This window comes from Burkholderia sp. SR8, assembly GCF_052851275.1.
The window spans coordinates 1-55,979 of record NZ_JAULUC010000033.1; the positions used below are offsets into that span (position 1 = coordinate 1).

Genomic DNA, 55,979 nt, shown 5'->3' on the forward strand with positions numbered 1-55,979 from the left:
TTGCCGGCAGCAGAACACTGCGTTGGAAGCGATCGCATTTTTCCCGCGCGTGAGCGGACCTACACTGTTTTCACCTGCTGCCGCTTCGTCAGACGAAGTCGAACGAACGCCGGCCGCCCAGTCGGAAACATGGAGGTTCCCGTCATGAAGCGCCTGATCCATGCAGTTGCCATCGCCCTGGCCGTAACCGCTCCGCTCGCCGCGCACGCACAGTCGAACCCGCCGCTGACGCGCGCGCAGGTCCATGCCGAAGTGAAAGCGCTGAAGCAGGCCGGCTTCCAGCCGAGCGACTGGTTCTACCCGGCCAGCATCGTGTCCGCCGAAGCGAAGATCGCCCGCCAGCAGAATGCCGGGTACGGCAACGATCGCGGCGCATCGTCCGAATCCCGCCAGTAAGCCGTTGGAGTAAAGCGGCGTGAAGCGGCCAGACTGCGACGCCTTACGCCTTACGCCTTACGCCTTACGCCTTACGCCTTACGCCTTACGCCTTACGCCTTACGCCTTAGGCCTTAGGCCTTAGGCCTTTACGCCTTTACGCCTTTACGCCTTTACGCCTTTACGCCTTTACGCCTTTACGCCTTTACGCCTTTACGCCTTTACGCCTTTACGCCGTTACGCCGTTACGCCGTTACGCCTTCACGCCGTTACGCCTTCACCGGCTGAATCAGTTTCGCGCATGCCGCTGCCTGCGGGTCGCCCGCCGGCAGCTTCGCGCACACTCCGTCGAACTGCTTCACGACCGACCTGACCGACGCATCGTGCGCACCGCCGCCGCGCCAGCGGTTCAGTTGCGTGACGACCTTGGTGAGCGCCCGCAGGTTCGCCCCGTAAAACGCATCGCGCGTCTGGCCGGCCTGCACGAGCACGCTCGCGGCGATCCCTTCGATCCGCGCTGCATCGTCCGGCGCCAACGCGACCGCATTCGCGAAATAGGTCGCGCCCCAACGCAGCTTCGTCGCCGATCCACTAGCCGATTCGTATGCGTTGCGGTACCAGGCGAGCGCCGCGGCCTTGTCGCCACGCGCCTTCGCGTTCGCGGCCAGCCCCGACATGAAGTAGTACGGCGTCGACGAACGCGGCAATTCCGCCTTCAGCAGCACATCCGATTCGTCGTACAGCCCTGCGTCGGTCAGCGTGTCCGCCGCTTCGCTGACGAGCGCCTGCCGCTCGTACGCGTTCGCGGCGCCCTGCACCGACGCGGCGATCTGCTTGCGGGCGGCCCCGACGAGCGCCGGCGCAGCGAGCGGCGCGCCGCCGTGCGCATCACCGCGCGCGAGCAGCACGCGGCCGTGCAACGCCATCAGCCGGTCGATCGACGATAGCGTCGCGTCGGTCGACAGACGCGCAAGCGCACCGTCGTACGCGGCGCGCAACGTCGCACGCTGCGCGGCATCGCTGCCGAGGTACGCGACCACGCGCGCGGGCGCCGCGATCAGCACGTCCGAGTCGGCCCGCGCGAGCGCCGGCTCGCGCAGCACCGCACGCAGCGCATCGCCGAGTGCGGCCTTGTCGAGCGCACCGGCCTGCGCGGGATCGTCCGACGCCGCGACCACCGCCGACTTCAGCGCAAACCGCGCGGCATCCGCCTTCGCGCCGGCCGCGCGCGCACGTTGCGACAACGTCTGCAGCGTCGCCGCGACACGGTCGGCCGGCACCGGCAGCGCGCCGTCGGTATCCCACGAATAGTCGGCGAGCAGATGCCATTCGTCCCGCGTCAGCGCTGCGCCGTTGTTCAGCGCGGTCGCGAGCGTCTGCCGCACCGGATGCGTGGCCGTCATCCCGAGCGACAGCGCCTGCATGTAGCGATCGAGATCGGCTTCGCCCGGCAGCCGCGTCACTTCGGTACCGTCCGGGCGGAACAGGATCATCGTCGGATAGCCGTGCACCTTGAAGCGCTCGCCGAGTTTCTGCGCGCTTGCGGTATCGCCGTCGAGATACACGGGCACGAACAACGACGAGCGCATCTTGAACGCCTGCTGGCTGAAGATCGTCGACTTCACCTGGTTGCACGATGGACACCACACCGCGCCCCAGTACAGCAGCAGCGGCTTGCCGGTGCGCTTCGCCAGCGCGAACGCGGCGTCGACGTCACCGTGCTGCCACGCGATGCCGGGCGGCAGATGCGCGCCATCGCGCGACGCGTTCGATACGGCGGCGTCCTGCGGCACGTTGGCGGCGAGCGCAGCACCCGCGGCGGCGAGCAGGCACGCGGCAGTCAGATTACGGAGAACGATTTTCATCGAGACGGATTCCGTTGAAAAAGACGGTTGCGGGAAGCGGCGTCGCGCGACGATTTCGACGCGGCACGTCGGCGGCGGCGCACCGATGCGCGCGAAACAGCAAAGCGAAAACACGACGAAACGACGCAACAATGAAACGCATCGACGCGCGCGCGACGCCACACGGAATCGACCGTACGCGTCACGCACGCACCGACACTGAAACCCGCGGCCGACCTCCGCCGCGCACACCGCATCCCACGCAACCATGCGAGCCACGACGATCGCGCCAACCGGACCGCCGCCGCTGCGCAAGCGCTGCGTTGCCGGCGGCGTGGGCGAGAAAAGAGAGCAGCGCCGTGACGGCGGAAGTCAAAAAAAGCTGACGACGGTCCATGACCCACCGAAACGTGATCGTGTTGCGGATACGGGGATACGGCGAGCGCAAGCTTGCGGTGCGGCCCGCGCGGATGTTTGCCGGTTCGTCGCGGCGCCGGACCGCGCGGCAAATCGCCCGACGATACGATTCGCACGGCTGGTTGAGAACGAATGAATTCTCGAATCGATATGACGTGCGGTATCGCCGACCGCGTTCATATGCGCGCAGGCACCACGACGCGTCCGAGCTGCACGCGCAGCTTCATCGACAGCGGTCCGCCCTGCCGAACGATCTTGTGCCCGGATGCGTGCCGGAAACGCCGCACGGCATCGCCGAGGCGCGCCTCCCCCGCGCGGCGCAACGGCGCGCCACGCGTCGCCTACAGCCTTCCCTTGATCCGAGCCATCTGGAATACCGACGCATATGCGCCGTCGCGCAGCGCGTAGTCCGGCGCCTCGCCCTCGATCCGGAAGCCGTGCTTTTCATACAGCGCGATCGCCGCCGGATTGTCGACGAACACCGTCAGCTCAAGGCGCGTGATGTTCAGCCAGTTCTCGGCGAGGTCGATCGCGGCTGCCAGCAGCCGGCTGCCGATGCCGCGCCCGTGATGCGACGCATCGACCATCATCCCGAGCGATGCCGCATGGCGCCGGCGCGGATTCTGTTCGGGATGCAGCGCGAGGTGACCGACCACCGTGCCGTCGCTTTCGGCGACGAGGCTCACGCCCTGTTCGCGCAGGCGCTCGAGCCGCTGCAGCCATTTTTCGTGCGATGGAAACGGATGCTGCAGCGTATTCATGTACACCGCCGGCTGCGCGACGATTTGCCGGATCGCGTCGACGTCGTGCGTCTCGCTGTGCCGGATCGTGATATCGGTCATGACTGGGTAGAGTCGAAAGGATCGGGTCGATGCATGTCGCCGCGCGCTCGCGACGACGCATCGAGCTTATCCGATTTCAAGCGAATGAAACACGGCCGGCGATGAAGCGATACCGTTGCCCGCGCAACCACACGGCGTCACGCGAACTCCATCCAATCGGCAATTCCTTCCTCCTCGCGTCGATGGAAACCGGTAATTCATGACCATTCCGCATGCGCCACATCACGCCTTCGATTGGTTGCGCACGCAACGTAGCCGATGCGACGCGTGATGTCACTTCCTCATCACGTCGACGTCATCTGCGCTCCTTAGACTGGGCGCCGCCCTGCCCGGCACTCGCCGGGCCCGCGTGTGCCGGCGTCCTGTCCCGCGCATCACGATGCGTGCGGCGCGCAGGATCGCGACAACGGCCGACGCATTCGAACGCACACGCATCGCGTGCCGCCCCACGGGGACGACGCACGGGCACAACGAGAACGCTCCCACCTCCAAGGATCAGAACGCCATGACGTCACGCCGCAAGTTCCTCCAGCAGACCGCCACCTCGGGCCTCGCCGCCGCCGCGCTGTCCGCGTTTCCGCCGAGCATCCGCCGCGCGCTCGCGATTCCCGCGTTTCACGAGACGGGGACCATCAACGACGTCAAGCACGTCGTGCTGTTGATGATGGAGAACCGCGCATTCGACGGCTACTTCGGCACGTTCAAGGGCGTGCGCGGTTACGGCGACCGCTTCGCGGTGCCGTCGCCGAACGGCCGCGACGTGTTCTACCAGACCTACACGAAAACGACGCCCGCGACGACGTTCACGCCGTATCACCTCGATGCGAGCCAGGGCAACGCACAGCGCGCGGGCGGCACGCCGCACACGTGGGCCGACGCGCAGGCCGCGTGGGACCACGGCCGGATGAACCGCTGGCCCGATGCGAAGACGCCGCTGTCGATGGGCTATTACGACGCGGCGGAAGTGCCGTTCCAGCGCGCGCTCGCCGACGCGTTCACGCTGTGCGACCACTACCACTGCGGGATGCACACCGGCACGATCGCGAACCGGCTGTTCTACTGGAGCGGCACCAACGGCCCGAACGGCATCAGCCCGGCCGACGGCAGCCGCGTGAAGGTCGCCGCGCTGAACAACCAGTTCAACGGCGGCAACGACATCGGCCCGTCGAGCCAGGGCTGGACGTGGACGACCTACGCCGACCGGCTGCAGCAGGCCGGCGTGAACTGGAAGGTCTATCAGAGCCTGATCGACAACTTCGGCTGCAACGAGATGATGAGCTTCCGCCACTGGCGCGCGGCCATCGAACAGATGCCGCCCGCGCGCCGGCCGGCATACGTCGCGTCGACGGACATCACGCAGCCGGTGACGGCCGCCGGCGCGTTCTACGATCCGGCGATCGACGATCCGCTGAGCCCGCTCGCGAAGGGCTTCGGCAACACGATGCCGTACGGCTTTCTCGAAACGTTTCGCGACGACATCCGCAACGGCACGCTGCCCGAAGTGTCGTGGATCATTCCGCCGTCGGTGTACAGCGAACACCCGGGGCCGTCGAGCCCCGCGCAGGGCGCGTGGTACGTGCAGGCGGTGCTCGACGCGCTGACCGCGAATCCGGACGTGTGGAGCAAGACCGTGCTGCTGATCAACTACGACGAGAACGACGGCTTCTTCGACCATATGCCGTCGCCGGCCGTGCCGTCGCGCAACGCGGACGGCTCGCTCGCGGGCGGCCATACGCTCGCGGCTGCCGACGTCGCCGTCGAATACCACGACTTCGCGCCGGCAACGTCGAGCCAGCCCGCGGCCGACGGCCGCCCGTACGGCCCGGGCCCGCGCGTGCCGATGTGGGTCGTGTCGCCGTGGAGCCGCGGCGGCTGGGTCAACTCGCAGGTATTCGACCATACGTCGACGCTGCTTTTCCTCGAGAAGCGCTTCGGCGTCGTCGAACCGCAGATCAGCGCGTATCGCCGCGCGGTGTGCGGCGACCTGACGAGCGCGTTCAACTTCCGCGCGCCGAACCACGAGCCGTTGCCGACGCTCGCGGGCCGCACGACGAAGAGCCGGGTCGATGCGCTGAGCGCCGCGCAGCAGGCCGCGCCGAAGATCACGCCGCCGGCCGCGCCGTCGCTGCCCGCGCAGGCCGTCGGCGTGCGCCCGTCGCGCGCGCTGCCGTACGAGCTGCATGCGAGCGCACAGGTCGACACGGGCAAGGGCATCGTCACGCTGAAGTTCGCGAACACGGGCCGCGCGGCGGCGGTGTTCCACGTGTACGACAAGCTGCACCTCGAGCGCGTGCCGCGCCGCTACGTCGTCGAGCCGGACAAGTCGCTGCGCGGCGACTGGGCCGCGCTCGCGGACGACGGCGGCAAATACGACCTGTGGGTGCTCGGCCCGAACGGCTATCACCGCCGCTTCACCGGCGACCTGGCCCGGCTCGCCGGCGCGCGCGCGCCGCATCCGGAGATCCGGGTCGGCTACGCGGGCGCGAGCGGCAACCTGCATCTGCGGCTGCGCAACCACGGCGGCGGTGCGGTGCGCTTCACGGTGAAGTCGAACGAGGTGTATGGCCCGTTGCCGGGCCGCGGCGCGAACGACGATCGCGGCCCCGGCCACGATGCGGGCACGACATGGACGGTCACGGTGCGCGCCGGCGAGCAGTCGGAACTGCACTGGAAGCTCGATTCGACCGGCCACTGGTACGACTTCGTCGTCACCGCCGACAGCGATGCGAGCTTCTCGCGCCGCATCGCCGGCCGCGTCGAAACCGGCCGGCACTCGGTCAGCGACCCGGCGATGGGACTCGCCGACCGCTTCTGACGGCACGCGCGCCGGCCCGGGCCGCGACACCGCCCGGGCGCCGCGCGCGGCGCGGCCCGATCGGGCTGAAACGCCCGCCCGGCGCGGCTCAAACATCAGAGGGATAGGTGGTGCAGCCCTCATTTCGCGGCCACGAAAATGCTCGGTGTCGCGGCCCGTTCGCGTTAAACTTCGTCAAGCTGCATTCAACAACGACATCTTCGCCAACCCGGCACAAACGACAACGAGGATAGGTTCGATGCGCACTACCGGCTCATCCGGGGCAATGACCCTGCTCACCGAACACGACCCGGCCGACGGCCGTGAACTGCGCTCGCTCCGGCTCGAATCGACCGGCGACGGCAAGAGCGTGCTGCTGATCGAGATCGACGAACGCAAGCCCGGCATTCACCGCGAGGTCCGCTACGAGATCACGCCGGCCGAACTGATCGCGGCAATCCGCTCGCACGGCGCCGAGCTGCCCGGCGAAAACCACGGCGCCGCGTCGCTCGCACGCACACCCTCCTGATGTCGACCGGTGAGCCGTGCGCAAAGCACCGGCTCACCGTCCGGTCCGCATTGCCATTACGCCGCCAGGCGCTTTCCGTCATTCCCCGCCGCCGTCTTGAAAATGGCCGATAATCGGCCCATCTGCGTATCCTCCTCACGCGCTTCCTTTTCGGCCAGCCGTCATGCTCCGTGACCTCGTCGCCCAATACGGGCCGCTTCTCGTGTTCGCCAACGTGCTGGCGGCGGCCGTCGGCCTGCCGGTGCCGGCGATGCCGACGCTCGTGCTGTTCGGCGCGATGGCCGCGATGCATCCGGCGATGATCGGCTCGCAACTCGTGACGGTGCTGGCGCTGTCGGTGCTCGGCGCGCTGATCGGCGACACCGTGTGGTACGTCGCCGGGCGGCGCTACGGCGGCGCGACGCTGAAAACGATTTGCCGGCTGTCGCTGTCGCGCGATACGTGCGTGAAGAAGACCGAACGTTTCTTCGGCCGCTACGGCGTGCGCGTGCTCGCGGTAGCACGGTTCATTCCCGGGTTGTCGCTGGTATCGGTGCCGATGGCGGGCGCGCTCGGCACGCGCTATCGCACGTTCGCCGGCTACGATGCGCTCGGCGCCGCGCTGTGGACGATCGTCGGGCTCGTCGCGGGGCTGGTGTTCTACCGGCAGATCGACTGGCTGTTCGCCGGCGCGAGCCGGCTCGGCCGCGCGGTGCTGCTGGTGATCGTCGCGCTGCTGGCGATCTACGCGGCCGTGCGCTGGATGCGCCGCCGCGCGCTGATCCGCCAGCTGGCGAGCGCGCGGATCGGCGTCGACGAACTCGATGTGCTGCTGCGCGATCCGGCCGCACCGGTGGTGCTCGACGTGCGCTCGCCCGAGCATCGCAAGCTCGACCCGTTCACGATTCCCGGCGCGCAGTTCGCGGACGAGCGGAACATCGCGGACATCGTCGCGCGCTATCCGCTGTCGCAGAAGTTCGTCGTGTACTGCTCGTGCCCGAACGAAGTGACGGCCGCGCTGATGGCCAAGCGGCTGCTCGACGCCGGCTTCACCGATGCGCTGCCGCTGCGCGGCGGCCTCGATGCATGGCGCGACACCGGGCGCCAGCTCACGTCGCTGGTGGAAGAAATGCCGGCCGCGAACGATCCGGTGGCCGGGCTGCACAAGCCGGCCTGAGCACACGGGCTGCAGGCCGGCCGCACAAGAAGGGAAAACCACGGACCGGGGGACGTTGCCTCCCCGTTCGATCAGAACGCGTGCAGCGGCACGTTCACGACCAGCCGGTATTCGCGGTTCGTCGCATCCGAGTAGTGCGCGGACCCGTTGTGCCACATCGCGATGAACGTGACCTTCGTGTCCTTCAGCTTGCCGCTCTGGAACGTGTACGACGGGATGAAGCCGAACTCGTGGTGACGGCCCTGCACCGGCGCACCGTTGCTCCAGTAGATGCTCGACTTGCTCGGGTCGTTCGCGGCGCCGGCGCTGCCGTCGGCACCCCAGCCCGTCACGCCCCAGAGCATCGCCTTGAAGCCCGGCAGGCCGGCTTCCTTGCCGTAGAACGTGTAACGCAGCTGCAGCGACTTTTCGTGCGGCGCGTTGTAGTCGACGTCCATCGAGTTGGTCAGGAAGATACCGTTCGTTTCGTTCAGGTAGTCGAAGAACTGGTCGCCGAGGATCTGCTGGTAGCCGAGCAGCAGTTCGTGCGGGCCGTGCTGCGCGGCGATCGACAGGCTGTACGCGTTGTTGTCGATCTTGCCCTGCAGCGCGTCGCCGGTATCGTGCGTCGAGTAGACGTTGCCGAAGCCCGTCCACTTGATCGTCTGCGTGCTGCCGATGCTGTGTTTCACCGACGCGTAGTACTGGTGCCACACGTCGTCGGCCTGGTTCGCGTACAGCGCGACTTCGCCGTTCGGCGAGTAGTCCCACGTGCCGCCGACGTAGGTCAGGCGGTTGATGCGCGTGCCGCCGTACTGCGTCGTCAGATTCGTGAGCGTCGTATGGCCGCGCGCATCGGTCTTCGTGAAGCTGCCGGCCTCGAGCATCACGTTCTTGAATTCATTGCTGACGATCGTCGCACCGAGGAACGTCGGCGGCAGCGCACGGTTGTCGTGCTGTTCCATGAACGGGTTGTCGACGGCCTGCAGACCGTACTTGACGACCGTGTTCGAGATGCGCGCCTTCACGTCGTAGATGCCCGGATACGCCCACGCGAGCTGGTTGCCGCCTCCGCCGCCCTTCGCGATGTGCACCATGCTGCCCGCGCCCGCGCCGCCGTCGAGCTTCAGCGCCGCATACAGCGATGCGTCGAACCCGATGCCGATCAGGCCGGTCGTGAAACCCGACTCGAAGTTCGCCATTGCGCCCTGCACCCACGCATGGCGGTGCGGGCCGCCCTTGCTGTCGAGCACGTCCGCGTAGTTGCGGAACAGGAAGTTCAGGTGGCTGTCGGCGATGAAGCCGTTCGACTTCGACTGCGCCGACGGTTCGTCCGGCGGCGTGACGGCCTGGGTCGCCTCCGCGTTGACAATGGCGTTCGGGGTCGTTGCCTGCGCAACCGAGGTGCCCGCGCCGGCGGACGGTGCGGCCTGCGCGACCGTCAGCGGAGCGGGGACCGCGTCGTCGGCGTGCGCGACGCCGGTGAGCGACACGCCGGCGAGCGCCGGCACCCATGCAAGCAGCATCTTCGATGCCGTCCCGATCGTCTTCTGCTTTTTCATCGTAATTCTCGTCTTGTGTTGATGTCGTCCACGCCGGTTGCGGTCCGCTCCCGGCCCCCCGGCGAGCCCGGTTACGGACGCGCCTTTACCCGCGGCACGAAGATCGTTCGCGCCGCACCCTGCCCCTGTTGACCTGCCTGGTCATGTTTGCTGCGTCACTGCGGTTCACTTCACGCCGCCACGCCCGCCCGGATGCACGCGACACGCGCCGCCGAGCCGTGCCGGACTTCCGGCTGCGGCACGTCCTGCGCGCATGCGTCGATCGCGACCGGGCAGCGCGTGCGAAACGCGCAGCCGGACGGCGGGTTGAGCGGCGACGGCATCTCGCCCGCCAGCAGCATCGGACGGCGAGCACGCTCGCGCGCCGGCTCCGGCGTCGGCGCCGCATCGAGCAGCGCCTTCGTGTACGGGTGCTGCGGCACGCCGTACACGTCCTGCCGCGCGCCGAACTCCATCACGCGGCCGAGATACATCACGAGCACGCGCTGGCTGATGGCCTTCACCACCGCCAGGTCGTGCGCGACGAACAGATAGGACAACGACAGTTCACGTTGCAGATCGCGCAGCAGGTTCACGATCTGCGCCTGGATCGACACGTCGAGCGCCGACACGGGTTCGTCGCAGATCACGAGCTTCGGCTCGCCGATCAGCGCACGCGCGATGCCGACGCGCTGGCACTGCCCGCCGGAAAATTCATGCGGATAGCGCAGCAGGTGGTGCGCGTTGAGGCCGACGCGCTCGAGCATCGCGAGCACGCGGCGCCGCACTTCGGCGCGGCCGAGGCCTGTGTGGTGCGTGACGAGCGGCTCCGCGACGATCTGTTCGATCGTCATGCGCGGATCGAGCGACGCGAGCGGATCCTGGAAGATCATCTGCACTTCGCGGCGCATCGCGGTGCCGCGCAGGTGATCGGGCGCGACCGCTTCGCCGCGCCAGCGCACCGTGCCGGCCGTCATCGGCACGAGGCCGATCAGCGCGCGCGCGAGCGTCGACTTGCCGCAGCCCGACTCGCCGACGAGCCCGACCGTCTCGCCGCGCTTCACGTCGAACGACACGCCGTCGACCGCGCGCAGCGTGCCCTTCGGCGACCACGGATAGCCGCCGAGCGGCACCCGGAAATGCACCTTCAGATCGTCGACGGACAACAGCGTGTCGTCCGTCGCGCCCGCATGGCGGTGTTGAACGCCGCTCATCGCAGACCTCCCGTCAGATCGGCCAGCGGCCGGTGGCACGCGCGCACCGCGCCCGCCGCGCCATAGGTTTCGAGCGCGGGGCGCGCGGCGCCGCAGCGCTCCTCCGCATACGTGCAGCGCTTCGCGAACGCGCAGCCGGCCGGCGCGGTACCGGGCATCGGCGGATTGCCGGGGATCGCGACGAGCGGTGCGTCGTCGGCGTCGGTCAGGCGCGGCAGCGCGTTGAGCAGGCCGATCGTGTACGGATGCGACGGCGCCGCGAAGATCGATTCGGCCGGCGCATATTCGACGGTGCGGCCCGCGTACATGACCATCACGTCGTCCGCGAGACCGGCGACCACGCCCATGTCGTGCGTGATCAGCACGATCGCGGTGCCGCGCTCGCGGTTCAGCTCGCGCAGCAGGTCGATGATCTGCGCCTGCACGGTCACGTCGAGCGCGGTCGTCGGCTCGTCGGCGATCAGGATTTCCGGCTCGGACAGCAGCGCCATCGCGATCATCACGCGCTGCCGCATGCCGCCGGAGAATTCGTGCGGATACATGCGGATGCGGCGCGCCGCGTCCGGAATCCGCACCGATTCGAGCGCATCGATCGCGCGCTTCGTCGCCTCCTTGCGCGACAGCTTGCGATGCAGCTGCAGCGTCTCGGTCATCTGCCGCTCGATCGTCAGGAACGGATTGAGCGACGTCATCGGATCCTGGAAGATCATCGCGATCCGGTCGCCGCGCACCGCGTTCAGCGCGCGCGTATCCATGTCGAGCAAGTTGTCGCCGCGATAGCGCGCGGCGCCCGTCGTCGTGCCGTTGCCGGCCAGCAGGCCGAGCAGCGCCATCACGGTCTGGCTCTTGCCCGAGCCCGATTCGCCGACGATGCCGAGCGTCTTGCCGGCTTCGAGCGAGAACGACACGCCGCTCACGGCGTCGATCGGCGCTGCGTCCTTGCGCGTGAAGCGCACGCCGAGGTTTTCAACTTCCAGTAGCGCAGCCATCTTCAGCGATCCTTCGGGTCGAGCGCGTCACGCAGGCCGTCGCCAACGAAGTTCACGCAGTAGAGCGTCACGCACAGCATGACGGCCGGTGCCAGCAGCAGCCATGGCATCGATTCGAGTTTCTGCGCGCCGTCCTGGATCAGCACGCCCCAGCTCGTCATCGGCTCCTGCACGCCGAGGCCGAGGAACGACAGCACCGATTCGGTCAGCACGATGTTCGGCACCGAGACGGTCGCGTACACGACGACCACGCCGAGCAGGTTCGGCACGACGTGACGCAGCACGATCGACGCCGGCGACACGCCGATCGCACGCGCCGCATCGACGAACTCGCGGTTGCGCAGCGACAGCGTCTGGCCGCGCACGACGCGCGCCATGTCGATCCACGAGAACGCGCTGATGGTCAGCACGACCAGCATGAACGAGCGGCCGAACAGGGTCATCATCAGGATCGCGATCAGCAGGTACGGGATCGCGTACATCATGTCGACGACGCGCATCATCGCGGAATCGACGCGGCCGCCCGCGAAGCCGGCGGTCGCGCCCCACGCGACGCCGAACAGGCCGGACACCAGCGTGCCGAGCAGCCCGACCTCGATCGATACGCGCCCGCCGATCAGCGTGCGCACGAGCAGGTCGCGGCCGAGCTCGTCGGTGCCGAACCAGTGCTGGTTCGCGAGCGTCGGCGGCAGGCTGATCGCGGCCCAGTCGCTCGCGGCGGGGTCGGCCGCGAGCAGCCACGGGCCGGCGAAGCACGCGAGCGTGATCAGCGCGAGCAGCACCAGGCTGAATACGGCCGCGCGGTTGTGAAGGAAGCGCGCGAATGCGAGCGCGAGCGGCGAGCGCGAACGCGGCGGCGAGTCGGTCTGCACGGGCAGACTGACGACGGGAGTAGTCGGGGTCATCGCAGTGCCTCGCTCAGTAACGGATGCGCGGATCGAGCCACGCGTACGCGAGGTCGACCAGCAGGTTGAACAGCACCGCGCAGACGGTCGTCAGCACGACGAGGCCGAGCACCAGCGTGTAGTCGCGGTTGATCGCGCCGTTCACGACGAGCTGGCCGAGCCCCGGCAGCGCGAACACCGACTCGGTAACGACGGCCGCCGTGATCGACGTGATGCAGACCGTGCCGAACAGGGACACGACCGGCATCAGCGCGGGCTTGAGCGCGTGGCGCAGCACGATCGTCGAGCCCGGCAGGCCCTTCGCGCGCGCGGTGCGGATGTAGTTGCTCGACAGCGTCTCGATCATCGAGCCGCGCATCACGCGGGCGAGCAGCGACACGTTGATGAAGGTCAGCAGCACGATCGGCAGCAGCCGGTACTGCCAGCCGCCGTCGCCCCAGCCGCCGGCCGGCAGCCAGCCGTTGCCGGCCGACGTCTTCAGCAGGATCGCGAAGATCCACACGAGCACCGGGCCGAGCACGAACGGCGGCACGACGTTGCCGAAGTTGCCGATCAGCATCACGAAGCGGTCGATCACGCTGTCGCGGCGCACGGCCGCGACGGTGCCGAGCAGCACGCCGGACACGATCGAGATCGGGATCGACACGCCGCCCACGCCGAGACTCACGGGCAGCGCCTTCTTCACGAGATCGTTCACCGACCAGTCGACGTAGCGGAACGACGGGCCGAGATCGCCGTGCAGCAGCGAACCGAGATACAGCAGGTACTGCTTCCACAGCGGCTCGTCGAGGTGGTACTTCGCGTTCAGGTTCGCGAGCGTCGCCGCGGACAGCTGCTTCTCCGTATCGAACGGGCCGCCGGGCGTGAAGTGCAGCAGCAGGTAGCAGACGGTGATGACGGCGAGGATCGTCGGCACCGCCCACAACGTGCGTCTCAATGCGTAGGCCAGCATGATCGCTCCGCTCAGTGCTTGATCAGGTACATGTCCTGCGAAGCACGCATGTCGATCACGTTCTTCAGCGAGTAGCCGCCCACGTACGGCTTCACAAGGCGGTCGGCCGAGTACTGGAACAGCGGCACCATCGGCGTGTCGTTCATCGCCATGTCGTGCGCCTGCGTGAGCAGCGCCGCGCGTGCCTTGTCGTCGAGCTTCTGGTTGCCTTCGTCGACGAGCGTGTCCATCTGCTTGTTGCAGTAGCCGACGGTGTTCTGCGAGCTGCCGCAGCGGATCAGGTCGAAGAAGGTCATCGCGTCGTTGTAGTCGGCGAACCAGCCGTCGCGCGCGATCTGCACCTTGCCGTCATGCCGCTCCTTCATCAGCACCTTGAACTCGACGTTCTCGAGCTTCGTGTTGATGCCGAGCTTCGTGCGCCATTCCGATGCGGCGAACAACGCGACCTTCTTGTGCAGGTCGTTGGTGTTGTACGTGAGCGTGAACGACAGCGGCTTCGCGTCCGAATAGCCGGCCTGCTTCAGCAGGTCCTTCGCCGTCGCGACACGCTTGGCCATCGGCCACGACGCCCACTCCGGCGTGAACGGCTGCACGCCCTTCGTGCCGTTCGGCATCAGCCCGTACATCGGCTTCTCGCCGGCCTGCGTGAGCTTCGACGTCAGCACGTCGCGATCGATCACCATCGACAGCGCCTGGCGCACGCGCTTGTCCTTCAGCGCGGCGTCGCTGTTGTTCAGGTAGTAATAGTAGGTCGCGAGCTGCAGGCCCGGGCGCAGTTCGCCGCCGAACTGCTTGCTGACCTGCTGGAAGATGCCCGACGGGATCGAGTAGCTGTAGTCGATCTGGCCGGCCTGGTACATGCGCATCGCGGTTTCGTCGCTTTCGATCGGCAGGTACGTGACCTTGTTGATCACGACCTTCGACGCGTTCCAGTACTTCGCATCCTTCGTCGCGACGATGCGGTTGTTCGGCTGCCAGTCGACGAGCTGGTACGCGCCGTTGCTGACGATGTTGCCCGGGCGCGTCCATGCGTCGCCGAACTTCGCGACGGTGTCCTTGTTCACCGGTGCGAGCGGCGCCATCGCGGTCAGCTCGGGGAAGAACGCGACCGGCACGTCGGTCGTCACTTCGAGCGTGTACGGGTCGACCGCGCGCACGCCGAGCGTCGTCGGTGCGGCCTTGCCGGCGATGATGTCCTTCGAGTTCTTGATGAACTCGACGAGGATCGTGTACTTCGAGCCCGTCTTCGGATCGACGAGGCGCTGCCACGAATAGACGAAATCGGCGGCCGTCACCGGCTGGCCGTTGCTCCACTTCGCATCGTGGCGCAGCTTGAAGATCCACGTCTGCGGCGTCTTGCGCTCCCACGATTGCGCAACGCCCGGCACCACCTGGCCGGCCGCGTCGATGCGCGCGAGCCCTTCGAACAGGTCGAGGCCGATCGTGTTGCCGGTCCACGACTCGATGTGCGCCGGGTCGAGCGACTCGACTTCGGCCGGCACCTGTCGCGTCAGGTCCTGTTGCGGAGCGAGCGCGACGTTCGACGGAACGGTCACGGCGTGGGCGGCGGGCGTCGTCAGGGCGAGCGCGGCCAGCACGGCCGACATGGCATGCAAGGATTTCATCGTGGCAGTCTTGAGAAGGTTGTTCGGTGAGCGTCGCGCGGCGGATGCCGCGGATTACGCGTGAGACGCTGACGGGGGCAGCGATTGAGGAGGCCCGTGGTTCTCGTATTGCATCTTAGTATTCCTTACGTTTCTTTCGACAGGTATCCCGTCGAAGAAACGAAGGAATACCCGTGCGTTAGAACAGCCGCGGTGTACCGACCCAGACCACCACCGACTCGACCTTCGCGGTGTTGACCCAGCTGTGCGGGACCGTCGACTGATAGTGCGAACTGTCGCCGGCCTGCAGGACGAAGGTCTTGCCTTCCAGCGTCAGCGACACTTCCCCTTCAATCACATACAGGAACTCCTCTCCTGCATGCGTCGTCACCTCCGACCGCTTCTGTCCCGGCGGCATCCGCACGAGGATCGCCTCGAGCTGACGCCCTTCGGTCACGTTGGTCAGCCTCGCGAACAGGTTCGCCGAATCGGCGAATCCGAAGAAGCGCAACTGCTCGCCTCTGCACACCGAGCGTTCCTCGCTCGGCGTATCCACGAAGTACTGCACCGTCACGCCGAGCGCCTGTGCGATACCGGCCAGCGACGTCAGCGACGGCGACGCGAGCCCGCGTTCGACTTGAGACAGAAACGGCTTCGAAATCCCCGCGGCGGTAGCGGTGTCGTCGAGCGTGCGCTTCAGACGTTGGCGCAACGCGCGAATCTTGCTGCCCAGTGCGACAGCGTCTGCCGCTCGCGAGTTTTCAGTGGGGGGAACCATAGCAGGCCGAAAAGTGGTCGTCAAAAAATGTTTGATGGAAAGTAACTAAGTTAATTCGAGATGGCTTAATCTTCGGGTTCGCACACGTCTTCGGTGTTGAGCCCGGTGCTACTAAACAGGGCACGAAGCGAGCGAAACGACGCGCTATCTTGCCAGACTCGCCGGCTTCACAGGCAAGCTGCAAGCGGCTCTCCGGGAATTTGCGGAGAACGGGCGCAAAGCTTACAAGTAGATGATGAGACAAATGTTCCTGAAAGCTGCTGCCATATCGGGAGTTTCCCTGAGTGGCGCGGACCTGACGCACCGGACCGGCAAACGTTACCATTCGCGCGCCGGTCGGGGCCTCGCCCCGCCTCACCCGGCGGAGTCCGACCCCGGCCCGGGCTAACCCGCCCGACTGCTCCATCGCCGACGCAAAGCCTACCCGGCCACTGTGCTGCGGCGCCAGTTCGACCCCCAAGGCGACGCGCGATCCGCGCCGTCCGTTTCAAACGAGATTGATGATGCACGCACCTGTTTCACAAACCCGATCGTTTACGACGGTCTTCCTCATCGAAATGTGGGAGCGCTTCGGCTACTACGGCATGGCCGCGCTCCTGGTCCTCTTCATGGTCGACCGGCTCGGTTTCACCGACAGCCATGCGAACCTGACGTGGGGCGCGTTTACCGCGCTCGTCTACGCGTCGCCGTCGATCGGCGGCTGGATCGGCGACAAGGTGCTCGGCGCCCGTCGCACGATGATCATCGGCGCGGCCGTCCTGTGCGCCGGCTACCTGATGCTGGCGGTGCCGAACGACGCGCTCGCGTACATGTACGCATCGCTCGGCGTGATCGTCGTCGGCAACGGTCTGTTCAAGGCCAACGCGGCGAACCTCGTGCGCCGCATCTACGAAGGCGACGATGCGCGCATCGACAGCGCGTTCACGATCTACTACATGGCGGTCAACATCGGCTCGACCGTGTCGATGCTCGCGACGCCGTGGATCAAGGATCACTGGGGCTGGCACACCGCGTTCGCGGTCTGCTGCGCCGGCATGCTGCTCGCGATCCTGAACTTCATGCTGATGCACCGCACGCTCGCGCACATCGGCTCGCAGCCGGACGACGAACCGATCCGCTGGAAGCGCCTCGGCGCCGTGGCGGCAGGCGGCGTCGCGCTCGCGCTGATCACGCTGTACGTGCTGCAGCACAAGCAGCTCGCGGTCGCGAGCGTGTGGACGGCGGCGTTCGCGATCCTCGCGATCTTCGCGTACATGATCGCGAAGTCGGAGCGCTCCGAGCGCGCGGGCCTGATCGCGGCGCTGGTGCTGATCGGCCAGGTGATCCTGTTCTTCATCTTCTACGTGCAGATGTCGACGTCGCTGACGCTGTTCGCACTGCGCAACGTCGATCCGCGCTTCATCCTGTTCGGCACGACGCTGTTCACGTGGAGCGCCGCGCAGTTCCAGGCGCTGAATCCGATCTGGATCATGATGCTGAGCCCGGTGCTCGTGTGGATCTACAACGCGGTGTCGAAGAGCGGCCGCGACCTGCCGGTCGCCGCGAAGTACGCGCTCGGCTTCGGCGCGGTCGCCGCGGGCTACCTGGTGTTCACGATCAGCGGCCGCTACGCGGTGGATGGCCGCGTGTCGTCGTGGTTCATGGTGTGGGGCTACGGCCTCTACTCGCTCGGCGAACTGCTCGTGAGCGGCCTCGGCCTCGCGATGATCGCCCGCTACGTGCCGGCGCGCATGAGCGGCTTCATGATGGGCGCGTATTTCGTCGCGACGGGTGTGTCGCAGTATCTGGGCAGCGTCGTCGCGAACTTCGCGCAGATGCCGTCGCACGAACTGCCGGCCACCGAATCGCTGCCGCTCTACCTGTCGCTGTTCGAAAAGCTCGGCTGGCTCGCCGCGATCGGCATGCTGCTCGCGCTGCTGCTGTTGCCGATGATGAACCGCCTGTCGCGCCAGCATCAGCGCTGCGCGGAAGAGCGCCGCGACGAAGAAGCGGTGCAGGCGCAGGCGATGGCTTCGGCCCAGTAAGTACTATCCCTCGGCGTGCGGCGTGCACGCCACATTCTCCTGCCGGCGCGGCCAGCACGTCCTACACTGGTTGCAACGGCGCATCCGCTCCGTCGCGATGCGCACTGGCGGGAGAAGATCATGAAAAGCAAAACGACTCGGCTGTTGAGGATACTGTCGGACATCCGGCACGCGCAGCGCTGCACCGCGGTGCGCGCCGCCCGGGCCGCTGCCGAAGCCGACGCGGTGCTCGCGCAGCAGGACGATCCGAAGGCCGACGAGCGCGACGACGCCGAATCCGACGACGCGACTACCGTCCCGCGCTCCCGTATCGGCTCGCCTCACTGACCGCACCGATGCCGCGCGGCACCTTGCGTGCCGCCCGCCCACGCATCCACTCTCCCGCGCCGCTCACGCAGGCGCACCGCGCCAGCGCGCGAACCACGTTCCCGAACCGGCCACCGCCATCATCAGCCCGACCGCGCACGCGTCGGCCGCGAGACCCACGCCGATGTGCCGCAGCTCGGCGCCGCTCGCGACCGGATGCAGCAGCGAATCGATGACGAGCGAAATCGCCGCGCCCGCGACGAAGCACATCAACCCGCGCCGGCCGACCGCGACGACGGGCTGCACGGCCTGCGCGATGCGTGCGATCCAGCCGTAGCGCACGCAGTCGGCCATCAGCCACGCGACCGCGGCGAAGCTCACGATGCGCGGCAGCGCGAGATCGCGCTTGAGCACGCCTTCCGGCACCGGCAATCCCGAGAACAGCTTGTAGCTCGCGCAGCCGAGCACGACCGCGCACGCGACGCCGGTCGCCGCGGCGCCCCAGCGGCCGAGCGCGACGTGCCGGTAGAACGGCTGGCAGCGCGCGAGCACGCCGGCAACGAACATCAGCTGCCACGCGAACGGATTGAAGCTCCAGCGGAACGAATCGGTGTCCAGCAGCTCGGGGCCGAGCCAGCCGGCCGCGAGCCACGACGCCGCGCTGAACGCGACGAGCAGCCACGGATGGCGGCGCGCGAACGGCACGATCACCGGCGACGCGAGCGCGAACAGCACGTACATCGGCAGCACCGACGCGAGATACGGCTGGCGCTGGAACGTGAGCAGCTCGGCCGCGCCGGTAAGCGGCGACGCGAGCATCACGCTGACGTCGTCGAGCGCGAGGTTCGGCGCGTCGATCCCGTAGTGGTCGAGCACGGCGGACACGACGAGCATCAGCGTCGACGTCGCGAGAAACGCACGGTAGATCTGCATCGCGCGCCGCACGAAGCGCCGCTGCGCGGCGCGCGCGCCATGCCGGTCGGCGATCGCGCCGTACGCGCTGGCGGTCGCGAACCCGCCGAGAAACACGAACACTTCGGCCGCGTCGCACAGCGCGAACGCGTGCAGCGTCACGCGCGACAGCACGCTCGCGCCGATGTGATCGACGACGATCATCAGCAGCACGATTCCACGGAAGAAATCGACTTCGATCAGGCGGGCGCTGCGGTTCGGCGGGACGATGGAAGAACGCGAAGGCACCGTCATCGACATGGCCGCACCTGCGTGAAGACGGCGCGGTACGCGCCAGCGGAAGATCCGGAAGAGAACAGGCGAACGTGATCGGCGCCGGTGCGCGTATGCCCGCATCGCGCCAACCCGGCCGGCCCGGCACGGAGATGACCGTTCATGGAAAGGCTGCATACGAAGAGAAGACGGTCAGATCAGTCTAGCGGCCGGTCCGGGGATACCCTAAGTAACAAAGTGCAACGGAATCTTCTGTTCGATTACAGCGGTGACATTGCGGATACAGAAGTGGCGGCGCGGCCATCCTGGCGTCAGCGCGATGCCAGTCCGCTGCCAGCATCGCGATCGCGGCAGAGGGAATGCGCGATCCGTGGCGCGTTTCGCGCGGCGTTGCCGACACGCCGGCGCGTGTGCGACGGCGCTCAGCGGCGCGCGGGCAGACGCCGCATCAGCATCGCGCTGTGCCATGCGGTCAAGGCGACGGCGACCCAGATCGGGCCGTAGGTCGCGAGTTGCGCGACGCTCAGCGTTTCGCCGAGCAGCAGCAGCGACACCGCGACGAGCAGCACCGGCTCGACGTAGCCGAGGATCCCGAACAGCGCCATCGGCAGCATCCGGCTCGCCTTCAGGTAGCTCGCGAGCGCGAGCGTGCTGAGCACGCCGAGCCCCGGCAGCAGGGCGCCCCACAGCCACGGATGATCGGCGACCGCCGTCGGGCTCGCCGACACCATCGCGAACGCGACCGGGCACAGCAGCACGATCTCGAGCGCGAACGCGGCCAGCGAATCCGCGTTGATCCGCCGGCGCAGCACGAAATACGGCGGATAGCCGAGCGCGACGACGAGCGTCGGCCACGCGAACGCACGGGTCGCCCACACCTCGTGCGCGACGCCGAGCGCCGCACAAGCGACCGCCATCCACTGCAGCGGATCGAGCCGTTCGTGATAGTAGAAGCGGCCGACGAGCACCATCGTCAGCGGCAGCAGGAAATAACCGAGCGATACTTCGAGCATGCGCCCGTGCAGCGGCGCCCACAGGAACAGCCACAGCTGCACGCCGAGCAGCGCCGCGCTGACCGGCAGCGCGACGAGCAGCCGCCAGTCGCGCACGCTGCGCCGCACGAGTTCGGCGAGCGCCGGCCAGCGGCCGCGCAGCGCGATCAGCGCGAGTGCACCCGGCACGGTCCACAGGATGCGCCACGCGAAGATGTCGAGCCCCGTGAGCGGCGCGAGCAGTTTCGCGTACGCGGACATCAGCGCGAACAGCGTCGATGCGATCACCGACAGCGCGATGCCGCGCCCGGCCTCCGGATACCCCGTCATGTTGTTTTCGCCTTACTGCTGCTGGAAGCGCTCGAAGCGCTTTTCAATGCGGCACTCCTCGAACGTGACCTCGGTCACGCGCGCGGACGGCGGCCCGTGGCGCAGCCACGCGAGCATCCGGTCGATCTGCGCGCCGGGGCCCTGGATCATCGCCTCGACGCTGCCATCCTCGAGATTGGCGACCCAGCCGCGCAGCTTCAGCGCATGCGCCTCGCGCACCGTCGCGTGACGGAAGCCGACGCCCTGCACGACGCCGCGCACCCGCACGTAGTAGGTCTCGATCCGTTCGTCCAGTTCATTGCGGCTCATCGCGTCGCCCTCCCGTCGTGCATGCCATTCAAGCCCGGCATTGTAGTCGCGTCGGCCGCTTCTCACACGGGCGCGGCGGGCCCGCCGCGCGCGCGCCGCTGCGCGGCTCGGCGCCGTCGCCCGGGACGGCCATCGCGAGCGCGCGGCACCGGGCCGGCTGCTCGCCGATACACGCGTGCCGATCGACCGCGCTCGCGTCGCCGCGCGCGCCGACCACGTACAATCTCGCCGACGCACAACCGCCGCGCCGCCCGCGCGCGGCCCTGAAGGAAACGCATGACTGATACCACCCGCGATCTCGTTCTCGTCACCGGCGCGTCCGGTTTCGTCGGCTCGGCCGTCGCACGCATCGCGCAGCAGAAGGGCTATGCGGTGCGCGTGCTGGTGCGCCCGACCAGCCCGCGCACGAACGTCGCGGATCTCGACGCCGAGATCGTGACCGGCGACATGCGCGACGAGCAATCGATGCGCGCCGCGCTGCGCGGCGTGCGCTACCTGCTGCACGTGGCGGCCGACTACCGGCTGTGGGCGCCGGACCCGGACGAGATCGAGCGCGCGAACCTCGAAGGCGCGGTCGCGACGATGCGCGCGGCACGTGCGGAAGGCGTCGAGCGGATCGTCTACACCAGCAGCGTCGCGACGCTGAAGGTCACGAGCGCCGGCGATCCGTCCGACGAGAACCGGCCGCTGACCGCCGAGCAGGCGATCGGCGTATACAAGCGCAGCAAGGTGCTGGCCGAGCGCGCGGTCGAGCGGATGATCGCCGACGAAGGGCTGCCGGCCGTGATCGTGAACCCGTCGACGCCGATCGGCCCGCGCGACGTGAAGCCGACGCCGACCGGCCGCATCATCGTCGAAGCCGCGCTCGGCAAGATTCCCGCGTTCGTCGATACGGGGCTGAACCTGGTGCACGTCGACGACGTCGCGCACGGCCACTTCCTCGCGCTCGAGCGCGGCCGGATCGGCGAGCGCTACATCCTCGGCGGCGAGAACCTGCCGCTGCAGCAGATGCTCGCCGACATCGCGCAGATGACGGGCCGCAAGGCGCCGACGATCGCGCTGCCGCGCTGGCCGCTCTACCCGCTCGCGGTCGGCGCGGAAGCCGTCGCGAAGTTCACGAAGAAGGAGCCGTTCGTGACCGTCGACGGGCTGCGGATGTCGAAGAACAAGATGTATTTCACGTCCGCGAAGGCCGAGCGCGAGCTCGGCTACCGCGCGCGCCCGTACCGCGAAGGGCTGCGCGACGCGCTCGACTGGTTCGGCTCGGCCGGCTACCTGAAGTAGCACAAAGCGGCGTCGTTCACGCCGCTTTGCGCACTTTGTTACACGTCGCTGACGGACCGGCACCGGCTCAGCGGTTAAAATCGCGGGTCTTACGCAGAGAAGACACGCATGAACCTGAACGATCAGATCGATTCGCTCAACGCGGGCGTCGATCAGCTCCTCCACGATCACCACGCCGCGCAGCAGGCGGCACGCAGCGCGGAAGCGTTCGCGCGCGCCGCTGCAGCGGAAGCCCAGGCCGCGGCCGCGCGTCACGCTGCCGCCGAGGCCGAAGCACAGGCCGCCGCGCAGCGCCACACGGCCGCAGCCGCCGACGCCGAAGCCGCGCAGCAGCGCCACGCGGATGCCACCGCCGCGGCCGAAGCCGCCGCCCAACGCCACAACGAAGCCACCGCGCAGGCCGAGGCCGCCGTCCAGCGGCACGCCGAAGCGACCGCGCTGACCGAAGCGCTCGCGCAGCGTCACGCCGATGCCGAAGCCGCGTCGCAGCGCCATGCCGCGGCGATCGCGGAAGCCGAGGCCGCCGCGCAACGTCATCACGCCGCCGCCGTCGAAGCCGACGCGGCCGCGCAGCGCCATGCAGCGGCGGCAGCGGCGGCCGAAGCGGCCGCGAAGCGCCACGCGGAAGCGACCGCCGAAGCCGAGGCCGCGACGCAGCGCCACGCAGCCGCGATCGCCGAGGCCGAGGCGCTCGCGCTGCGTCATACGCAGGCGATCGCCGATGCGGACGCGGCCGCCAAGCGCCACGCCGACGCAACCGCCGAAGCCGAAGCGATCACGCAGCGTCACACCGAAGCGATCGCGCAAGCCGAAGCCGCCGCGCAACGCCACGCGGATGCGACCGCGCAAGCCGAAGCCGTCAAGCAACGTCACGCCGAAGCGATCGCGCAGGCCGAAGCGGCGGCCGAGCGCCACGCGAAAGCGATCGCCGACGCGGAAGCGCTGGTCGAAGCGGTGGTGAAGGACGCGGCGACGAACGCGGCAAGTGCGGCAAGCACGGCAACCGCGACGGCCGCCGTCGCGGCTGAAGTCGGCGCGCCGGCGGTCGAGCGGGCCGTCGAGCCGGTGACGGACATTGCCGAACCGGTCACGGCCGAAGCAGGTGCGGCAGCGTCGGCGGACACGGTCACCGACGTCGTCGCGGCCCCCGCCGCCGACACCGCAATCGACGTCGCCCCGGCCGGCGAAGCAGCGGACGCGCCCGCCGAAAAGGCGACGCTGCACGTCGCGCGCCCGTCGCAGAACGAGCTGACGCTGACCGTCAACGGGCAATCGATCACGCTGCATCCGGAACAACTGGGCCAGCTGATCGAGGAACTCGCGCATGCGCGTGCGTCGATGCAGCCGGAACCGCCGCCCGGCATCCCGCCCGGCTGGCGCTTCGTGACGACGAAGAATCCGATGATGGCCGTGCAGAAGCAGTCGAACGGCGATCGCCTGCTGGTCGCGCGCCACACCGGCTACGGCTGGGTGCCGTTCACGTTCTCGCCGGACGTCGTGATCCAGATGTACATGATGCTGACGCAGCGGTAAGCGGGCGCGGCAGCGCCACAAACGACAAAGCCCGATCGGTGTCGCAACCGATCGGGCTTTGTGCTTTCGGGCATCCGCGAAACGGCCGGCGGCCGCCGGCCTTGCTCAGCGCTCCACCGGCGCCTGCACGCGCGCCTTCCACTGGCCGCCCTTGCCGCGCCAGTAACGCCACGCGGACGCGAACGTCGCGCCGACGTAGAACAGCGCGACGAGCGGCAGCGCGGGCGCCCACAGCGGCGAGCGGCGGTAATAACGCAGCATCGGCGCATACGCGGTGCACATCGACGCCCACGCGAGCCACGCCGGCCATGCGCGCGCGCCGTACACGAGCGCGGCCACCGGCGGCACGAGATAGATGATCGTCATTCCGAGCAGCGTGCCGGCGAGCAGCAGCGGCGAATAGTGCAGCTGCGTGAACGCGGTGCGCGCGATCATGTTCCAGATGTCGCGCCAGCTGTCGTACGGACGCAGCGACACGCTGCGATCGGCGAGGTCGAGCCGGATCGGATGCCGGCCGGTGCCGCGATGCTTGATCTGCGCGGCGAGGCTGCAGTCGTCGATCAGCGCGCCGCGAATCGACTCGATGCCGCCCGCCTCTTCCAGTGCGCTGCGCTTGACCAGCATGCAGCCGCCCGCGGCGCCGGCCGTCCGGTTGCGCGGATTGTTGATCCACGAGAACGGATAAAGCTTCGCGAAGAAGAACACGAACGCCGGGATCAGCGCCTTTTCCCAGAACGAATCGCAGCGCAGCCGCACCATCAGCGACACGAGATCGCGCTGTTCGGCCTGCGCGCGCGTGACGAGCTGGGCCACCGCGTCGGGCGGATGGCCGATGTCCGCATCCGTCAGCAGCAGGTAGTCGGCCGGCAGCCCGAGCGTGCGCACCGCCGCGATGCCCTGCGACTGCGCCCACACCTTGCCCGACCAGCCGGCCGGCAGCGGCTTGGCCGACAGCGCCGTCAGGCGGTCGGCCCGGTTGATCGCGAGCGCGGCCGCGCGGGCCGCGTCGGCCGTGCCGTCGTCGCTGTGGTCGTCGACGATGATCAGGTGAAACTCGCCCGGATAGTCCTGCTCGAGCAGCGACGTTGCCGCATCGCCGATCACGTCGACTTCGTTGCGCGCCGGCACGACGGCGACGACGGCCGGCCAGCCGGCCTCGGCCGCGGCACCGCGCGCCTGCGGCGGCAGCACCGCCGCAGGCCGCGCACGCCAGAAGCCGCCGCGCGCGACGAGCAGCACGATCCAGATCAGCAGCGACAGGCCCGACACCAGGAAGGTAATCGCGAGCATCATCGGCAGACCTCCTGCCGGATACCGGAGCGGGCGGCGCCGCAGCGCCGGCCGGCTCGCTCGGCCGCAATAAGGGTCGGAGTTAAAACGCCCATAACCGCATGCGCGGCAGGGCAATACGCGTAAGAATCGACGGTCATCGAATGGCCTTGAAATGAGCGCGATGCCGGGCAGCCGGACAGGCTGCCCGCGAAACCGCGCAGTTTACCGGGTTCCGCGCGCGCGAGCGCCGACGCGGCTCTGCGCCGAATGCAACACGGCCGAAACAGCACCAGAGCAAGGACGGCGCGATAGGGTTAAAATGCGCGATTAATTCGGGGTTCCGGGGCCTGGCCTGGCCGGTTCGTTTCCTGCCTTCATAACATCAAGCCGGGGCGAGCGAGCAGTGCCAGCTCCTCGAACCCCGGCGTCTGTCGTCGGAGTTCGCTCACTTATGCGAGTCATCCTTGCCCAGCCCCGCGGCTTTTGTGCGGGGGTTGTCCGCGCGATCGAGATCGTCGATCGCGCGCTGCAACAGCACGGCGCGCCGGTCTATGTGCGTCACGAGATCGTGCATAACCGGCATGTCGTCGAAAATCTGCGTAATAAAGGGGCACGATTCGTTGAGGAACTCGACGAGGTGCCGCACGGCGCTGTCGCGATCTTCAGCGCGCACGGTGTCGCCCAGACGGTCGAGCGCGACGCCGAAACGCGCGGGCTCGACGTGCTGGACGCAACCTGCCCGCTCGTCACGAAAGTGCACGTGCAGGGCCGCCAGTACGTCGCGGCGGGCCGCCGGCTGATCCTGATCGGCCATGCGGGCCATCCGGAAGTCGAGGGCACGATCGGCCAGATCCCGGCCGAGGTGATCCTCGTGCAGAGCGAGGCCGAAGTCGCTACGCTGACGCTGCCGGTCGACACGCCGGTTGCCTACGTCACGCAGACGACGCTGTCGGTCGACGACACGCGCGGCATCATCGAAGCGCTGCAGCGCCGGTTCACCGACATCGTCGGCCCGGACACGCGCGACATCTGCTACGCGACGCAGAACCGCCAGGCCGCCGTGCGCGAGCTGAGCGGCCAGGTCGACGTGCTGCTGGTCGTCGGTGCGACGAACAGCTCGAACTCGAACCGCCTGCGCGAGATCGGCACCGAAAGCGGCGTGCCGAGCTATCTCGTCGCCGACGGCTCGGAAGTGAAGCCCGAATGGTTCGCGGGCGTGCAGACGGTCGGCCTGACCGCCGGCGCGTCGGCACCCGAGGAAATGGTTGAGGATGTGATCGGCGCGTTGCGCGCGCTGGGGTCCGTCGAGGTCACGACGATGACGGGCCGTGAAGAAAAAGTCGAATTCAAGTTGCCGGCGAAGCTTACGCAAGCTGTCGCCCGCGAAGTTTAAGGAGGACATCTCTTGTCTATTCCGCTGCTCCAGCAAGTCCGCGTCGGCGCATACATCATGCGCCAACACCTGTCCGGCAACAAACGCTATCCGCTCGCGCTGATGCTCGAGCCGCTGTTCCGCTGCAACCTCGCCTGTAACGGTTGCGGCAAGATCGACTATCCGGACCCGATCCTGAACCAGCGCCTGTCCGTCGAGGAATGCCTGGAAGCCGTCGACGAGTGCGGCGCGCCCATCGTGTCGATCGCCGGCGGCGAGCCGCTGCTCCACAAGGAGATGCCGGAGATCGTCAAGGGCATCATGAAGCGCAAGAAGTTCGTGTACCTGTGCACGAACGCGCTGCTGATGGAAAAGAAGATGGACGACTACGAGCCGAATCCGTACTTCGTGTGGTCGGTCCACCTCGACGGCGACAAGGAGATGCACGACCATTCGGTGTCGCAGGAAGGCGTGTACGACAAGGCGGTCGCAGCGATCAAGGAAGCGAAGCGCCGCGGCTTCCGCGTGAACATCAACTGCACGCTGTTCAACGATGCGATCCCCGAGCGCGTCGCGAAGTTCTTCGACACGCTGAAGCCGATCGGCGTCGACGGCATCACCGTGTCGCCGGGCTATGCGTACGAGCGCGCGCCGGATCAGCAGCACTTCCTGAACCGCGACAAGACGAAGAACCTGTTCCGCGAAATCCTGAAGCGCGGCGAAGGCGGCAAGCGCTGGTCGTTCAGCCAGTCGTCGCTGTTCCTCGACTTCCTGGCCGGCAACCAGACGTACAAGTGCACGCCGTGGGGCAACCCGGCGCGTACCGTGTTCGGCTGGCAGAAGCCGTGCTATCTGGTCGGCGAAGGTTACGTGAAGACCTTCAAGGAACTGATGGAAGACACGAACTGGGACAACTACGGCGTCGGCAACTACGAGAAGTGCGCGGACTGCATGGTCCACTGCGGCTTCGAAGCGACCGCCGTGATGGACACGATCGCGCATCCGCTGAAGGCGCTGCGCGTGAGCAAGAAGGGCATCAAGACCGACGGCCCGTTCGCACCGGACATCTCGATCGCGAAGCAGCGTCCGGCCGAGTACGTGTTCTCGCGCCACGTCGAGATCAAGCTCGAGGAAATCCAGCGCGCCGGCAAGGGCAAGCTGCAGAAGCCGGCGAAGCCGGCAACGGCGGCTTAAGCCGGGTTTCGCCGCACGGGGGTTCACGCCCTCGCGCAAGCTGGCAGCCGAAAAGCGCCACGGGGTTCGCTCCGTGGCGCTTTGGTTTTATGGGCCCGTCGACGTGGCGGACGGCGGGTGTCCGCGCCCGCAGCGCATGCGCATGCCTAGTGCCGCGACTCGGCGGCCGCGATCAGTTGCCAGGCGGTCGGACCCGGCGCGATCACCGGGTCGGACGGCGGATCGAAATCGTGCCGGTGCGCCTCCTCGGACGGCAACCGCTGCGACTTCGCGATGCCGATCTCGTCGCCGCATACCGTGCATCGATAGATGCCCGCGATCCGCACCTCGCTGCCGGGCGGCAGGTTCTCGCTGAATGCGCGGCCGCTTCCGCACGTGAAGTAGCCGCCGATCCTGTATAGCGCCATCGCTCCTCCTGACTGAAACGAAACCGTTCGCGTCGATACGCACGATCGTCGCAAGCGCGAGGATGGATCGTCATCGACCGAACCCGTTAGGCTCCGGTGACGACATTAGACGGCGAGCGTTCGCCCCGCGAAATTGGACGCGTATGAAACACGGCCCAACGGCGGGTCGTACTGCGGCCGGTCAATGCAGCACGGCCGGCTCCCGCATCTTCGCGGTGGCTTGCGCAACCAGCGCCGGCTGTTCGGCCGACGCGAACGTGCACACCTGATGCCACAACTCGGCGAGCCGGTGCCGCGTGAGCGTCGCGACGCATGCGTCGTTCGCCGCGAGCAGACGTTCGAGCACCGCGCATTCGTCGTCGTGCAGCGTCCATGCGCCGCCTTGCGCGGCGCGCTCCATGCTCGCGTCGAGCACACGCTCCGCGTCGACGCACAGGTCGATGCTCGCGTCCGGCGACACCGCATCGTCGAGCGCGAGAAACACCAGATAGACGCTCGTGCGCAACCGCATCAGCAACGCTTCGCTGCCGTGCTCGCCGCGCAGCGCGACGAGTGCCATGTGGCATTTCAGCGAGATGTCGCGCACATGCGCGGGCGGTAGCGGCAGCAGCCACTCGCGGGTCAGCGGCGGATGGCGGCGGGCTTTGCGGGCGGCCTTCATGACGGGCTCTCGCTCGCGCACGCATCGTCCGCATCGAACGCCGGCCATCCGGTGCGGCACGCGACGGCGGCTCGGCTCGCGGCGCGGCTGCCGTTTGCGCGACGCCGCTTGCCGTACACGCCGTACACGCCGTCCGGCCGCCGCGCCGCATATGCGCCCGGCAGCGGCCGCCGCGCCGGCGACACGCGCAGCACGCGCGGGAATCGGTTGGCACATGCCATGTTCGTCTCCCGCATCAGAACGTGTTCTCGCCCTTCAGGTAGTACGCGGTCTTCACGAAGAACGCCTTCACCGGATGGCCGGCTTGCGCGGCGCCCGCCGCGCGTGCTTCCATCGCGGCCTTCTCTTCGCGCGAGCGGTCCGGCACCGGGTTCCTTACGCGTTCCAGCGCACGCTGCATCGCGAGCGGATAGTTCTGGTTGCCGGCCGTCGTCGCGCGAAAGCCGGCGCGCGTCATCTGCATCAGCTCCACGCCGGTTTCGGCACGCGCCGCCGACCAGCTCAACGGCGCGGCGCTCGGCTGCCATCCGGCATTGACGGACTGCGCAAAGCTCGCGGCAGGCAGCACGGCAAGCGTGACGGACAGCGCGGCAACGGAAACGAGGAATCGCATAGTGACCTCCAGATGGTTGCGTTCGCATCGATCGTCGATGCCGATGCGGTGAAGCCATCGTATGTCGCGTAGGCCATGCGCTTGAATAGCCGAATCCGCAATTGATATTTTCGGTACCGGTTCACGCGTGTCGATCCGCACGATTCGCGAATGCTTCCAGGCCGGAATTTCTTTATTTCATTCAACGACCTGAACGCGTTTTTCCAGACGATTGGATGCGCCGCACGAGTCGCTTTTGCTGTTTCCGAAATGGCATGTTGCCGCGGGGAATCCGGCGGGAACGCGGGCCGGCGCGGCTTTCCGGCCGATGCCGCACGCGTTCATGGCTGTTGGAAAAGTCTCGTCGAAGAAGCCGGTTTCCGTGACGCACGACAAATCCTCGGCACCGGTTGACCGTTCTGCGACAAGACGCGTCAAACCCGTACGCGCGATAATTGCGCATCGCGCCGTATGTCACGGCCCGCACGCGTTCGCTTCTCCTTTCTCGAGTTCCGCCATGTCCGCCATCGACACTACCGCCATCGACAGTTGGCACGCACACGTCTACTTCGACGCCGCGAGCCGCGACGCGGCCTGGGCGTTTCGCCTCGTCGTCGAAGAACGCTTCGGCGCGATCATCGAACTCGGCCGCTTCCACGAACGGCTCGTCGGTCCACATCCCGCCTGGTCGTATCAGATCGCGTTCGGCGCCGCGCAGTTCGACACGATCGTGCCGTGGCTCGTGCTGAATCACGGCGCGCTCGACATCTTCCTGCATCCGAATACGCACGACGAACTGCGTGACCATCGCGACAGCGCAGTGTGGATCGGCAAGTCGTATCAGCTGAATCTCGGCGCGTTGGGTGGATGAGGCTGGGGCTGGGGCTAGCGCTGCGGCTGCGGCTGCGGCTGCGGCTGCGGCTGCGGTTGAGAGCTGAGAGCTGAGAGCTGAGAGCTGAGAGCTGACGGCTGACCGCTAGCGGCCGACCTGATCACGTTCGCGCTCGCCGCGCGACATCCACGTTTCGGCCCGAGATGAAACGTCCGGCGGCATGGCGTCGATACAGTCGTTCCGTTATTCACGCTTCCCGGAACGCGCCATGACACACGCCGACACCGATGCGCAACGCATCCATCACGACTGGCACGCCGCGGTCGTCGCGCGCGACCTCGACGCGCTGATATCGCTCTACGCGGACAACGCGATACTCGAGACGCCGCTGATAATCGCCGCGCTGCCCGACCACGGCTCGGGCGTGCTGCACGGCAAGGCCGCGATCTCCGATTTCTTCGCGGCCGGCCTGCGCAATCCGGACAACGAACTCGGGCGCTGGTACCGGACCGCGCTGTTCTTCTCGAACGGCCGCCAGCTCGTCTGGGAATATCCGCGCGCAACGCCGGAAGGCGACCAGGTCGATCTCGTCGAGGTGATGGATCTGCGCGACGGGCTGATCGCGCATCATCGCGTCTACTGGGGATGGGTCGGGTTCACCGCGCTGCGGAACATTGCGCCGGCGGCCGGCCGCACTTGATGCCGACGATCACGCACAACACGCGGCACGGCTACTCCGGCGCGCACCGCCGCCGCCCCGCCCCGCGTCGCTCACGCGACGTACATCGCGACACTGACGAACTGGCACAGGCTGCCGGCCAACACGAACAGGTGCCAGATACCGTGTCCGTGCCGGATGCGCTCGTCGTTGATGAAGAAGTAGATGCCCGCGCTGTAGATCACGCCACCGGCCACGAGCCACGCGGCACCGACCGGCGGCAGCGCATGGATCAGCGGGCGGATCGCGACGAGCGCGAGCCAGCCCATCAGCACGTACAGCACCATCGACACGATGCGCGTGCGTCGGCCGAGCGTGAGTTCCTGCGCGATCCCGAACGCGGCGAGCCCCCAGCTGACGCCGAACAGCGACCAGCCCCACGGCCCGCGCAGCGTGACGAGCGTGAACGGCGTATAGCTGCCCGCGATCAGCAGATAAATCGCCGAATGATCGCACTTCTGCAGGATCGCCTTCAGCCGCGGGTTGCGCACGCTGTGATAGGCGGTCGAGATCGCGTAAAGCAGGATCAGCATCGCACCGTACACGCTGAAGCTCACGATCTTGTAGGGATCGTGGTCGAGCGCGCCCATCGTCACCAGCGCGACCAACCCTGCCACCGACAACACCGCGCCGACGAGATGGGAAATGCTGTTGAAACGCTCACCGGCATGCACGACGGGTTCTCCTGCGCGGATTCATCGGAAAAAGCAGACGCATATGATACCGGCGGGCGGATCAAGCCGCGCTGAAACGGGTCAAACACCGCGGCGACGGTGAACCGCAAGCACGCCGCGCGCCCGCCAAATGAAAAAAGCGCCGCGAATGCCTTCGCGGCGCTTCCTGGCCCGTCGCCGGACCGCCTTGTCGTCAGGCCGAATCGGCCCGGCTCAGCAACACTTCCCCGCCCCCGAACCGTACCGCGCGTTCTGACGTTCGCGGAAGAATTCCTCATACGTCATCGGCTCGCGGTCCGGATGGGTTTCGCGCATGTGCGCGACGTAGGTGTCGTAGTCGGGCAGGCCGACCATCAGCCGCAACGCCTGCCCGAGGTAACGCCCCGCGCTGCGCAGGTCGCTGCCAAGATCGCTGAACATCGCGGCCTCCCGTTATCGTCCGCTGCCGAGCGCCTGCGAAGCCGGCATCGCCTCGTACGGCGTCTCGCGCACGGTCGGCTTCGATTCGCGGCGCGCGCGCAGCACGGCGAGCAGGCCGTACACCGCGATGCTCACGACGACGAAGATGAACAGGCCCGCCAGCGCCGCATCGATGTAGTCGTTGAAGATGATCCGCTGCATCTGCGCGATCGACTTCGCCGGCGCGAGCACCTTGCCCTCGTCCACCGCGGCCTGCAGCTTCGCGGCGTGCGCGAGGAAGCTGACCTTCGGGTTCGCGTCGAAGATCTTCTGCCAGCCGGCCGTCAGCGTGCAGATCAGCAGCCACGCGGTCGGCACGATCGTCACCCATGCGTAGCGCTCGCGCTTCATCTTGAACAGCACGACGGTGCCGAGCACCAGCGCGATCGCGGCGAGCATCTGGTTCGAGATGCCGAACAGCGGCCACAGCGTGTTGATGCCGCCGAGCGGATCGACCACGCCCTGGTACAGGAAGTAGCCCCACGCGGCCACGCACAGCGCGGTGGCGACGAGGTTGGCGGGCAGCGACTCGGTGCGCTTGAGCGCCGGGTGGAACGTGCCGAGCAGGTCCTGCAGCATGAAGCGGCCCGCGCGCGTGCCGGCGTCGACGGCCGTCAGGATGAACAGCGCCTCGAACAGGATCGCGAAGTGATACCAGAACGCCATCATCGCTTCGCCGCCGATCACCTGGTGCAGGATGTGCGCCATGCCGACCGCCAGCGTCGGCGCGCCGCCCGCGCGCGCGATGATCGTCGTCTCGCCGACGGCCTTCGCCGTTTGCGTGAGCATGTCCGGCGTCAGCACGAAGCCCCATTGCGTGACGGTGTTCGCGACCGCTTCCGGCGTCGAGCCGAGCACGGCGGCCGGTGCGTTCATCGCGAAGTAGATGCCCGGCTCGATCACGCATGCGGCCACCAGCGCCATGATCGCGACGAACGATTCCATCAGCATCGCGCCGTAACCGATGAAGCGCGCGTTGGTTTCGTTGTCGATCAGCTTCGGCGTCGTGCCCGACGAGATCAGCGCGTGGAAGCCCGACACCGCGCCGCACGCGATCGTGATGAACAGGAACGGGAACAGGTTGCCCGACCACACCGGGCCCGTGCCGTCGACGAACTTCGTCAGCGCGGGCATCTTCAGTTCCGGTGCGACGACCAGGATGCCGATCGCGAGGCCGAGGATCGTGCCGATCTTCAGGAACGTCGACAGGTAGTCGCGCGGCGCGAGCAACAGCCACACCGGCAGCACCGATGCGACGAAGCCGTAGCCGATCAGGATCCACGTGAGCTGCGTGCCGCTGAACGTGAACCATGCGGCGAGCGTCGGCGAATCGTGCACGGTCTGGCCGAACGCGATCGATGCCATCAGCAGCACGAAGCCGATGATCGACACTTCGCCGATGCGGCCCGGACGGATGTAGCGCGTATAGACGCCCATGAACAGCGCGATCGGAATCGTCGCGGCGACGGTGAACGTGCCCCACGGCGAATTCGTCAGCGCCTTCACGACGATCAGCGCGAGCACCGCGAGGATGATCACCATGATCAGGAACGCGCCGAACAGCGCGATCACGCCGGGCACCGTGCCGAGCTCCATCTTGACGAGGTCGCCGAGCGAACGGCCGTCGCGGCGCGTCGAGATGAACAGCACGATGAAGTCCTGCACCGCGCCGGCGAATACGACGCCGGCCAGGATCCACAGCATGCCGGGCGTGTAGCCCATCTGCGCGGCGAGCACGGGGCCGACGAGCGGCCCGGCGCCGGCGATCGCGGCGAAGTGATGGCCGAACAGCACGTACTTGTTGGTCGGCACGTAGTCGAGGCCGTCGTTGTACTTGACCGCCGGCGTCATCCGCAGCCCGTCGAGCTGCATCACCTTGCTGGCGATGAAACGGCTGTAGAAGCGATATGCGATCAGATATACGCAGACTGCGGCAATCACGATCCACAGCGCGCTGACGCGTTCGCCGTGCGCGAGTGCGATCGTGCCGAATGCGAACGCGCCGAGTAGCGCGACCGCGATCCAGAGCAGGGTACTGGAAGCCCGATTCATGGCGTCTCCTGGTCTCCAATGTGTTTTGAGTGGATGCGGCAACAAGGCCGAACCCGCGTGACGTCGATGCGTCGTGCCGCGTCTCGGGGAAGCCGCGGCGGTGGGGCGTAGTATTCCGCGCGACGGGGGCGCCTTACAAGCGCACAACTACGTATGCGGGGCTACGTAGAATTACGTAGGTCTGCCGGCAGCATCGGTGGGAACGGCGCGACAGCGCGCTCGGCATTGCCGGCGGCTCGTCGTTTGACAGGCGCGTGCGTAGTCACTGGCAGCCGGCACCGGCCGGTCGCGTTCGCTTTCTGGGGCATGGGCAGACGGAAGGAGGCCGGCGGTATGACTGCCGGCATTGGCGACACGGGTTGGCGTGGCGGCGTGGCCGCGGTGGGTCCGCGATCGCGTGATCGTGCGCGATACGCGGTAGTGACACCGCACGCGGCGTCATCGATCATCGATCGCCGACGCGATCCGCTCGCCGCCGTGATGCCGCGCGCTGCGTTCGACGATCTCGCCGACGCGCGGGCCACTCGCGGCCCGCGCCCGGTCAGGTCCGGCGCGTTGCGCGCCGGGCCGCGTGGATCAGTGCTTGTCGTCGACCTTCTTCGGCTTCGGTGCCGCCGGCACCTTCGCGTACTGGAACGCCGGCGTCGCCTTCAGCGCATCCTTCGTCGCACCCGGCAGGTAGATGTTGCCGTTGCGCACGTCGAGCGATGCGATCGGCACCGCGACGTCGTGCGCGGCCACGCCGAGGAACCCGCCGGCCGACACGATCGCCGCCGACACCGAGCCGTCCGGCGCGACGATCAGGTCGCGCACCTTGCCGACCTTCTGGTTCGCATCGTTGTACACGGTCTTGCCGAGCACGCTCTTCTTCACGCTCCAGCCTTCGAGCAGCGCCTGCGATTGCTCGACGGTCACGCTGAGCGGCTGCGCACCGGCGATCTGCGCGTGCGCGCTGACGCTCGATGCGAGGACGGTTGCTGCGATGAGGGTCTTGTGGAACTTCATGTGCGTTGCACTCCGGTTCGGTTGTTGTTGATTCCGGGAGCGAAGCGGCGCGGGCGCAACGGCTGATCGGTGAGCGCCCTGCGGATGGCCGCCCCGCGCTTCGGCGGTCGCGTGGCGGCCGGCCGCGCCGCCACGGCGTGTGTGCATGACGGGCCGGCAGCGCCGGGCCGCAGCGTGCAACACGAAGTTCATGGTAGCGGCATTCGCCGGATCGTGCGTTGGGGGTGCAACGTGGCAGACAGGGAAGAATGGACGAAGATCAATGGCCGTGCGGATAGCGGGCATGCGCGGCGTGAAACGACATGCCCGGCAGCATATCGATCACAAGGATGATCACGACAGGCAACCGCTGCGCCGGTGCATCGAACTGCGCGGCGGGCGCCACCCCGCCACGCAGCCGCATTGCATCACGCGTTGCGCGAATACACCCTGCGATGCCGCACCGCCTCGGCCAGCACATCGAGCACCGGCTCCGTCTGCGTCCAGCTGAGGCACGCATCGGTGATCGACACGCCATACTGCAGCGGCACGCCCGGCTTCAGATCCTGCCGGCCGGCTTCGAGATGGCTCTCGACCATCACGCCGACGATCCGGTGCTCGCCTTGCGACAGTTGCCGCGCGAGATCCTGCGCGACGTCGATCTGCCGCTCATGCGACTTGTTCGAGTTCGCATGCGAGCAATCGACCATCACCTGCTCGCGCAGCCCGCTCTTGCGCAGCACCGCGCAGCTCGCCTCGACGTGCTCGGCGTCGTAGTTCGGCCCGTTCTTGCCGCCGCGCAGGATCACGTGCGCGTCGTCGTTGCCGCGTGTCTCGAAGATCGCGGCCATCCCCATCTTCGTCATCCCCATGAACGCGTGGCTCGCGCGCGCGGCGACGATCGCATCCGACGCGACCTGCACGCCGCCGTCGGTGCCGTTCTTGAAGCCGATCGGACAGCTCAGCCCCGACGCGAGCTGACGATGACTCTGGCTTTCGGTCGTGCGCGCACCGATCGCGCCCCATGCGATCAGGTCCGCGATGTACTGCGGGCTCAGCAGGTCGAGGAATTCGGTCGACGCCGGCAGGCCGAGCGCGTTGACGTCGAGCAGCAGCTGGCGCGCGGCACGCAACCCTTCGTTGATGCGGAAGCTGCCGTCCAGCCGCGGATCATTGATATAGCCCTTCCAGCCGACCGTCGTGCGCGGCTTCTCGAAGTACACGCGCATCGTGATCAGCAGGTCGTCCTTCAGCGCATCGGCGGCGGCCTTCAGGCGGCGCGCGTAGTCGAGCGCCTGGTCGTGGTCGTGGATCGAGCACGGGCCGACGACGAGCAGCAGCCGGTCGTCGCGGCCGTGCAGGATGTCGCCGATTGCGCGGCGCGTATCCTCGACGAGCGTCTGCGTCGCGGCGGGCACCGGTAGCTCGTCCTGCAGCAGCGCCGGCGAAATCAGCGGACGTACCGCGCCGATACGGACGTCGTCGATGCGCGTGGTGTCCTGCGTCGCGTCGGCGCTGCCTACCTCGCGATCGTGGGAAGGATTGTCGAGGTTCTGCATGGTGATTCTCCGGGGGAACGTCTGGAATGATGGGCAGGCTCGATTATGGCACTCGCGCGGGGGACAGCCGGTCGCGTACGTCGGCCGTTCGGCCGAGTGGTCGCGTGTCACCGGCGTATCGTACGATCGGGGCTGTCCGCTACCTGAGCGGCCCTTCGTTCGATGCAGGCGGCACGCCGCGCCGTCCGCCCGTGATCGATCGCTCGCAATCTGACCCGACACGCCACGATGACCGTATCCGAACTGCTCGGCGCCATCCGCCACTCGCACACCGACATGAAAACATCACTCGCGTCGTTGCTGCTGCTGTGCATCGCATTACCTGCGTCGGCCGAAGTCAGCACGCAAGTGCTGTGTTTCCAGACGAGCGGGGACAAACCCGTACGCTTCGAATTGCGCACGTATTACGACGACGTGGCCAAGTGGCAAGGCGGTGCCGTCCGGTATGCGAAGTCGAAAGCGGCCATTCCGCTGCTGTTCAAGCACGAGGAACATGAAGAACTCGCGGAAGGCCGCCCATACCAGTTCACGACGACGTGGTGGGAAATGGTCGACGGCAGGATCAATGGCGAATACGAGATGACGAGCCAGGGCGCGATCGTCTATTCGATGACGTACACCAATGCGCGCACCGGCAAGAAGACGGATTTCACGTGGGCGCAGGACGTCGAAGCATCCGCACAGACGGGGTGCCGCTGGTGACGCGGATTCGCGCAGCGGCGCGATGCGGGTTCGTCACCCGGCGCGCCCGCATGCGCACCGGCGCCGTGCAGGCTCGGCTTGGTCGTCAGCCCGCGTCGCCCGGCGCATCGACGTCGATGCCGAGTTCGGCCGCCATCCGCTGGACCAGCGCGTTCAACCGCGCCACTTCGTCCGACAGCCGCTTCTGCTCGGCCTTCAGCGCCTCGAACTCGGACGGCGGGACGGAATCCGCGCCGCCGCCCGTGTCCGAGCCGGCGAACTCGGCAACGTTCACCTCGCCGCACATCAGGTGCATCCAGCGGTTCTCGCGCGCACCCGGCGCGCGCGGCAGCCGGATGACGAGCGGCTGCGCACGCGCGGCGAGTTCGTCGAGGAACGCCTCGACCGACGAGATGTCCGCAAAGCCGTGCAGGCGCGCGCTGTTCAGGCGCAGTTCGGCGGCCGTCTGCGGGCCGCGCAGCAGCAGGATCGTCAGCAGCGCGATCGCCTGGCTCGGAATTCCGAGCACGCGGTTCATGTTGTGTTCGAAACGCGGCACGCGGCTGCTGCTGCCCTCCATCACGAGGCTCAGGTGCTTGAGCCCGTCGAGCGCGGTCGTGACTTCGTCCTCGCTGACGTTCATCACCGGCGAGCGCGCGGTTTTCTGGTTGCAGCCGGCGGTCAGCGCGTTCAGCGACAGCGGATAGGTATCCGGCACCGTGTGTTGCTTCTCGACGAGCACGCCGAGAATCCGGGCTTCGAGGGGCGTGAGTTCGCGCAGGGCGCGTGGCGTGGGCATGTCCGGCGTGGTGTTCATGATGGCGTCGCAGCGTGCAGCAGGTGAAGGGAAACGGTCGCGGCCCGTCCGGCGTCGCGAACGGGCGAGCCATATGATAGCTCGCGATGTGCGGCACGATGGCGGTCGCTGCCGCGGCGCGCGCACTTGCCGCAGCCGCATTTCGTGCAGCAGATCGGGCGCGCGGCGATGCGGGCGTCCGGCGGTGGGGATGCGTGCTCCTTGCTCCTTGCTCCTTGCTTCGTGCTTCGTGCTTCATACTCCGTGCCCCGCTCGCCTTGCGCGGTATCGCGTTCGCGTTTGCGCGTCGCCAAAGCCGGCGCTACGATACGCGTTCATCCTGACATGCGGCGCCGTCCGCGGCCGCCTTCGCGGAACACCTGCGAGCGGCAACCCCGCCGCAGCGCATCGCCCGTCCAGCACGCCATGCAGCCGGGCATGCGCGCGGCGCCTGTCTCGTCAACACGGTTCACCCCGTTCACTCGTTCATCGCCATGACTGCATCCTCCCTAGCGCCGAACGTGCGCGCCATCGTCACCGGACACACGCGCGGCCTCGGCGCATCGCTCGCCGAACAGCTGCTCCAGGAAGGCATCGCCGTGCTCGGCGTGTCGCGCAGCCGCCATCCGTCGCTCGCCGCACAGGCGGGCGGCCGTTTCGCCGAAATCGAACTCGACCTGTCCGACACGTCGGCGGTCGCGACGTGGCTCGCCGGCGACACGCTGCGCAGCTTCGTCGACGGCGCGTCGATCGTGCTGCTCTTCAACAACGCGGGCATCATCGACCCGATCGGGCCGCTCGCGGCGCAGGATCCGGCGCTCGTCGCGCGCGCGGTCGGCGTGAACGTCGCGGCGCCGCTGATGCTGTCGGCAGCGCTCGCGCACGCGGCATCGGCGCCGACCGAATGCCGGATCCTGCATGTGTCGAGCGGTGCCGCGCGTAACGCGTATGCGGGCTGGAGCGTCTACTGCGCGACCAAGGCCGCGCTCGATCATCACGCGCGTGCGGTCGCGCTCGACGCGAACCGGGCGCTGCGGATCTGCAGCGTCGCGCCCGGCGTCGTCGATACGGGCATGCAGGCGACGATCCGCTCGGCCAGCGAAGCGAACTTCCCGATGCGCGACAAATTCGACCAGTTGAAGGCGAGCGGCGCGCTGTCGACGCCCGAGGCCGCCGCCCGGCAGCTGATCGGCTATGCGTTGAGCGATGCGTTCGGGTCGGTGCCGACGGCCGACGTTCGCGAACTGCCCGCCGCCTGATCCGGGATAGAATTTCCCGATTGTTTTCCCCCGAGGATCCCCCGATGGTCACGAAGACCACCGCACCGTTCCAGCAGATCAAGACGCTCGTTCGCCAGAACGTCGATGCAGGCGACTGGCGCCCCGGGGATCGCATCCCGTCCGAGCTCGATCTCGCCGCGCAATTCGGCGTCGCACGCATGACGGTCAACCGCGCGCTGCGCGAGCTGACCGAGGAAGGCGTGCTGAAGCGCATCGCGGGTGTCGGCACGTTCGTCGCCGAGGCGAAGCCGCAGTCGAACCTGCTGATGATCGCGCACATCCGCGACGAAATTCGCGCGCGCGGCCACGAGTATCGCTGCCGCGTGCTGAGCCAGTCGCGCGAGCCCGCGTCGTTCGACGTCGCGGCCGCGTTCGGGCTCGCGGTCAACACACCGGTGTTTCACGTGGTGTGCGTGCACGAGGAGAACGGCCGCCCGATCCAGCTCGAGGACCGCTACGTGAATCCGGCCGCCGCGCCGGCATTCATCGATCAGGATTTCCAGACCGAGCCGCCGTCCGAATACCTGTTCAACAACGTGTCGCACTACGAACTGGAGATCGAGCACGTCGTCGACGCATCGCTGCCGACCGGCGAACAGGCGCGGCTGCTCGACATGCGCGCCGACGAGCCGTGCCTTACGCTCACGCGCCGCACGTGGACGAACGGGCTGCCGGTCACATTCGTGCACTTCCTGCATCCGGGCAACCGCTACCGGCTCGGCTCGCGCTTCAAGCCGGGCGCGGGGCGTCACCAGACCTGAGCGCCCTTTACCGACGCTCGCAAGCGATCACGCGCGGCAGCCGCATCGGCATCATCGCGAAGCGGCCGCCGCGCGCGTGACGCCGCCCGATGTCATCGATCACCGCCGACGGCAATCAGATTGCCGCGACCTGCCCCGTGCCGCGCGACCACACGACCGGAAACAGCGGATGCTCGAGCGGCGCGCCGTCCGGCAGTTCGTCGGCAAGGCCGGGGAAATCGGGCGACGTCTTCCAGCGGCGCGGCGCGTGACGGATATCGTCGCCGACGAAACGGATCGAGAACGCGCGCCGGCGGTTCTGCGTCCCGCCCGACGCATGCAGCGTCAGCATCCTGAAGCACACCATGTCGCCAGGCTCGAGCGCCCAGTGGCGGATCGGGAACGCCGAGCGGTCGGCTTCGATGTCGGGCAGGTCGGCGAGGCTGCCTTCCGGAAACCACTTCGCCTCCTTGTCCATGAACGTGCGCGGCATCAGCCACGGCCCAAGGTGCGACCCCGCGACGAATTCCAGCGTCGACTCGAGCGGCACCGGGTCGACCGGAATCCACATGCTGACGTTGTCGTCGCCTTCGATGTTGTAGTACGGCTGATCCTGGTGCCACGGCGTGCGCTGCCGCGTGCCGGGCTCCTTCACGAGCAGATGGTCGTGATGCAGCCGCACCGTCTGCGTGCCCATCAGCGCGGCCGCGACGGATGGCGCGGGCGAACGTACGATGAAGTCGCGGTACGCGTCGTTGTGCTGCCAGTTGCAGAAGTCTTCGAAGAACCAGCCCGGATCGTCGGGCCGGCTCGCGACCTTCGCGCGCTCGCTCGGCTGCGCGAGGTTCGCGTCGATGCCGGCACGCAGCGCCGCCGCTTCGTCGGGCGAGACGATGCCCTTGATGCACACAGCGCCTTCGTCGCGGAACGCGGCGATCAACTCGGGCGTCACGGCTTTCGCGACGCGGTCCTGGATATTCGTCATGGGTTGCCTGTCAATTGAATGAATCGCGGGATCGTCGGGCCGTCACGGTGCGGACGTCAGTTGCTGCTTCGCGCCGTAGATGTCGAAGTCGAAGTACTTCGCGGCGATCTTCTGGTACGTGCCGTTCGCGCGGATCGCGGCAATCGCGTCGTTCAGCCGCTTCTTCATGTCCGCGTCGCCCTTGCGGATACCCATCGCGACGCCATAGCCGGTGATGCGCACGTCGGTCACGTCGGGGCCGGCGAATGCGTAGCCCTTGCCGCGCGGCGTCTTCAGGAACGAATAGCCGGCCTGCGTCTTGTCCTGGAAGGTCGCGTCGAGCCGGCCGTTCACCAGATCCTGATACACCTGGTCCTGGTTCTGGTACGACACGATCGTCACGCCCTTGGTCGCCCATTCGGCCTTCGCGTACGCCTCCTGCGTCGTGCCCTGATCGATCCCGACGCGCTTGCCGGCGAGCGACGCGGCCGTCGGCAGCAGCGGCGAGCCGACCGGCGCGACGAGCGCGCCCGGCGACGCATAGAGCTTGTTCGAGAAGTCGATCTGCTTGAGCCGTTCGTCGGTCGCGGTCATCGCGGACATGATCACGTCGAACTTGCGCGCGCGCAGCGCCGGAATCATCCCGTCGAAGCCCTGCTCGACCCACACGCATTTCGCGCGCAACTGCTCGCAGATCGCATTGCGCAGGTCGATGTCGAAGCCGGCGAGCGAGCCGTCGGGCTGCTTCGCCTCGAACGGCGGATACGTGGGATCGATGCCCCAGCGGATCGTCGCCGCGTCCTGCGCGAACGAGACGAGCGGCGCGAACGCCAGCGCGGAAACGAGAAGCTTTGCAGTGCGGTTCATGACGGTTGTCCTTGTGGTCTCGACGCGGCGCGCAAGCGCCGGGCGTCCGTTGAGAGGCGATGCGCCGGGACGCCCCGGCGCGGTTCGCGAAAGACTGGGACTTCGATGAAGCTGCGATGCAGTCTAGACCGCTCGAATGTCGAGCGCAAGCAGCGATAGCGGCCGTTGGGCGGGTCGAGAAGAGCGCTGCGGAAAGATCGCCGATGAAGAACGCCATAACGCGCTTTGAGCCGATACTTGATCGATGTTACGGTATTTTGCGGTGTTTACCCGATAGGATCCACAGTCGGCCGAGAATGAATTTTTCGGATATCGACGAGCCCGCGAGGCCGCCATTGACCCGCGCGGCCAAGCTCGGAAAGCGGGCGAATTTCCAGCGCCTCCTTTCCAACCTATACCGCGCGACAATCATTCGTCCGCAAGCAGTCCGGGGGGCCAGCGCTTCATCTTTATCGAGGGGCCGGGCCTGATGGCCCCGCTAACCCTATCGCCCTCCCGCCGCCGCGAGCACCCGCTCGATCTCCGCATACCCGCGGCTCCGCGCATGCTCGAGCGGCGTCTCGCCGTTCGAATCGGCAAGGTTCACATCGGCCTTCGCATCGACCAGCAACTGCACGATCCGCACATAGCGCGCGCTGCCGTCGCCGAGCATGATCGCCTCCAGCAGCGCGGTCCAGCCGAGCCGGTTCACGTGATCGACGTTCACGCCCGCGTCGATCAGCGTGCGCACCGTGTCGACATGGCCGCGCTCGGCCGCCGGTATCAGCGCCGTGCCGCCATAGCGGTTCGTGCTGCGCAGGTCCGCGCCGTGCGTGAGCGTCATCCGCAGGATGTCGAGATGGCCGCGCGCGCCTGCATACAGGTACGGGCTGTTCTGGATCGCATCCTTCGCGTTGACGTCCGCGCCCGCGTCGATCAGCACGCGCGCCGCGTCCACGCGATTGCCGTGCGTCGCGAGCAGCAGCGCCGTGCGGCCCTGCCCGTCGCGCGCATCGATTCGCGCACCGCGCGTCAGCAGCGTGCGGACCTCGCCCGCCTCGCCGCGCACGGCCGCGCTGCGCAGCCGTGCGTCGAGCGCGCCGCCGTCGGCGGCTGCGGCGGCCGATGTGAGCGTCGCCACCGCCAACGCGCCGACGATCGCGATCCGTTTGAAAAGCATCCGCTGTCCTCCTGGCATCTGCGCCGGCACCGGCCGCGAACACGCGCGCCGGGTCCGGCGAAACCGCGATTGCCTGCGGGCTCGGCCCATGTTAAAAGTCGTCGCACATATTTGAAAATGAAATGTTCGAATCCACAAAAGTGCGGAAATGAATAGACCTTTGTTCGACCTCGACCTGCTGCGCGCGCTGGTGATGGTGGCCGACTGCGGCAGCTTCACGACTGCGTCCGCGCGCCTGCATTCGACGCAGTCGACGGTCAGCCAGAAGGTGCGGCGGCTGGAGGAGATCGCCGGCCATCGGCTGCTCGATCGCGGCACGCGCGACGTGCGGCCGACCGACGCCGGCGTGACGGTGCTCAGCTATGCGCGGCGCATGATCGCGCTGAACGACGAGATGCTCGAAGCGCTGTCGGGCGCGACCGTCGCGCTGACGATCCGGCTCGGCGTGCCCGACGATTTCGCGGCGGGCCGCACGACGCATGCGCTCGCCGCGTTCAAGCGCGATCACCCGCAGGTGAAGCTCGAAGTGATGTGCGGGCTGAGCCGCGACATCAGCGCGGCCTACGATCGCGGCGAACTCGATCTCGTGCTGATCAAGCAGCGGCGCGACAGCCGCGAGGCGGTGGTGCGCTGGCCCGAGAAGCTGCGCTGGATCGACAGCGCGCAGCATCCGACGATCGATCTCGACCCGGTGCCGATCGTCGTGTTTCCGCCGCGCGGACTCTATCGCGACGACATGATCAAGGCGATCGAGGAACGCGGCCGCCGCTGGCGGATCAGCTTCACGACGTCGAGCCTGAGCGGGATCCAGGCGGCAGTGGCCGACGGGCTGGGGATCAGCGTGCTGCCCGCGCGCGTGGTGACCGACGAGCACGTGGTGCTGACCGAGGCGCGCGGCGGCTTCGCGCCGATCGAGCACATGGATATCGCGATCCTGCATCGGCCGACCGCCGATCCGATGGTCAGCGAACTGACGAAGGCGCTCGCGGCGATGCTGGAGCACGAGCAGGAATAAGCGCGGCGATGCGGAGCGGCGTCGGACGAGCGGCGAGGCATCGTCAGTCTTGACAACCGCCGCGCCGCTGCCCGCGCGTCAGACGAGCGCACCGTCGCGCGCGACGATCTTCCCCGACGACACGACGAGCCGCCGCGTCGGCCGCGCGACGACGGCTTCGGCGAACGTCAGCGCATCGACGAGCACGACGTCCGCACGCTTGCCCGCTTCGAGCCCATAGTCGGCGAAGCCGCACCCGCGCGCCGCGCCGTGCGTCACGCAGTCCAGCGCGACTTCGAGCGCGTCGTCGCGGCGGAAATCGTTGCGCATGCCGATCAGCATCGCGCGTTCGAGCATGTCGGGCGAACCGTACGGTGTCCACGTGTCGCGTACGCCGTCGTTGCCGCCGATCACGGTCACGCCGGCCGCGCGGCAGGCAACAACCGACGGCACCGGCACCGCGGCCGGCGCGGTCGTGACGATCGCGACGCCGAGTTCGGCCATCCGCGCGAGCAGCGCGTCGCGCTCGCGGTCGGCGATATCGCCGAGGCAGAAGCCGTGGCTGATCGTGACCTTGCCCTGCATGCCGAGCGCGGCCGTGCGCTGCAGGATCAGGTCGAGCGAGTACGCGCCCATCGAGCCGCGCTCGTGCAGATGCAGGTCGAGCCCGCGGCCATGGCGCTCGGCGATCCCGAACAGCACGTCCACCGCCTCGACCGGATCGCCTTCGATCGCGCACGGGTCGAGCCCGCCGAGCAGGTCGGCGCCGGCGCCCAGCGCGTCGGACAGCAACGCGGCCGTGCCCGGCCGCTTGAGCACGCCCGACTGCGGAAACGCGACGATCTGGATGTCGACCTGGCCGCGCAGCGTCTCGCGCGTCGCGAGCACGCCGTGCAGATGCCGCAGTCCGGCTGCGGTATCGATATCGACGTGCGTGCGGATGCGCGTCGTGCCGGCCGCGAGGAACGCGCGCGACAGCCCGAGCGACGCGGCGCCGGCGTCATGGCCGCTCGTCGCGCGGTAGTTGCGCTCGTTCTCGATGCGGTCGACGAGGCGCGGCCCCACCGCGTTGCGGTACCACGGCATCCCCCAGTGGGTCTTGTCGAGATGCGTATGGCCTTCGACGAGGCCAGGCAGGGCGAGCGCATGTGCGCCGTCCTCGATCGCGCAGCCGGCGGGCGCGTCGAGCGACGGGCCGACGCGCGCGATGCGTTCGCCTTCGATCAGGATGTCGAGCGCTTCGTCGGCGTGCGTGCGGACGTTGCGGATCAGCAGGTTCGTCATGTCGGTTCCGGGGTGGTCGGTCAGTCAATGAATCGGTCAATGCCGGGCCGTCGCGATGCACGCACCGCGACGGCGGTCGTTCGTCATCGCTTGAAACGCAGCGCCGGCGCGAACGGCGCGCCGGTATCGCCTTCGCCGCGGCGGAATACCCAGCGTTCGGCCGGCACGCCGGCGACGGCCGCCGCCGCATTCGGCGCGTGCACCGCGACGAAGCTCGCGTCGCAGCCGACCGCGATGCCGTAATTTGCCTTGCCGAGTGCGCGGGCGCCCGCGTGCGTCGCCATGTCGAGCGCGATGCCGAGCGCTTCGTCGGTGTAGAAGCCCGACCGGTAGCCGACCATCATCGCGCGCTGCAGCATGTCGCCGTTGCCGTACGGCCACCACGCGTCGCGAATGTTGTCGTTGCCGGCGAACACGTGCACGCCCGCATCGCGCAGCTGCTGCACCGGCGGGAATGCGCAGTCGCCCGGCGCGTTGGTCAGGATCGACACGCCGGCGTCGGCGAGCGCCGCGGCCGCACGCTCGACGTCGCCATGGCCGACCTGGCCGAGCGCGTACGCATGGCTCACGTTCACGCGGCCGCCGAGGCCCGCCGCGCGCGTGCGCGCCGCGATCCGCAGCAACTGCGCGATGCCAGTGTCGCCCGGTTCGTGCAGGTGGATGTCGATCTTCACGCCGCGCTTTTCGGCGATGCCGAACACGATGTCGAGCTGGCCGTCCGCATCGCCATCGAGCGTCGTCGGGTCGATCCCGCCGACCACGTCCGCGCCTTCGCGCACGGCCGCATCGAGAATCGCCGCGGTGCCCGGGCAACTCACCACGCCGGCCTGCGGAAACGCGACCAGTTCGATGTCGACGATCCCGCGCCATGGTTCGCGCGCGGCCATCACGGCGTGCAGGTTCGACAGGCCCGTCGTCGCATCGACGTCGACGTGGCTGCGCATCGCGATCGTGCCGAACGCGGCGGCCTGCTCGATCAGCGCGTTCGCACGCTCGACGATCGGCGGCGCGGCCGCGAGCTGGCGCTTCTCGACCGCGAGCCGCTCGCGCAGCGAGCCGACCGGTTCGTGCGGCACCCAGCGGTCGCCGACGAAGCTCTTGTCGAGATGGATGTGGCCGTCGACGAAGCCGGGCAGCACGACGCGGCCGCCGAGGTCGATGGTTTCCGCGCCCGGCGCGGCGATGCAGTCGGCGCCAATTGCGACGAAGCGGCCGTCACGGACGACGAGGTTGATGGGCTGGCCGCCGGCATCGACGGCGTGGGTGAAGAAGCGATCGGTCATGAATCGGAATGCGTGGGGCGGTCGCGGCGCGACGCCGGCGCGGACAGAGGAAGGAACCGCGGCCGGCACGGCGCGACCGTTGACAGGGAATGCGGTCACGATATCGGACGGGGCGGCCAGCGGCCAATTAAATGTCGCGATGCCGCGCATTCGATTTTGCGATGTGCGGCGCGGAGGCCCGCGTGGGCTGGCGCCGCGATGGGGTGCGATCGCCGCGGAAGACGCCAATGCCGACGCGCGCGGAAACGCGAGCGGCGGCTGGAATGCGGGCGTCCGGAGGCGGTCTCGTGCCGCTTCGGCCCCCTCCGCGCGCCGGCCCGCGGCCCGGCGCCGACGTCGACGGCCAATTGCACCGCCGAGCGCACGGCCCATTCGCCGGGCTGTTACCCAGCTCGTTACCCGGCCCATTGCGCGGCCAATCGCATGACCTATTGCACGGCGACTTGCACCGCGACTTGCACCGCGATTTGCGCGGCGATTTGCGCGGCAACAGACTTTACACGTTGTTACCCGGCCGCACCGGACGCGCATCCGCCCTTTCCTTATACTCACGCCGAGTTCGCCACCCGTCCCGGAATTCGTCGGCGAACACGTTGCCGATGCAGGAATCATCATGATGCGCATGCCTTCCACGAAGACCGTTCTGTTCGCCTCCCTCGTCGCCGTGGCGGCGCTTCCGCTGACCGCCTGTGTCGCGCCGGGTTACTACGGCGCGCAACCGGGCTATCCGCAGCAGCAATACGCGACGCCCGGCTACGCGCAGCCCGCGTATTCGCAACCGGGCTACGTGCAGCCGCAGCAGCCGGCTTATCCGAACCAGGCGCCGCAGTACGACCAGTACGGCAATCCGCAGCCTTACGGCGGCCAGTACGGCAACGGCTACGGCACGCAATACGGCACGGTCGCGAACATCCAGCCGGTGAGCGGCTCGGTCGGCGCGTCGGGCGTCGCGGGTACCGTCGTCGGTGCGCTCGTCGGTGGCCTGGTGGGCAACCAGTTCGGCCGCGGCCACGGCCGCGATGCAGCCACCGTGATCGGCGCGCTCGGCGGTGCCGTGGCCGGCAACCAGATCGGCCAGCAGATGGGCGCGGCGCAACCGCCGAGCAGCTATCGGATCGACGTGCGGGTCAGCGACGGCTCGATGCGCTCGTTCGACGTGCAGTCGCCGGGCGACCTGCGTCCGGGCGATCGCGTGCAGATCAACGGCAATCAGCTGTCGCGGTATTGATGCGGCGCGCGTGCGCCTGACCTGGTCGGGCGCATGACGCACTGCACCGCAGGCACCACGCGTACCGCCTGCATTTCACGGGCGCCAGTGCGACGGCTGGCGCGCATCGCTTCGTGTTCCGTTCCGTCGGTCGGCGCGCCTCTCTGTCGCGTACGACACGGCACCGTCGCATCCCGCCCAAGCGCCAGCCTCGCGCCGAACGCGGCAGCCGATATGCGTCAGTCCGGTTTGCTTCCGTGCGCATGAGCTCGCCGCGGAGTGCACGAATGCCGGCCGGCGCGTCACACGCGTGCTTCTTGATGACCGCCCGCGGTATCGCCGCAGCCATTCGCGTGTCGGGGACCTGCTTCACCGGCGCCCATGCGGCGCGTCGATCACGCAAGCAAACGCCTTCGTTTCCCCTTAGGATTGTCGATGCGCCGCGACCCATCGCGCCGCCGATTCCGCTATCTCCGGCAAACCACGACAACCCGCACCGATGATCACGATCCGCCTGCTCGATGCCGCCGACGCGGCGCAATTCCGCACCGTCCGCCTCCACGCAATCGACACGTCGCCGACGTCGTTCCTGCCGACGCGCGACGAAGAAGCCGTCATCCCGGTCGACGAATTCGCGACGCGCATCGCGCCGAGCGGCGTGCAGGCCGTGTTCGGCGCATTCGACGGCGACACGCTCGTGGGCATTACCGGCGTGCGCCGCGATGCGCGCGCGAAGGTCGCGCACAAGGCGCTGATCTGGGGCGTGTTCGTCGACCCCGCGTATCGCGGGCGCGGCATCGCGCAATCGCTGCTCGACAGCGCCACCGCTCACGCGGCGCAAGCGTGGTCTTGCAAGCAACTGACGCTCTGCGTGAACGAGATCAACGCCTCTGCGGAACGGCTGTACGCGTCGCAAGGCTTCGTCCGGTTCGGCACGGAACCGCGTTCGCTGTTCGTCGACGGACGTTTCTACGACGAACACCACATGGTCAAGACACTGGCGTAACGCGTTCGCGTGCATCGCCCGGCCGCACGCGAGCGCGTTTCCGTCTGTCCGCCTGTCCGTCCGTGGGGCCGGCACCGCGATTGCGTCACCGCCTGTCGGTGATCGTCGTATTGACCACCTGCCCGGCGATCGTCACGTTCGTCAGCGTCATCGCGCTCACGTTGAACGCATAGATCGGCCCGGGCGACGTGACGGTCGCCGTGCCCGACGCGACGGGCGTACCGAAGTCGCAGTTGCTGATCGTCACGCCGGAGATCGGCTGCACGGCCGGCGTCGGCGGCGTGCCGTTGTAGTCGAACGCGACCGGCCCTTGCGCGACGATCGCCTGGAAGCACGACGCGGTCACGCCGTTGAGCGTCACGTTGCTCGCCTTCACGTCGGAGATCGTCACGTTCTGCACGACCGGCGGCCGCGTGCGCACCGCATCGTTCGCGGGCTGGTAATCGCAGTCGAACGTGACGATGCCGCCCTGCGCGGCCGAGGGGTTGCCGGCCGCCGGCGTGACCACGCCGAGCGGCACGCTCGCGTTGATCGGGCTGCCGGCGAGCAGCGCGCTGCCGTAGCCGCCGCCCTTGAGCGTCACGCCGTTCGGCAGCGTGACGCCCTTCACGTGGAAGTCCTTCACGTAGCCGCCGCGGTTCATGTTGGTCTTCACGCGAATCGCGATGTTCAGCGGGTTGGTCTGCCAGTTCGCGTTCAGCATCGACAGGTTCGTCGCGTAGATCTGCTCGACCCCGCCGCCCATCTCGCTGCCGAGCGTGATGCCGCCGTGCCCGCTGTTCATCGTGCAGTTGCGGATCAGGTGCCGCTTCGCCGGCCCGTATTCGGTGTCGAGATCCTTGCCCGACTTGATCGCGATGCAGTCGTCGCCGGTGTTGAACGTGCAGCCTTCGCACAGCACGTCGGTGCACGCGTCGGGATCGAAGCCGTCGTTGTTCGGGCCGATGCTGTTGGTCGTCACGCCGCGGATCACGACGTTGCGCGATGCGGTCGGATGGTGCTGCCAGAACGGCGTGTTCTGCGTCTGGTAGTTCTCCATCAGCACGTTGGTGCAGCCGATGAACTCGACCATGCACGGCCGCAGGTAATGGCCGAGACCGAAAATGCGCTTCTCGACCGGCACGCCGGCCTCGGACAGCGCGGGCAGGTAGTTCTGGTCCTGCTGCCAAGGCGTGACGGGCGACGTCAGCAGCGCATAAAGCGCGTCGGGAATCGCAGGCGCGACGATGCGCAGGTCGACGTTGTTCGGGTTCGCGTAGTTCTGGGCCGGCACCGCCGCGCCGGCGCCGTATGCGCCCGACGTGCCCTTGTAGGTCCACCAGCACACGCTGCTGGCGCCGCTGCCGGAGAACGGCGTCATCGCCTGCCCGTTCAGCACGGACGTCGGCCCTTCGCCGGTCAGCGCGATGTTCGTCGCGTTGCGCGCATAGACCGGCGCGCCGTAGTTCAGGCAGTCGTTCGCCTGCCAGCGGCTGTAGTACAGGCGGCCGTTCGCGCCGCAGTCGACGGGGCCGTCCTTCGCGTAGTCGGCCGGGTTCGGGCTGAAATAGATCGTGCAGTTCGCGCTCAGATGGAAGTTCACGTTGCTCTGCAGCACGATCGGCCCCGCGCAGTACCAGGTGCCGGCCGGCACGACCACGCGGCCGCCGCCCTCACGCGCGCATGCGTCGATCGCCGCGAGAAACGCCGGGCGCGAGTCGAACGAGCCCGGCGCGGTCGTCAGTTCGGAGCCGGGGCTGACCGGCGATTTTGCCGCAGGGTACGGCGACGTCTGCGCGACGGTCGCGCATGGACGCGCACCGTAGTGCGTGACGTCGAAGTCGTGCCGGCGGAACGCGAGCCGCGACACGTGCGCGAGCGATGCGGCAATGCGCGCCGCCGCTCCGTGCTCGCCCCAGATCAGGTCGACCGCCGCATTGGGCGGCGTGCCGGCCGCCCATGCGCGGGTGGCCGCGAGCGGTCCGCCCAGCACGGCGCCCCCGGCGAGCGCGCCGCTCCAGCCGATGAAGTCGCGGCGCGAGACACGCTTCGGTGAATCCGACCGGACGGACGAAGACGAACGGCGACGGGTTGCGGCCATGGGCACTCCTTCGGGGGGTTTGAGGGGCGACGCGCCGGACGGCGATCGCGATTCATACGTCGTCGTACTACATCGAGCAGTCTAGACGCGATTGGTGTAGAGGATGTATCTGTCGTTTACCCTGTTTCCCTCGCATATCTGCCGGATTGTGTGCGCACACTCACTTCCGTTCGCCGACTCAAAGACATATGTTGTCATATCTTTATGCGCACAAACTCCATGTCTGCCGACTCCGCGGTGGAGTCCGAATCGACCGTGCGCATGGAATATGACAAGCTCGCGGAGGCATCACCGAACCATTCCACCCCGTCACAGGAGCATCAATTGCAGACCCGCCACGGAGTCGACCTCATCCGCGCCCGCGCACTGTTCGATCGCGAGCGCCACGCGTTCACCGAAGCCATGCCGATCTCGCGCGCGCTGTCCGCCGAAGCGGCCGAGCACCTGCTCTTCGGCGTGCCGTTGCACTGGATGCAGGACTGGTCGACGCCGTTCTCGCTGGTCGTGAAGGAAGCGCGCGGCGCGACGTTCACCGACGTCGACGGTCACCGCTATGCGGACTTCTGCCTCGGCGACACCGGCGCAATGTTCGGCCATGCGCCCGAGCCGGTCGCCCGCGCACTCGCCGAACAGGCGACGCGCGGCTATACGACGATGCTGCCGAGCGAGGATGCTGCCTGGGTGTCGCGCGAACTCGCGCGGCGCTTCAAGCTGCCGGTCTGGCAGTTCGCGCTGAGCGCGAGCGACGCGAACCGCTTCGTGCTGCGCTGGGCGCGCGCGGCCACCGGCCGCAACACGATCGTCGTGTTCAACGGCTGCTATCACGGCACGGTCGACGACGTGTTCGTCGATCTCGTCGACGGCCGTCCGGTGCAGCGCGACAGTCTGCTCGGTCAATCCTATGACCTGCTGGCGAACACGCGCGTGGTCGAGTTCAACGATCTCGACGCGCTCGAAGCGGCGCTGAAGGATGGCGACGTCGCATGCGTGCTTGCCGAGCCCGCGATGACGAACATCGGGATGGTGCTGCCGGAGCCGGGTTTCTGGGGCTCGGCACGGGAACTGACGCGCCGCTACGGCACGCTGCTCGTGATCGACGAAACGCACACGATCAGCAGCGGCCCGGGCGGGTACGCGGCCGCGCACGGTCTCGAACCGGACGCGCTGGTGGTCGGCAAGCCGATCGCAGGTGGCGTGCCGTGCGCGGTGTACGGGTTCAGCGCCGAATTCGCGGAACGCGCGAAGCAGGCGAAGCTGAACGCGCCGGCCGGCCATTCGGGCATCGGCACGACGCTCACCGCGAACATGCTCGCGATGCATGCGATGCGCGCGACGCTCGCCGAAGTGGCGACCGACGCCGCGTATGCGCACATGTTCGAGCTGGCCGCACGGCTCGCGGCGGGGCTCGAAGGTGCGATCGCGAAGCACGGGCTGCCGTGGTGCGTGACGCGCATCGGCGCGCGGACCGAATTCCAGTTCACGCCCACGCCGCCGCGCAACGGCACGGTCGCGGGCGAACAGCTCGACAGCGAACTCGAGCACATCGTGCATCTGTATCTGCTGAACCGCGGCGTGCTGATCACGCCGTTCCACAACATGATGCTCGTGTGCCCGCAGACGACGGCAGACGATGTCGACACGCTCGTCGCGCAGTTCGATGCATGTGCGGGGGAACTGGTTTGACGTGATGCGATGCATCGCGCGTCCGGCTCGCCTGCATCGGCCGGCCCGGACGCGCGTGCGGCGCTGCTGCGGCAAATCGGCGGGTCGACCTGCGTGCCGGGCACACACTCGTGAAGCGCGCGCTCACGTTGAATTCGTCCCGCAGCACCGACTGCGTATCTCCACCGCTACGTCGGCCGATCCGTCGGATCGACGTGCGTGCCCGACACACCCGTGGAGCGCGCGCTCACTTCCAGCTCACCGCACAGCCCCGCCAGCGGATCACCTCAACTACTTCGGCAAGTCCGTCGGATCGACCTGCGCGCCGGGCACGCCGGCGAAGCGCGCGCTCACTTCGAGCTCGTCGCGTAGCGCGGCACGCGTGTCGCCCCCCTCGGCTCCCTGCGCCGACGCAGCGCCGCCATCGAGCGCCGGCAGGATGTAGCCGTTCACCATTCGCCGGAACAGCTTCACGTTCTCCGCGTCACGCAGGCCGCCATCGATCGGCAGCACGCCCGTCATCACGATTACCGTATTGCGCTTCGGCAGCACCGTGATGAATTGCCCCTTGAAGCCCATCGCGTCGAATTCCGGCTCGCTGTCGACGATGTTGTTGATCCACCAGTAGTAGCCGAAATGCGGCGACACGCGCGGCGCCGTCATCTGCGCAATCCATGCTTGCGGCACGACCTGCCGCCCCTGCCAGCGTCCGCCGTCGAGCACGAGCATGCCGATCTTCGCCATGTCGACCGCGCGCAACCGCAGCCCCCATCCGGCCGACACGAGGCCCGTACGGTCCGCGCGCTCCCAGGCGGCGCGCTTCATGTCCAGCGGGCCGAACAGATGCGTCTGCGCATAGCGCTCGACCGGTTCGCCGGCCGCCGCGCTCAACAGCGCCGATGCAATGATCGGGTTCACGTCGGTGTAGTCGAACACGGTGCCCGGCGCGACCTTCGGTGCGGCCGACACGGCAAGCTTCAGCCGGTCCGGTGCGGTGTAGTAGATCGGATCGTCCTTCGGGCTGAAGTCGTAATGCAGGCCGCTCGACATCGACAGCACGTGCTTGAACGCGATCGCGCGCTTGTCCGCGAGGGCGCCGCCGAGGTCGGGCCGCCATGCGGCGAGCCGCGCGGCCACCGGCTCGTCGAGCCGCACCGCGCCCCGATCCACCAGGATGCCGGCGACGAGCGACGTCACGGCCTTCGTCACCGAATACAGCTCGTATGTCGAATCGCGCGACGCCTGCGCGCCGTAGCGCTCGAAGATCAGCTTGCCGTCCTTCACGACGAGCAGGCTGTACACGTCGAGCTTCTGCTCGCGGATCCAGCGCGACAGCTCGACGAGCTTGCGCGCATCGACGCCGACGTCTTCGGGCGCGGCCGCAGCGAGGCCGGTTTCATGCAACGGCGGCAACGCGTCGGCCGCGTGCGCCGCGGACAGCATCGCCACCGGTGCCGATGCCAGCGCACCGCCGCCGATCAGCAACGCAGCGACCTTCGCAAGCAGCCGGCGCATGAAAGGCGCGGCAGCGCCGCGCGCATCGGCATGCCACGCACGCGAATCTCCTATTGTGTTCGTAATCCTCATCAAATCTCCGGATCATCGTTGAACGCGGCGGCGGTACCGGGCACGCCCTTCGTCTGCCGGCTGCGCGCGAGTTCGTCGCGCAGCGCCTGCGTCGCTTCCGCGCTTTCGACCGGCGGCTGCGCGGGCGTGAGCGCCGGAAGTATGTAGTCGCCGACCATCCGCCGATACAGGTTCAGATAGGTCGCGTCGCGCAGGCCGCCGTCCGTCGGCAGCAGGCTCGTCATCACGACGACCGCGCGCTGCGCCGGCAGCACCGTGATGAATTGCCCCTTGAAGCCCATCGCGCCGAATTCCGGCGTGCCTCGTTCGACGACGTGGCTGATCCAGCAGTAGTAACCGTAATCGGCCGCGGCCGGCGACGGCGTCGTCATCTGCCGGATCCAGCCGGCCGGCACGATCTGCTTGCCGTTCCAGCGGCCCTCGTCGAGCAGCAGCATGCCGATCTTCGCCATGTCGACCGCGCGCAAACGCAGGCCCCAGCCGCCCGCCACCGCGCCGGTGCCGTCCGCGCCGCTCCAGCGGTAGTGCGCGAAGCCGAGCGGTTCGAACAGCCGCTGGCGCGCGAAGTCGTCCTCGCGCTCGCCCGCGGCGATCGACACCGCCGTGCCGGCCAGCACCGGATTCACGTCGATGTAGTCGAAATGCGCACCGGGCGGCTGCGCGGCGCGGCTCGTCACCGCGACGTGCAGCCGGTCGGGCGCGTCGTAGTACAGCGGATCGGTGCCTTCGCGGGTCGTGTAGCGCAGCCCGCTCGACATCGACATCAGGTGGCGCAGCTCGATGTGCTGCTTGTCCGCGAGTTCGCCCGCGAGATCGGGGCGCGCGGCCGCGATCAGCGGCGCGACCTTCGTCGACGGGCCTAGCTTGCCTTCGCCGTCGAGGATGCCGGCGAGCAACGCGGTGACCGTCTTCGTCACCGAATACAGCTCGTAGTTGTTGTCGCGCGCAAGGCCGTCGCTGTAACGCTCGAACACGATCCGGCCGTCCTTCACGACGACGAGGCTGCGCACGTCCATCCGGTCGCGGCGCAGCCATTCGGACAGCCGCACGAGCGGCGCCGAATCGACGCCGACCGATTCGGGCACGACGCTCGGCAGGTCCTGCGGCGCGCCGCCTGCGGCCAGCGCCGGGCCGCCGCACGTTCCGGCGACGATCGCCGCGGCCGCGAGGCCGCGTATTGCGTGGAAAACGCTCATTCCTGCTCCTGTCGAAACTGCGCCCGCTGCAGCGAGCGGGCGCTCACATCGGATCACACGACGCGCACGAAGCACGCGAAGTCAATCGAGACACGGCTTGCCGGCCGGCAGGAACTGCCCGCGCCCCGGCTCGGCCGCGAGCAGCCGGCCGTCCTCGACGAGCAGTTCGCCGCGCGACAGGCAATGACGCGGCCACCCCGTCACCTCGATCCCTTCGTAAGGCGTGTAGTCGACCGCATGATGCAGCGACGCATTCGCGATCCGCACGCGCTTGTCCGGATCCCACACGACGATATCCGCATCGGCGCCGACCGCGATCGTCCCCTTGCGCGGATACAGCCCGTACAGCTTCGCGGGCCGCAACGACGTCAGCTCGACGAACTGGTGCAGCGACAGGTGGCCCTTGCGCACGCCGTCGAACAGCAGCGGCAGGCGCGTTTCGAGACCGGGGATGCCGTTCGGGATATGGTCGAACGACACGGCCTGGCCGCCCGGATGCTTGCCGCACGGATCGTCGTAGTTGAACGGCGCGTGA

Annotated in this window: 53 protein-coding genes (1 of these 53 running past the window's edge); 20 read left to right on the forward strand and 33 right to left on the reverse strand. The window is 68.0% G+C overall.

Annotated elements, in window-relative coordinates; all coding sequences use genetic code 11:
- Positions 1-144: 144 nt before the first annotated feature.
- Entirely contained in the window at positions 145-396 is a 252-nt protein-coding gene (locus Q3A80_RS28635) for a DUF4148 domain-containing protein (RefSeq protein WP_446332221.1), read from the forward strand.
- A 248-nt stretch (positions 397-644) separates the two neighbouring features.
- Here the strand turns inward: Q3A80_RS28635 and Q3A80_RS28640 are convergent, their stop codons facing one another.
- Together Q3A80_RS28640 and Q3A80_RS28645 are read right to left on the reverse strand one after the other, a co-directional pair.
- On the reverse strand, positions 645-2,240 hold the full coding sequence (locus tag Q3A80_RS28640) for a thioredoxin family protein (protein WP_446332168.1): 1,596 nt from the start codon (positions 2,238-2,240) through the stop codon (positions 645-647).
- Positions 2,241-2,977: 737 nt separating this feature from the next.
- Positions 2,978-3,478, reverse strand: a complete 501-nt coding sequence (locus Q3A80_RS28645) for a GNAT family N-acetyltransferase (protein WP_446332169.1) — start codon at positions 3,476-3,478, stop codon at positions 2,978-2,980.
- A gap of 505 nt (positions 3,479-3,983) precedes the next feature.
- Between Q3A80_RS28645 and Q3A80_RS28650 the strand changes: the two genes are divergently transcribed.
- The 3 genes from Q3A80_RS28650 (at position 3,984) to Q3A80_RS28660 (ending at position 7,957) form a co-directional block, all read left to right on the forward strand.
- The gene (locus tag Q3A80_RS28650; protein ID WP_446332170.1) at positions 3,984-6,293 is read left to right on the forward strand and encodes a phosphocholine-specific phospholipase C; all 2,310 of its coding nucleotides are present in this window, start codon (positions 3,984-3,986) and stop codon (positions 6,291-6,293) included.
- 238 nt (positions 6,294-6,531) lie between these two features.
- Entirely contained in the window at positions 6,532-6,801 is a 270-nt protein-coding gene (locus Q3A80_RS28655) for a hypothetical protein (RefSeq protein WP_040138862.1), read from the forward strand.
- 163 nt (positions 6,802-6,964) lie between these two features.
- A complete protein-coding gene (locus Q3A80_RS28660) occupies positions 6,965-7,957 on the forward strand; it encodes a DedA family protein/thiosulfate sulfurtransferase GlpE (protein ID WP_446332171.1) in 993 nt (330 codons plus the stop codon).
- Positions 7,958-8,028: 71 nt separating this feature from the next.
- On the opposite strand, the gene Q3A80_RS28665 is transcribed toward Q3A80_RS28660, so the two are convergent.
- The 7 genes from Q3A80_RS28665 to Q3A80_RS28695 all read right to left on the reverse strand — a co-directional run bounded on the left by Q3A80_RS28665 (position 8,029) and on the right by Q3A80_RS28695 (position 15,919).
- Positions 8,029-9,498: an OprD family porin gene (locus tag Q3A80_RS28665; RefSeq protein WP_446332172.1), complete on the reverse strand. Its 1,470-nt coding sequence runs from the start codon at positions 9,496-9,498 to the stop codon at positions 8,029-8,031.
- Between the two features lie 170 nt (positions 9,499-9,668).
- The gene (locus Q3A80_RS28670; protein ID WP_446332173.1) at positions 9,669-10,691 is read right to left on the reverse strand and encodes an ABC transporter ATP-binding protein; all 1,023 of its coding nucleotides are present in this window, start codon (positions 10,689-10,691) and stop codon (positions 9,669-9,671) included.
- Positions 10,688-11,680, reverse strand: a complete 993-nt coding sequence (locus tag Q3A80_RS28675; RefSeq protein WP_446332174.1) for an ABC transporter ATP-binding protein — start codon at positions 11,678-11,680, stop codon at positions 10,688-10,690. Before Q3A80_RS28675 ends, Q3A80_RS28670 begins: the two co-directional genes overlap by 4 nt.
- Positions 11,681-11,682: 2 nt before the next feature.
- Complete coding sequence (locus tag Q3A80_RS28680; protein WP_446332175.1) at positions 11,683-12,585, reverse strand: ABC transporter permease; 903 nt, start codon at positions 12,583-12,585, stop codon at positions 11,683-11,685.
- 13 nt (positions 12,586-12,598) lie between these two features.
- On the reverse strand, positions 12,599-13,537 hold the full coding sequence (locus Q3A80_RS28685) for an ABC transporter permease subunit (protein ID WP_446332176.1): 939 nt from the start codon (positions 13,535-13,537) through the stop codon (positions 12,599-12,601).
- Positions 13,538-13,548: 11 nt separating this feature from the next.
- Complete coding sequence (locus tag Q3A80_RS28690; protein WP_446332177.1) at positions 13,549-15,162, reverse strand: peptide ABC transporter substrate-binding protein; 1,614 nt, start codon at positions 15,160-15,162, stop codon at positions 13,549-13,551.
- Positions 15,163-15,340: 178 nt separating this feature from the next.
- Complete coding sequence (locus Q3A80_RS28695) at positions 15,341-15,919, reverse strand: cupin domain-containing protein (RefSeq protein ID WP_446332178.1); 579 nt, start codon at positions 15,917-15,919, stop codon at positions 15,341-15,343.
- Between the two features lie 500 nt (positions 15,920-16,419).
- On the opposite strand from Q3A80_RS28695, the gene Q3A80_RS28700 reads away from it, so the two are divergent.
- Both Q3A80_RS28700 and Q3A80_RS28705 read left to right on the forward strand, forming a co-directional pair.
- Positions 16,420-17,943 carry a peptide MFS transporter gene (locus tag Q3A80_RS28700; protein WP_446332179.1) on the forward strand — a complete coding sequence of 508 codons (1,524 nt, stop codon included), beginning with the start codon at positions 16,420-16,422 and terminating at the stop codon, positions 17,941-17,943.
- A gap of 120 nt (positions 17,944-18,063) precedes the next feature.
- Complete coding sequence (locus tag Q3A80_RS28705; RefSeq protein ID WP_446332180.1) at positions 18,064-18,270, forward strand: hypothetical protein; 207 nt, start codon at positions 18,064-18,066, stop codon at positions 18,268-18,270.
- Between the two features lie 63 nt (positions 18,271-18,333).
- On the opposite strand, the gene Q3A80_RS28710 is transcribed toward Q3A80_RS28705, so the two are convergent.
- The 3 genes from Q3A80_RS28710 to Q3A80_RS28720 form a co-directional block, all read right to left on the reverse strand.
- Complete coding sequence (locus Q3A80_RS28710) at positions 18,334-19,455, reverse strand: OpgC domain-containing protein (protein WP_446332181.1); 1,122 nt, start codon at positions 19,453-19,455, stop codon at positions 18,334-18,336.
- A 401-nt stretch (positions 19,456-19,856) separates the two neighbouring features.
- Positions 19,857-20,756 carry an EamA family transporter RarD gene (rarD, locus tag Q3A80_RS28715; RefSeq protein WP_446332182.1) on the reverse strand — a complete coding sequence of 300 codons (900 nt, stop codon included), beginning with the start codon at positions 20,754-20,756 and terminating at the stop codon, positions 19,857-19,859.
- Positions 20,757-20,768: 12 nt separating this feature from the next.
- A complete protein-coding gene (locus tag Q3A80_RS28720; RefSeq protein WP_446332183.1) occupies positions 20,769-21,065 on the reverse strand; it encodes an acylphosphatase in 297 nt (98 codons plus the stop codon).
- A gap of 276 nt (positions 21,066-21,341) precedes the next feature.
- Here Q3A80_RS28720 and hpnA point away from each other — a divergent pair, with 276 nt between their 5' ends.
- Positions 21,342-22,349, forward strand: a complete 1,008-nt coding sequence (hpnA, locus tag Q3A80_RS28725; protein WP_151065038.1) for a hopanoid-associated sugar epimerase — start codon at positions 21,342-21,344, stop codon at positions 22,347-22,349.
- A 108-nt stretch (positions 22,350-22,457) separates the two neighbouring features.
- Positions 22,458-23,882: a phage tail protein gene (locus tag Q3A80_RS28730; RefSeq protein ID WP_446332184.1), complete on the forward strand. Its 1,425-nt coding sequence runs from the start codon at positions 22,458-22,460 to the stop codon at positions 23,880-23,882.
- A 105-nt stretch (positions 23,883-23,987) separates the two neighbouring features.
- Here Q3A80_RS28730 and Q3A80_RS28735 read toward each other — a convergent pair whose 3' ends face one another.
- Positions 23,988-25,175: a glycosyltransferase gene (locus tag Q3A80_RS28735; protein ID WP_446332185.1), complete on the reverse strand. Its 1,188-nt coding sequence runs from the start codon at positions 25,173-25,175 to the stop codon at positions 23,988-23,990.
- 430 nt (positions 25,176-25,605) lie between these two features.
- Here Q3A80_RS28735 and ispH point away from each other — a divergent pair, with 430 nt between their 5' ends.
- A complete protein-coding gene (gene ispH / locus Q3A80_RS28740; RefSeq protein ID WP_446332186.1) occupies positions 25,606-26,547 on the forward strand; it encodes a 4-hydroxy-3-methylbut-2-enyl diphosphate reductase in 942 nt (313 codons plus the stop codon).
- A 12-nt stretch (positions 26,548-26,559) separates the two neighbouring features.
- A complete protein-coding gene (gene hpnH, locus Q3A80_RS28745; protein ID WP_446332187.1) occupies positions 26,560-27,720 on the forward strand; it encodes an adenosyl-hopene transferase HpnH in 1,161 nt (386 codons plus the stop codon).
- 146 nt (positions 27,721-27,866) lie between these two features.
- On the opposite strand, the gene Q3A80_RS28750 is transcribed toward hpnH, so the two are convergent.
- The 4 genes from Q3A80_RS28750 to Q3A80_RS28765 all read right to left on the reverse strand — a co-directional run bounded on the left by Q3A80_RS28750 (position 27,867) and on the right by Q3A80_RS28765 (position 29,401).
- Complete coding sequence (locus Q3A80_RS28750; protein WP_446332188.1) at positions 27,867-28,127, reverse strand: hypothetical protein; 261 nt, start codon at positions 28,125-28,127, stop codon at positions 27,867-27,869.
- A gap of 181 nt (positions 28,128-28,308) precedes the next feature.
- Positions 28,309-28,788, reverse strand: coding sequence for a hypothetical protein (locus Q3A80_RS28755; RefSeq protein WP_446332189.1), 480 nt, complete (start codon positions 28,786-28,788; stop codon positions 28,309-28,311).
- Positions 28,785-29,009, reverse strand: a complete 225-nt coding sequence (locus Q3A80_RS28760; RefSeq protein ID WP_446332190.1) for a hypothetical protein — start codon at positions 29,007-29,009, stop codon at positions 28,785-28,787. Before Q3A80_RS28760 ends, Q3A80_RS28755 begins: the two co-directional genes overlap by 4 nt.
- Positions 29,010-29,023: 14 nt before the next feature.
- Positions 29,024-29,401, reverse strand: a complete 378-nt coding sequence (locus Q3A80_RS28765; RefSeq protein WP_446332191.1) for a hypothetical protein — start codon at positions 29,399-29,401, stop codon at positions 29,024-29,026.
- Positions 29,402-29,551: 150 nt separating this feature from the next.
- On the opposite strand from Q3A80_RS28765, the gene Q3A80_RS28770 reads away from it, so the two are divergent.
- The 3 genes from Q3A80_RS28770 to Q3A80_RS28780 all read left to right on the forward strand — a co-directional run bounded on the left by Q3A80_RS28770 (position 29,552) and on the right by Q3A80_RS28780 (position 30,912).
- Entirely contained in the window at positions 29,552-29,794 is a 243-nt protein-coding gene (locus Q3A80_RS28770) for a hypothetical protein (RefSeq protein ID WP_446332192.1), read from the forward strand.
- A gap of 103 nt (positions 29,795-29,897) precedes the next feature.
- Entirely contained in the window at positions 29,898-30,251 is a 354-nt protein-coding gene (locus tag Q3A80_RS28775; protein WP_446332193.1) for a DOPA 4,5-dioxygenase family protein, read from the forward strand.
- A gap of 229 nt (positions 30,252-30,480) precedes the next feature.
- Entirely contained in the window at positions 30,481-30,912 is a 432-nt protein-coding gene (locus tag Q3A80_RS28780; RefSeq protein ID WP_446332194.1) for a nuclear transport factor 2 family protein, read from the forward strand.
- A gap of 71 nt (positions 30,913-30,983) precedes the next feature.
- On the opposite strand, the gene trhA is transcribed toward Q3A80_RS28780, so the two are convergent.
- The 6 genes from trhA to Q3A80_RS28810 all read right to left on the reverse strand — a co-directional run bounded on the left by trhA (position 30,984) and on the right by Q3A80_RS28810 (position 36,658).
- Positions 30,984-31,604, reverse strand: coding sequence for a PAQR family membrane homeostasis protein TrhA (gene trhA / locus Q3A80_RS28785; protein WP_446332195.1), 621 nt, complete (start codon positions 31,602-31,604; stop codon positions 30,984-30,986).
- Between the two features lie 213 nt (positions 31,605-31,817).
- Complete coding sequence (locus tag Q3A80_RS28790; protein ID WP_006480280.1) at positions 31,818-32,024, reverse strand: YbdD/YjiX family protein; 207 nt, start codon at positions 32,022-32,024, stop codon at positions 31,818-31,820.
- 12 nt (positions 32,025-32,036) lie between these two features.
- A complete protein-coding gene (locus tag Q3A80_RS28795) occupies positions 32,037-34,115 on the reverse strand; it encodes a carbon starvation CstA family protein (protein ID WP_446332196.1) in 2,079 nt (692 codons plus the stop codon).
- Positions 34,116-34,691: 576 nt separating this feature from the next.
- On the reverse strand, positions 34,692-35,120 hold the full coding sequence (locus tag Q3A80_RS28800) for a PRC-barrel domain-containing protein (protein ID WP_446332197.1): 429 nt from the start codon (positions 35,118-35,120) through the stop codon (positions 34,692-34,694).
- Positions 35,121-35,379: 259 nt separating this feature from the next.
- The gene (locus Q3A80_RS28805; RefSeq protein ID WP_446332198.1) at positions 35,380-35,523 is read right to left on the reverse strand and encodes a hypothetical protein; all 144 of its coding nucleotides are present in this window, start codon (positions 35,521-35,523) and stop codon (positions 35,380-35,382) included.
- A gap of 4 nt (positions 35,524-35,527) precedes the next feature.
- Positions 35,528-36,658: a 3-deoxy-7-phosphoheptulonate synthase gene (locus Q3A80_RS28810; protein ID WP_446332199.1), complete on the reverse strand. Its 1,131-nt coding sequence runs from the start codon at positions 36,656-36,658 to the stop codon at positions 35,528-35,530.
- A 228-nt stretch (positions 36,659-36,886) separates the two neighbouring features.
- Here Q3A80_RS28810 and Q3A80_RS28815 point away from each other — a divergent pair, with 228 nt between their 5' ends.
- On the forward strand, positions 36,887-37,360 hold the full coding sequence (locus Q3A80_RS28815; protein WP_446332200.1) for a hypothetical protein: 474 nt from the start codon (positions 36,887-36,889) through the stop codon (positions 37,358-37,360).
- An 85-nt stretch (positions 37,361-37,445) separates the two neighbouring features.
- On the opposite strand, the gene Q3A80_RS28820 is transcribed toward Q3A80_RS28815, so the two are convergent.
- Positions 37,446-38,156, reverse strand: a complete 711-nt coding sequence (locus tag Q3A80_RS28820; RefSeq protein ID WP_446332201.1) for a YceH family protein — start codon at positions 38,154-38,156, stop codon at positions 37,446-37,448.
- A 473-nt stretch (positions 38,157-38,629) separates the two neighbouring features.
- Here Q3A80_RS28820 and Q3A80_RS28825 point away from each other — a divergent pair, with 473 nt between their 5' ends.
- Both Q3A80_RS28825 and hutC read left to right on the forward strand, forming a co-directional pair.
- Positions 38,630-39,394 (forward strand): SDR family oxidoreductase, encoded by a 765-nt coding sequence (locus tag Q3A80_RS28825; protein WP_446332202.1) that lies wholly within the window; start codon positions 38,630-38,632, stop codon positions 39,392-39,394.
- Between the two features lie 44 nt (positions 39,395-39,438).
- Positions 39,439-40,176, forward strand: coding sequence for a histidine utilization repressor (gene hutC / locus Q3A80_RS28830; protein WP_446332203.1), 738 nt, complete (start codon positions 39,439-39,441; stop codon positions 40,174-40,176).
- Between the two features lie 115 nt (positions 40,177-40,291).
- Here the strand turns inward: hutC and Q3A80_RS28835 are convergent, their stop codons facing one another.
- The 3 genes from Q3A80_RS28835 to Q3A80_RS28845 all read right to left on the reverse strand — a co-directional run bounded on the left by Q3A80_RS28835 (position 40,292) and on the right by Q3A80_RS28845 (position 43,145).
- Positions 40,292-41,140 carry a phytanoyl-CoA dioxygenase family protein gene (locus tag Q3A80_RS28835; RefSeq protein ID WP_446332204.1) on the reverse strand — a complete coding sequence of 283 codons (849 nt, stop codon included), beginning with the start codon at positions 41,138-41,140 and terminating at the stop codon, positions 40,292-40,294.
- A gap of 42 nt (positions 41,141-41,182) precedes the next feature.
- The gene (locus Q3A80_RS28840) at positions 41,183-41,986 is read right to left on the reverse strand and encodes an ABC transporter substrate-binding protein (protein ID WP_446332205.1); all 804 of its coding nucleotides are present in this window, start codon (positions 41,984-41,986) and stop codon (positions 41,183-41,185) included.
- A 484-nt stretch (positions 41,987-42,470) separates the two neighbouring features.
- A complete protein-coding gene (locus Q3A80_RS28845; RefSeq protein ID WP_446332206.1) occupies positions 42,471-43,145 on the reverse strand; it encodes an ankyrin repeat domain-containing protein in 675 nt (224 codons plus the stop codon).
- A 148-nt stretch (positions 43,146-43,293) separates the two neighbouring features.
- Here Q3A80_RS28845 and Q3A80_RS28850 point away from each other — a divergent pair, with 148 nt between their 5' ends.
- Positions 43,294-44,160: a LysR family transcriptional regulator gene (locus Q3A80_RS28850; protein WP_446332207.1), complete on the forward strand. Its 867-nt coding sequence runs from the start codon at positions 43,294-43,296 to the stop codon at positions 44,158-44,160.
- A 78-nt stretch (positions 44,161-44,238) separates the two neighbouring features.
- Here Q3A80_RS28850 and Q3A80_RS28855 read toward each other — a convergent pair whose 3' ends face one another.
- Together Q3A80_RS28855 and Q3A80_RS28860 are read right to left on the reverse strand one after the other, a co-directional pair.
- Complete coding sequence (locus Q3A80_RS28855) at positions 44,239-45,423, reverse strand: amidohydrolase family protein (RefSeq protein WP_446332208.1); 1,185 nt, start codon at positions 45,421-45,423, stop codon at positions 44,239-44,241.
- An 83-nt stretch (positions 45,424-45,506) separates the two neighbouring features.
- Positions 45,507-46,706 (reverse strand): amidohydrolase family protein, encoded by a 1,200-nt coding sequence (locus Q3A80_RS28860; protein ID WP_446332209.1) that lies wholly within the window; start codon positions 46,704-46,706, stop codon positions 45,507-45,509.
- Between the two features lie 613 nt (positions 46,707-47,319).
- Between Q3A80_RS28860 and Q3A80_RS28865 the strand changes: the two genes are divergently transcribed.
- Positions 47,320-47,934, forward strand: a complete 615-nt coding sequence (locus Q3A80_RS28865) for a glycine zipper 2TM domain-containing protein (RefSeq protein ID WP_446332210.1) — start codon at positions 47,320-47,322, stop codon at positions 47,932-47,934.
- Between the two features lie 478 nt (positions 47,935-48,412).
- Positions 48,413-48,919 carry an N-acetyltransferase family protein gene (locus tag Q3A80_RS28870; protein WP_446332211.1) on the forward strand — a complete coding sequence of 169 codons (507 nt, stop codon included), beginning with the start codon at positions 48,413-48,415 and terminating at the stop codon, positions 48,917-48,919.
- An 85-nt stretch (positions 48,920-49,004) separates the two neighbouring features.
- On the opposite strand, the gene Q3A80_RS28875 is transcribed toward Q3A80_RS28870, so the two are convergent.
- Entirely contained in the window at positions 49,005-50,999 is a 1,995-nt protein-coding gene (locus Q3A80_RS28875) for a glycosyl hydrolase family 28 protein (RefSeq protein ID WP_446332212.1), read from the reverse strand.
- Positions 51,000-51,323: 324 nt separating this feature from the next.
- On the opposite strand from Q3A80_RS28875, the gene Q3A80_RS28880 reads away from it, so the two are divergent.
- The gene (locus Q3A80_RS28880) at positions 51,324-52,682 is read left to right on the forward strand and encodes an aspartate aminotransferase family protein (RefSeq protein ID WP_446332213.1); all 1,359 of its coding nucleotides are present in this window, start codon (positions 51,324-51,326) and stop codon (positions 52,680-52,682) included.
- A gap of 270 nt (positions 52,683-52,952) precedes the next feature.
- Here the strand turns inward: Q3A80_RS28880 and Q3A80_RS28885 are convergent, their stop codons facing one another.
- The 3 genes from Q3A80_RS28885 to hydA all read right to left on the reverse strand — a co-directional run.
- Positions 52,953-54,248, reverse strand: coding sequence for a serine hydrolase domain-containing protein (locus Q3A80_RS28885; RefSeq protein ID WP_446332214.1), 1,296 nt, complete (start codon positions 54,246-54,248; stop codon positions 52,953-52,955).
- Complete coding sequence (locus tag Q3A80_RS28890; protein WP_446332215.1) at positions 54,248-55,444, reverse strand: serine hydrolase domain-containing protein; 1,197 nt, start codon at positions 55,442-55,444, stop codon at positions 54,248-54,250. Before Q3A80_RS28890 ends, Q3A80_RS28885 begins: the two co-directional genes overlap by 1 nt.
- Positions 55,445-55,525: 81 nt before the next feature.
- A protein-coding gene (hydA, locus tag Q3A80_RS28895; protein ID WP_446332216.1) for a dihydropyrimidinase crosses the window boundary here: on the reverse strand, positions 55,526-55,979 show its final stretch. It continues 962 nt past the right edge of the window; 454 of the gene's 1,416 nt are visible here — the last part of the coding sequence; its start codon lies off the right edge, out of view — the gene reads right to left on this strand; it ends in the stop codon at positions 55,526-55,528.

Excerpts from the sequence above, each read along its gene's own strand:
- Q3A80_RS28635 (WP_446332221.1), top strand. The coding sequence starts at position 145 with ATGAAGCGCCTGATCCATGCAGTTGCCATCGCCCTGGCCGTAACCGCT.
- Q3A80_RS28865 (WP_446332210.1), top strand. The coding sequence starts at position 47,320 with ATGATGCGCATGCCTTCCACGAAGACCGTTCTGTTCGCCTCCCTCGTC.
- Q3A80_RS28645 (WP_446332169.1), bottom strand. The coding sequence starts at position 3,478 with ATGACCGATATCACGATCCGGCACAGCGAGACGCACGACGTCGACGCG.
- Q3A80_RS28870 (WP_446332211.1), top strand. The coding sequence starts at position 48,413 with ATGATCACGATCCGCCTGCTCGATGCCGCCGACGCGGCGCAATTCCGC.
- rarD (WP_446332182.1), bottom strand. The coding sequence starts at position 20,756 with ATGACGGGGTATCCGGAGGCCGGGCGCGGCATCGCGCTGTCGGTGATC.
- Q3A80_RS28855 (WP_446332208.1), bottom strand. The coding sequence starts at position 45,423 with ATGACGAACCTGCTGATCCGCAACGTCCGCACGCACGCCGACGAAGCG.
- Q3A80_RS28660 (WP_446332171.1), top strand. The coding sequence starts at position 6,965 with ATGCTCCGTGACCTCGTCGCCCAATACGGGCCGCTTCTCGTGTTCGCC.
- Q3A80_RS28755 (WP_446332189.1), bottom strand. The coding sequence starts at position 28,788 with ATGAAGGCCGCCCGCAAAGCCCGCCGCCATCCGCCGCTGACCCGCGAG.
- Q3A80_RS28795 (WP_446332196.1), bottom strand. The coding sequence starts at position 34,115 with ATGAATCGGGCTTCCAGTACCCTGCTCTGGATCGCGGTCGCGCTACTC.
- Q3A80_RS28890 (WP_446332215.1), bottom strand. The coding sequence starts at position 55,444 with ATGAGCGTTTTCCACGCAATACGCGGCCTCGCGGCCGCGGCGATCGTC.
- Q3A80_RS28860 (WP_446332209.1), bottom strand. The coding sequence starts at position 46,706 with ATGACCGATCGCTTCTTCACCCACGCCGTCGATGCCGGCGGCCAGCCC.
- Q3A80_RS28730 (WP_446332184.1), top strand. The coding sequence starts at position 22,458 with ATGAACCTGAACGATCAGATCGATTCGCTCAACGCGGGCGTCGATCAG.
- Q3A80_RS28790 (WP_006480280.1), bottom strand. The coding sequence starts at position 32,024 with ATGTTCAGCGATCTTGGCAGCGACCTGCGCAGCGCGGGGCGTTACCTC.
- Q3A80_RS28650 (WP_446332170.1), top strand. The coding sequence starts at position 3,984 with ATGACGTCACGCCGCAAGTTCCTCCAGCAGACCGCCACCTCGGGCCTC.
- Q3A80_RS28875 (WP_446332212.1), bottom strand. The coding sequence starts at position 50,999 with ATGGCCGCAACCCGTCGCCGTTCGTCTTCGTCCGTCCGGTCGGATTCA.
- Q3A80_RS28820 (WP_446332201.1), bottom strand. The coding sequence starts at position 38,156 with ATGAACACCACGCCGGACATGCCCACGCCACGCGCCCTGCGCGAACTC.
- Q3A80_RS28815 (WP_446332200.1), top strand. The coding sequence starts at position 36,887 with ATGACCGTATCCGAACTGCTCGGCGCCATCCGCCACTCGCACACCGAC.
- Q3A80_RS28805 (WP_446332198.1), bottom strand. The coding sequence starts at position 35,523 with ATGCGGCTGCGTGGCGGGGTGGCGCCCGCCGCGCAGTTCGATGCACCG.
- Q3A80_RS28800 (WP_446332197.1), bottom strand. The coding sequence starts at position 35,120 with ATGAAGTTCCACAAGACCCTCATCGCAGCAACCGTCCTCGCATCGAGC.
- Q3A80_RS28690 (WP_446332177.1), bottom strand. The coding sequence starts at position 15,162 with ATGAAATCCTTGCATGCCATGTCGGCCGTGCTGGCCGCGCTCGCCCTG.
- Q3A80_RS28720 (WP_446332183.1), bottom strand. The coding sequence starts at position 21,065 with ATGAGCCGCAATGAACTGGACGAACGGATCGAGACCTACTACGTGCGG.
- Q3A80_RS28885 (WP_446332214.1), bottom strand. The coding sequence starts at position 54,248 with ATGAGGATTACGAACACAATAGGAGATTCGCGTGCGTGGCATGCCGAT.
- Q3A80_RS28780 (WP_446332194.1), top strand. The coding sequence starts at position 30,481 with ATGACACACGCCGACACCGATGCGCAACGCATCCATCACGACTGGCAC.
- Q3A80_RS28760 (WP_446332190.1), bottom strand. The coding sequence starts at position 29,009 with ATGGCATGTGCCAACCGATTCCCGCGCGTGCTGCGCGTGTCGCCGGCG.
- Q3A80_RS28700 (WP_446332179.1), top strand. The coding sequence starts at position 16,420 with ATGATGCACGCACCTGTTTCACAAACCCGATCGTTTACGACGGTCTTC.
- hutC (WP_446332203.1), top strand. The coding sequence starts at position 39,439 with ATGGTCACGAAGACCACCGCACCGTTCCAGCAGATCAAGACGCTCGTT.
- Q3A80_RS28665 (WP_446332172.1), bottom strand. The coding sequence starts at position 9,498 with ATGAAAAAGCAGAAGACGATCGGGACGGCATCGAAGATGCTGCTTGCA.
- Q3A80_RS28705 (WP_446332180.1), top strand. The coding sequence starts at position 18,064 with ATGAAAAGCAAAACGACTCGGCTGTTGAGGATACTGTCGGACATCCGG.
- Q3A80_RS28680 (WP_446332175.1), bottom strand. The coding sequence starts at position 12,585 with ATGACCCCGACTACTCCCGTCGTCAGTCTGCCCGTGCAGACCGACTCG.
- Q3A80_RS28810 (WP_446332199.1), bottom strand. The coding sequence starts at position 36,658 with ATGCAGAACCTCGACAATCCTTCCCACGATCGCGAGGTAGGCAGCGCC.
- Q3A80_RS28670 (WP_446332173.1), bottom strand. The coding sequence starts at position 10,691 with ATGAGCGGCGTTCAACACCGCCATGCGGGCGCGACGGACGACACGCTG.
- Q3A80_RS28710 (WP_446332181.1), bottom strand. The coding sequence starts at position 19,455 with ATGACGGTGCCTTCGCGTTCTTCCATCGTCCCGCCGAACCGCAGCGCC.
- Q3A80_RS28840 (WP_446332205.1), bottom strand. The coding sequence starts at position 41,986 with ATGAACCGCACTGCAAAGCTTCTCGTTTCCGCGCTGGCGTTCGCGCCG.
- Q3A80_RS28850 (WP_446332207.1), top strand. The coding sequence starts at position 43,294 with ATGAATAGACCTTTGTTCGACCTCGACCTGCTGCGCGCGCTGGTGATG.
- Q3A80_RS28695 (WP_446332178.1), bottom strand. The coding sequence starts at position 15,919 with ATGGTTCCCCCCACTGAAAACTCGCGAGCGGCAGACGCTGTCGCACTG.
- Q3A80_RS28845 (WP_446332206.1), bottom strand. The coding sequence starts at position 43,145 with ATGCTTTTCAAACGGATCGCGATCGTCGGCGCGTTGGCGGTGGCGACG.
- Q3A80_RS28765 (WP_446332191.1), bottom strand. The coding sequence starts at position 29,401 with ATGCGATTCCTCGTTTCCGTTGCCGCGCTGTCCGTCACGCTTGCCGTG.
- Q3A80_RS28835 (WP_446332204.1), bottom strand. The coding sequence starts at position 41,140 with ATGACGAATATCCAGGACCGCGTCGCGAAAGCCGTGACGCCCGAGTTG.
- Q3A80_RS28775 (WP_446332193.1), top strand. The coding sequence starts at position 29,898 with ATGTCCGCCATCGACACTACCGCCATCGACAGTTGGCACGCACACGTC.
- Q3A80_RS28825 (WP_446332202.1), top strand. The coding sequence starts at position 38,630 with ATGACTGCATCCTCCCTAGCGCCGAACGTGCGCGCCATCGTCACCGGA.
- Q3A80_RS28735 (WP_446332185.1), bottom strand. The coding sequence starts at position 25,175 with ATGATGCTCGCGATTACCTTCCTGGTGTCGGGCCTGTCGCTGCTGATC.
- ispH (WP_446332186.1), top strand. The coding sequence starts at position 25,606 with ATGCGAGTCATCCTTGCCCAGCCCCGCGGCTTTTGTGCGGGGGTTGTC.
- Q3A80_RS28655 (WP_040138862.1), top strand. The coding sequence starts at position 6,532 with ATGCGCACTACCGGCTCATCCGGGGCAATGACCCTGCTCACCGAACAC.
- hpnA (WP_151065038.1), top strand. The coding sequence starts at position 21,342 with ATGACTGATACCACCCGCGATCTCGTTCTCGTCACCGGCGCGTCCGGT.
- Q3A80_RS28685 (WP_446332176.1), bottom strand. The coding sequence starts at position 13,537 with ATGCTGGCCTACGCATTGAGACGCACGTTGTGGGCGGTGCCGACGATC.
- Q3A80_RS28675 (WP_446332174.1), bottom strand. The coding sequence starts at position 11,680 with ATGGCTGCGCTACTGGAAGTTGAAAACCTCGGCGTGCGCTTCACGCGC.
- Q3A80_RS28750 (WP_446332188.1), bottom strand. The coding sequence starts at position 28,127 with ATGGCGCTATACAGGATCGGCGGCTACTTCACGTGCGGAAGCGGCCGC.
- Q3A80_RS28770 (WP_446332192.1), top strand. The coding sequence starts at position 29,552 with ATGCTTCCAGGCCGGAATTTCTTTATTTCATTCAACGACCTGAACGCG.
- Q3A80_RS28640 (WP_446332168.1), bottom strand. The coding sequence starts at position 2,240 with ATGAAAATCGTTCTCCGTAATCTGACTGCCGCGTGCCTGCTCGCCGCC.